The sequence below is a fragment of the Blautia sp. AF19-1 genome, from assembly GCF_003479155.1.
GTDB classification, from domain to species: Bacteria; Bacillota; Clostridia; order Lachnospirales; family Lachnospiraceae; genus Fusicatenibacter; species Fusicatenibacter saccharivorans.
The window spans coordinates 1-57,671 of the sequence record NZ_QUGQ01000015.1; the positions used below are offsets into that span (position 1 = coordinate 1).

At 50.2% G+C, this 57,671-nt stretch carries 52 protein-coding genes, 2 tRNA genes and 2 other annotated features (1 of these 56 running past the window's edge); of the genes, 39 read left to right on the top strand and 15 right to left on the bottom strand.

All coding sequences use genetic code 11. The features are described 5' to 3' along the window. The first annotated feature begins 91 nt into the window (after positions 1-91). From DWX26_RS10770 to DWX26_RS10790, 5 genes are all read left to right on the top strand, one after another. A tRNA-Trp gene (locus DWX26_RS10770) sits at positions 92-162 on the top strand. 203 nt (positions 163-365) lie between these two features. Beyond that, positions 366-965, top strand: coding sequence for a DUF4230 domain-containing protein (locus DWX26_RS10775; RefSeq protein ID WP_055221314.1), 600 nt, complete (start codon positions 366-368; stop codon positions 963-965). A 390-nt stretch (positions 966-1,355) separates the two neighbouring features. Further along, on the top strand, positions 1,356-2,117 hold the full coding sequence (locus DWX26_RS10780; RefSeq protein ID WP_055221312.1) for a threonine/serine exporter family protein: 762 nt from the start codon (positions 1,356-1,358) through the stop codon (positions 2,115-2,117). A gap of 41 nt (positions 2,118-2,158) precedes the next feature. After that, positions 2,159-2,605, top strand: a complete 447-nt coding sequence (locus DWX26_RS10785) for a threonine/serine exporter family protein (protein ID WP_022463061.1) — start codon at positions 2,159-2,161, stop codon at positions 2,603-2,605. Positions 2,606-2,963: 358 nt separating this feature from the next. Then, positions 2,964-5,387: a L,D-transpeptidase family protein gene (locus DWX26_RS10790; RefSeq protein ID WP_118595585.1), complete on the top strand. Its 2,424-nt coding sequence runs from the start codon at positions 2,964-2,966 to the stop codon at positions 5,385-5,387. Positions 5,388-5,473: 86 nt separating this feature from the next. Here the strand turns inward: DWX26_RS10790 and DWX26_RS10795 are convergent, their stop codons facing one another. Beyond that, entirely contained in the window at positions 5,474-6,106 is a 633-nt protein-coding gene (locus tag DWX26_RS10795; protein ID WP_226906388.1) for an HAD family hydrolase, read from the bottom strand. A 148-nt stretch (positions 6,107-6,254) separates the two neighbouring features. Here DWX26_RS10795 and mutY point away from each other — a divergent pair, with 148 nt between their 5' ends. From mutY to DWX26_RS10880, 15 genes are all read left to right on the top strand, one after another. Next, positions 6,255-7,322 (top strand): A/G-specific adenine glycosylase, encoded by a 1,068-nt coding sequence (gene mutY / locus DWX26_RS10800; protein WP_055267466.1) that lies wholly within the window; start codon positions 6,255-6,257, stop codon positions 7,320-7,322. Between the two features lie 37 nt (positions 7,323-7,359). After that, entirely contained in the window at positions 7,360-8,376 is a 1,017-nt protein-coding gene (locus DWX26_RS10805) for a glycosyltransferase family 2 protein (RefSeq protein ID WP_055267469.1), read from the top strand. A 26-nt stretch (positions 8,377-8,402) separates the two neighbouring features. Then, positions 8,403-8,951, top strand: a complete 549-nt coding sequence (gene ispF / locus DWX26_RS10810) for a 2-C-methyl-D-erythritol 2,4-cyclodiphosphate synthase (RefSeq protein WP_022463066.1) — start codon at positions 8,403-8,405, stop codon at positions 8,949-8,951. Positions 8,952-9,213: 262 nt separating this feature from the next. Beyond that, entirely contained in the window at positions 9,214-11,841 is a 2,628-nt protein-coding gene (locus tag DWX26_RS10815; RefSeq protein WP_055267546.1) for a cation-translocating P-type ATPase, read from the top strand. A gap of 42 nt (positions 11,842-11,883) precedes the next feature. Then, positions 11,884-12,118: a binding site (T-box leader), on the top strand. Between the two features lie 100 nt (positions 12,119-12,218). Continuing rightward, the gene (gene epsC, locus DWX26_RS10825) at positions 12,219-12,902 is read left to right on the top strand and encodes a serine O-acetyltransferase EpsC (RefSeq protein WP_055227154.1); all 684 of its coding nucleotides are present in this window, start codon (positions 12,219-12,221) and stop codon (positions 12,900-12,902) included. 107 nt (positions 12,903-13,009) lie between these two features. After that, positions 13,010-13,369, top strand: coding sequence for a Mini-ribonuclease 3 (locus DWX26_RS10830; protein ID WP_055221333.1), 360 nt, complete (start codon positions 13,010-13,012; stop codon positions 13,367-13,369). A 243-nt stretch (positions 13,370-13,612) separates the two neighbouring features. Next, positions 13,613-14,335, top strand: coding sequence for a 23S rRNA (guanosine(2251)-2'-O)-methyltransferase RlmB (gene rlmB, locus DWX26_RS10835; RefSeq protein WP_055221331.1), 723 nt, complete (start codon positions 13,613-13,615; stop codon positions 14,333-14,335). 39 nt (positions 14,336-14,374) lie between these two features. Beyond that, entirely contained in the window at positions 14,375-14,980 is a 606-nt protein-coding gene (gene sigH, locus DWX26_RS10840; RefSeq protein ID WP_226906387.1) for an RNA polymerase sporulation sigma factor SigH, read from the top strand. A 171-nt stretch (positions 14,981-15,151) separates the two neighbouring features. Further along, positions 15,152-15,224, top strand: a tRNA-Thr gene (locus tag DWX26_RS10845). A gap of 133 nt (positions 15,225-15,357) precedes the next feature. Further along, on the top strand, positions 15,358-15,960 hold the full coding sequence (locus DWX26_RS10850; protein ID WP_022463072.1) for an ABC transporter substrate-binding protein: 603 nt from the start codon (positions 15,358-15,360) through the stop codon (positions 15,958-15,960). Between the two features lie 36 nt (positions 15,961-15,996). Then, a complete protein-coding gene (locus DWX26_RS10855) occupies positions 15,997-16,563 on the top strand; it encodes a chromate transporter (RefSeq protein ID WP_022463073.1) in 567 nt (188 codons plus the stop codon). Further along, positions 16,560-17,156 carry a chromate transporter gene (locus DWX26_RS10860; RefSeq protein ID WP_022463074.1) on the top strand — a complete coding sequence of 199 codons (597 nt, stop codon included), beginning with the start codon at positions 16,560-16,562 and terminating at the stop codon, positions 17,154-17,156. The genes DWX26_RS10855 and DWX26_RS10860 overlap by 4 nt, the downstream gene beginning before the upstream one ends. Further along, positions 17,135-17,428 (top strand): AAA family ATPase, encoded by a 294-nt coding sequence (locus DWX26_RS10865; protein ID WP_022463075.1) that lies wholly within the window; start codon positions 17,135-17,137, stop codon positions 17,426-17,428. Before DWX26_RS10860 ends, DWX26_RS10865 begins: the two co-directional genes overlap by 22 nt. Before the next feature lie 347 nt (positions 17,429-17,775). Continuing rightward, complete coding sequence (locus tag DWX26_RS10875) at positions 17,776-19,164, top strand: MATE family efflux transporter (RefSeq protein WP_022463076.1); 1,389 nt, start codon at positions 17,776-17,778, stop codon at positions 19,162-19,164. 347 nt (positions 19,165-19,511) lie between these two features. Continuing rightward, positions 19,512-20,684 (top strand): NAD(P)-dependent malic enzyme, encoded by a 1,173-nt coding sequence (locus tag DWX26_RS10880; protein ID WP_022463077.1) that lies wholly within the window; start codon positions 19,512-19,514, stop codon positions 20,682-20,684. A gap of 113 nt (positions 20,685-20,797) precedes the next feature. Here DWX26_RS10880 and DWX26_RS10885 read toward each other — a convergent pair whose 3' ends face one another. Next, the gene (locus DWX26_RS10885; RefSeq protein WP_022463078.1) at positions 20,798-22,210 is read right to left on the bottom strand and encodes an aspartate ammonia-lyase; all 1,413 of its coding nucleotides are present in this window, start codon (positions 22,208-22,210) and stop codon (positions 20,798-20,800) included. 289 nt (positions 22,211-22,499) lie between these two features. Here DWX26_RS10885 and DWX26_RS10890 point away from each other — a divergent pair, with 289 nt between their 5' ends. From DWX26_RS10890 to pdxR, 3 genes are all read left to right on the top strand, one after another. Continuing rightward, positions 22,500-22,988: an Lrp/AsnC family transcriptional regulator gene (locus tag DWX26_RS10890; RefSeq protein ID WP_022463079.1), complete on the top strand. Its 489-nt coding sequence runs from the start codon at positions 22,500-22,502 to the stop codon at positions 22,986-22,988. Between the two features lie 151 nt (positions 22,989-23,139). Then, the gene (locus tag DWX26_RS10895) at positions 23,140-24,813 is read left to right on the top strand and encodes a glutamine--tRNA ligase/YqeY domain fusion protein (RefSeq protein ID WP_022463080.1); all 1,674 of its coding nucleotides are present in this window, start codon (positions 23,140-23,142) and stop codon (positions 24,811-24,813) included. A gap of 86 nt (positions 24,814-24,899) precedes the next feature. Then, positions 24,900-26,306 carry a MocR-like pyridoxine biosynthesis transcription factor PdxR gene (gene pdxR / locus DWX26_RS10900; RefSeq protein WP_055267548.1) on the top strand — a complete coding sequence of 469 codons (1,407 nt, stop codon included), beginning with the start codon at positions 24,900-24,902 and terminating at the stop codon, positions 26,304-26,306. Positions 26,307-26,403: 97 nt separating this feature from the next. On the opposite strand, the gene pepF is transcribed toward pdxR, so the two are convergent. The 3 genes from pepF to DWX26_RS10915 all read right to left on the bottom strand — a co-directional run bounded on the left by pepF (position 26,404) and on the right by DWX26_RS10915 (position 29,610). Then, positions 26,404-28,206: an oligoendopeptidase F gene (gene pepF, locus DWX26_RS10905; protein WP_199676801.1), complete on the bottom strand. Its 1,803-nt coding sequence runs from the start codon at positions 28,204-28,206 to the stop codon at positions 26,404-26,406. Positions 28,207-28,288: 82 nt separating this feature from the next. Beyond that, entirely contained in the window at positions 28,289-28,645 is a 357-nt protein-coding gene (locus DWX26_RS10910) for a hypothetical protein (protein ID WP_118601413.1), read from the bottom strand. Between the two features lie 143 nt (positions 28,646-28,788). Then, the gene (locus DWX26_RS10915; protein ID WP_158580605.1) at positions 28,789-29,610 is read right to left on the bottom strand and encodes a Cof-type HAD-IIB family hydrolase; all 822 of its coding nucleotides are present in this window, start codon (positions 29,608-29,610) and stop codon (positions 28,789-28,791) included. A gap of 173 nt (positions 29,611-29,783) precedes the next feature. Here DWX26_RS10915 and DWX26_RS10920 point away from each other — a divergent pair, with 173 nt between their 5' ends. Genes DWX26_RS10920 through DWX26_RS10930 form a run of 3 tightly spaced genes read left to right on the top strand, consistent with a single transcriptional unit; the run spans position 29,784 to position 32,158 of the window. After that, a complete protein-coding gene (locus tag DWX26_RS10920; protein ID WP_118601440.1) occupies positions 29,784-30,452 on the top strand; it encodes an HAD family hydrolase in 669 nt (222 codons plus the stop codon). 23 nt (positions 30,453-30,475) lie between these two features. Beyond that, positions 30,476-30,739 carry a hypothetical protein gene (locus DWX26_RS10925; RefSeq protein WP_055221292.1) on the top strand — a complete coding sequence of 88 codons (264 nt, stop codon included), beginning with the start codon at positions 30,476-30,478 and terminating at the stop codon, positions 30,737-30,739. A gap of 24 nt (positions 30,740-30,763) precedes the next feature. Further along, positions 30,764-32,158, top strand: a complete 1,395-nt coding sequence (locus tag DWX26_RS10930; RefSeq protein ID WP_022463087.1) for an NAD(P)/FAD-dependent oxidoreductase — start codon at positions 30,764-30,766, stop codon at positions 32,156-32,158. A gap of 79 nt (positions 32,159-32,237) precedes the next feature. Here DWX26_RS10930 and DWX26_RS10935 read toward each other — a convergent pair whose 3' ends face one another. Beyond that, the gene (locus tag DWX26_RS10935) at positions 32,238-33,059 is read right to left on the bottom strand and encodes a helix-turn-helix transcriptional regulator (RefSeq protein ID WP_118601415.1); all 822 of its coding nucleotides are present in this window, start codon (positions 33,057-33,059) and stop codon (positions 32,238-32,240) included. A 161-nt stretch (positions 33,060-33,220) separates the two neighbouring features. Here DWX26_RS10935 and DWX26_RS10940 point away from each other — a divergent pair, with 161 nt between their 5' ends. Next, positions 33,221-35,236 carry a beta-galactosidase gene (locus DWX26_RS10940; RefSeq protein WP_118601416.1) on the top strand — a complete coding sequence of 672 codons (2,016 nt, stop codon included), beginning with the start codon at positions 33,221-33,223 and terminating at the stop codon, positions 35,234-35,236. Positions 35,237-35,340: 104 nt separating this feature from the next. Here the strand turns inward: DWX26_RS10940 and DWX26_RS10945 are convergent, their stop codons facing one another. Further along, a complete protein-coding gene (locus tag DWX26_RS10945; protein ID WP_022463090.1) occupies positions 35,341-36,462 on the bottom strand; it encodes a phosphotransferase enzyme family protein in 1,122 nt (373 codons plus the stop codon). Positions 36,463-36,606: 144 nt separating this feature from the next. Further along, positions 36,607-36,882, top strand: a binding site (T-box leader). Between the two features lie 71 nt (positions 36,883-36,953). Here DWX26_RS10945 and ilvB point away from each other — a divergent pair. From ilvB to DWX26_RS16895, 3 genes are read left to right on the top strand one after another with little or no spacing between them, the layout of a single operon-like run. Further along, on the top strand, positions 36,954-38,672 hold the full coding sequence (gene ilvB / locus DWX26_RS10950; protein WP_118601417.1) for a biosynthetic-type acetolactate synthase large subunit: 1,719 nt from the start codon (positions 36,954-36,956) through the stop codon (positions 38,670-38,672). A 12-nt stretch (positions 38,673-38,684) separates the two neighbouring features. After that, a complete protein-coding gene (gene ilvN / locus DWX26_RS10955) occupies positions 38,685-39,194 on the top strand; it encodes an acetolactate synthase small subunit (protein WP_117509738.1) in 510 nt (169 codons plus the stop codon). A gap of 18 nt (positions 39,195-39,212) precedes the next feature. After that, entirely contained in the window at positions 39,213-39,416 is a 204-nt protein-coding gene (locus tag DWX26_RS16895; protein WP_055227113.1) for a hypothetical protein, read from the top strand. 125 nt (positions 39,417-39,541) lie between these two features. Here the strand turns inward: DWX26_RS16895 and DWX26_RS10965 are convergent, their stop codons facing one another. From DWX26_RS10965 to htpG, 4 genes are all read right to left on the bottom strand, one after another. Next, positions 39,542-40,234: an LrgB family protein gene (locus DWX26_RS10965; RefSeq protein ID WP_117760554.1), complete on the bottom strand. Its 693-nt coding sequence runs from the start codon at positions 40,232-40,234 to the stop codon at positions 39,542-39,544. Beyond that, positions 40,231-40,602 (bottom strand): CidA/LrgA family protein, encoded by a 372-nt coding sequence (locus DWX26_RS10970; RefSeq protein WP_055221279.1) that lies wholly within the window; start codon positions 40,600-40,602, stop codon positions 40,231-40,233. The genes DWX26_RS10965 and DWX26_RS10970 overlap by 4 nt, the downstream gene beginning before the upstream one ends. Before the next feature lie 223 nt (positions 40,603-40,825). Beyond that, a complete protein-coding gene (locus tag DWX26_RS10975; RefSeq protein ID WP_117760553.1) occupies positions 40,826-42,151 on the bottom strand; it encodes a Na+/H+ antiporter NhaC family protein in 1,326 nt (441 codons plus the stop codon). Between the two features lie 184 nt (positions 42,152-42,335). After that, positions 42,336-44,411 (bottom strand): molecular chaperone HtpG, encoded by a 2,076-nt coding sequence (htpG, locus tag DWX26_RS10980; protein WP_118601418.1) that lies wholly within the window; start codon positions 44,409-44,411, stop codon positions 42,336-42,338. Between the two features lie 343 nt (positions 44,412-44,754). On the opposite strand from htpG, the gene DWX26_RS10985 reads away from it, so the two are divergent. Next, positions 44,755-45,321, top strand: coding sequence for a TetR-like C-terminal domain-containing protein (locus tag DWX26_RS10985; RefSeq protein ID WP_022461989.1), 567 nt, complete (start codon positions 44,755-44,757; stop codon positions 45,319-45,321). 219 nt (positions 45,322-45,540) lie between these two features. Next, a complete protein-coding gene (locus DWX26_RS10990; RefSeq protein ID WP_022461990.1) occupies positions 45,541-47,520 on the top strand; it encodes an oleate hydratase in 1,980 nt (659 codons plus the stop codon). An 88-nt stretch (positions 47,521-47,608) separates the two neighbouring features. Here DWX26_RS10990 and DWX26_RS10995 read toward each other — a convergent pair whose 3' ends face one another. The 3 genes from DWX26_RS10995 to DWX26_RS11005 are packed head-to-tail and all read right to left on the bottom strand — an operon-like array spanning position 47,609 to position 50,105. Continuing rightward, positions 47,609-48,676 (bottom strand): ethanolamine utilization protein EutH, encoded by a 1,068-nt coding sequence (locus tag DWX26_RS10995; protein WP_118601419.1) that lies wholly within the window; start codon positions 48,674-48,676, stop codon positions 47,609-47,611. Between the two features lie 34 nt (positions 48,677-48,710). After that, the gene (locus DWX26_RS11000) at positions 48,711-49,181 is read right to left on the bottom strand and encodes a DUF5721 family protein (protein WP_243030633.1); all 471 of its coding nucleotides are present in this window, start codon (positions 49,179-49,181) and stop codon (positions 48,711-48,713) included. Positions 49,182-49,223: 42 nt separating this feature from the next. Beyond that, positions 49,224-50,105: a magnesium transporter CorA family protein gene (locus tag DWX26_RS11005; RefSeq protein ID WP_022461993.1), complete on the bottom strand. Its 882-nt coding sequence runs from the start codon at positions 50,103-50,105 to the stop codon at positions 49,224-49,226. Between the two features lie 343 nt (positions 50,106-50,448). On the opposite strand from DWX26_RS11005, the gene DWX26_RS11010 reads away from it, so the two are divergent. Together DWX26_RS11010 and DWX26_RS11015 are read left to right on the top strand one after the other, a co-directional pair. Further along, positions 50,449-51,288 carry a DegV family protein gene (locus DWX26_RS11010; RefSeq protein ID WP_118601441.1) on the top strand — a complete coding sequence of 280 codons (840 nt, stop codon included), beginning with the start codon at positions 50,449-50,451 and terminating at the stop codon, positions 51,286-51,288. Positions 51,289-51,385: 97 nt separating this feature from the next. Then, a complete protein-coding gene (locus DWX26_RS11015; protein WP_117509733.1) occupies positions 51,386-51,757 on the top strand; it encodes a hypothetical protein in 372 nt (123 codons plus the stop codon). Positions 51,758-52,145: 388 nt separating this feature from the next. Here DWX26_RS11015 and DWX26_RS11020 read toward each other — a convergent pair whose 3' ends face one another. Continuing rightward, complete coding sequence (locus tag DWX26_RS11020; RefSeq protein WP_022461996.1) at positions 52,146-52,346, bottom strand: cold-shock protein; 201 nt, start codon at positions 52,344-52,346, stop codon at positions 52,146-52,148. Between the two features lie 314 nt (positions 52,347-52,660). On the opposite strand from DWX26_RS11020, the gene DWX26_RS11025 reads away from it, so the two are divergent. The 5 genes from DWX26_RS11025 to DWX26_RS11045 all read left to right on the top strand — a co-directional run. Further along, entirely contained in the window at positions 52,661-53,941 is a 1,281-nt protein-coding gene (locus DWX26_RS11025; protein ID WP_022461997.1) for a dihydroorotase, read from the top strand. Positions 53,942-53,979: 38 nt separating this feature from the next. Continuing rightward, positions 53,980-54,909, top strand: a complete 930-nt coding sequence (gene pyrF, locus DWX26_RS11030; protein WP_118601421.1) for an orotidine-5'-phosphate decarboxylase — start codon at positions 53,980-53,982, stop codon at positions 54,907-54,909. Positions 54,910-55,016: 107 nt separating this feature from the next. Beyond that, positions 55,017-55,787, top strand: coding sequence for a dihydroorotate dehydrogenase electron transfer subunit (locus tag DWX26_RS11035; protein ID WP_022461999.1), 771 nt, complete (start codon positions 55,017-55,019; stop codon positions 55,785-55,787). A 24-nt stretch (positions 55,788-55,811) separates the two neighbouring features. Then, positions 55,812-56,714: a dihydroorotate dehydrogenase gene (locus DWX26_RS11040; protein ID WP_022462000.1), complete on the top strand. Its 903-nt coding sequence runs from the start codon at positions 55,812-55,814 to the stop codon at positions 56,712-56,714. Between the two features lie 295 nt (positions 56,715-57,009). Further along, on the top strand, positions 57,010-57,671 hold the 5' portion of the coding sequence (locus tag DWX26_RS11045) for a C40 family peptidase (RefSeq protein WP_118601422.1). The gene runs 280 nt beyond the window's last position; only the first 662 of its 942 coding nucleotides appear in the window; it begins with the start codon at positions 57,010-57,012; the stop codon falls past the right edge of the window.

Genomic DNA, 57,671 nt, shown 5'->3' on the forward strand with positions numbered 1-57,671 from the left:
AAGTTTTGCAGAAAATGGTTGTGTTCGGAAAGAAAGTATGGTATGATGTATAGATGTTAAGTGTATGCGGTTTTGAAGGTATATCTAGCGTAGGGGATTGGTCAAATGGTATGATAGGGGTCTCCAAAACCTTTGGTGGGAGTTCGATTCTCTCATCCCCTGTATTAGGAAAGAGTGAAGATACAAAATCTTCACTCTTTTTTCGTATTGTTTAAAAGAAAAGTCTAACAGAACAGGATTTACAGAATTTTAAGATATTTTTGTAAAGCAGGACTGTTTTTTATGGTGTAAATAAGGTACAATAGAGCCACAGAACATATTCAAAAATAATGAAAAATGAAACATGAGAAGGGAGTGGGTGTAACGTGAGCAGAGAAAAGAATGGAAGCCGCGGCACGGTAAAAGCTGTCATTTATCTTCTGATCGTAGTAATCCTTGCTGGAATGGTTGTTTATCTGACGCAGTCGTTGCGGCGGGACCGGGAGCCGGAGATTACGGGGACGTTTATTGACAGCAAGCTGGAGGCGGCGGGGGAGCTGACGTCGGCGAAGATGATTTATAACGGGCTGATTCATTACTCGGACGGGTCGATTCCGTTTCTGACGCAGAAGGCGTTTAATATGACATACCGTGCAGAGGTACGTGCGGGCGTGGATCTCTCGAAGGCGAATACGGAGGTGACGGATTCAGAAGTAACAGTTACACTTCCGGCAGTGGAGATTTTTGATATTTCCATCGACAATGATTCCATCCAGTATTACGATGAGAAGGCAGCGCTTCTGAACTGGGAGCGGAAGGAAGATGCGATGGATGCAATCGCGAGTGCGAAGGAGGATGTAGAGCAGCAGACGAAAGAAATGGATGACCTGGAAACGATGGCACAGGAACAGGCGAAAACACTGATTACCGGAATGCTGTCCGAGACGGTCGGGGACAAGACATTGGTTGTAAAATTTGAAGAATAGTACATAGACGGGATGTCGGCACTTCTTTTTGGGGGATAAAAAAAGGAGGGCCGGTATTTCTTCTGGCAGAAACACCGGCATTATGAAAAAGAAAAATCTATATAAATTGGAAAGAATATTAGGTTGGGACAACGGTTGAAAGATAGAGGAAGATGATTTGTTGTCCCTTTGTTTTGATACGTTTAGTATAGTTGTCATATGTGAGGAAAGTGTGAATGGAGTTTGAAGAAACTTTGAAAAGATTTGTGAATGGCGCGGGTGAACATCGGAACATCCCAACGCCCGGATATCGCCGAATTTGCATAGAATTAACTTGAAAGTGAACACTGCTTCATGGTACAATCGTTTGGCATGTGTGAAATATGAGTTACATTTGAGAGGACAAAAACTATGGACTATAAACTGCTGCTGGACACCGCGGTCATGGCGGGAGAAATCCTGCTGGAAAGCGGGGCGGAGACGTGGCGGGTGGAGGATACCATGCTGCGGATGCTGCGCATGTCCGGCCTGAAAACTGCGGATGTACTGGCGCTGACGACCGGCTTTGTGGTAACGCTCGACGACCCGGCGATGGATTCCATGACTGTTATGCGCAGCGTAGAGAGCCGTGCAACGGATCTGAACCGGATCCATGCGGTCAATCAGCTTTCCCGCGATTTCTGCGAAGGAAATATCGACCTGGATGCGCTGTTCCACCGGGTGCGGGATATCTATCGTGCCAAGTCGGAAATTAAAAAAAATCTGCTCGCGATGATGGCGACGACCGCAGGCTTTGCAATCATGTTCGGAGCCGGGTTCTACGAAGTGCTGGCATCTGCACTTGCAGGTTTTATATCAGGAATCGGTGTTTACGGAGGAAAAAAAGCCGGGATGCAGTCGTTTCTTGTGAACTGTATCGGGTCATTTTTGCTGGCGGTCACATCTATTCTCTGTGTTCATTACCTGCCGGGGACCATGGATCTGAACGTCATTATCATTGCATCGATCATGCCCCTCGTACCGGGTGTGGCGATCACGAATGCGGTGTATGATACCCTGCACGGCGACTACATTTCCGGTGCGGCACGGATGCTTGAGGCGTTTGTAACCGCTGCGGCCATCGCAATCGGCGTGGGACTTGGCATGCTGCTGCTCCGTCCACTGGTGCGGTAGAGAAAACCGATACAGAAAAAAGATGAGGTTAAAGCAAAAATATGAGAATAGCAGGTGAAATCATCCTGAAATCCCTTGGAGCCTGGGTTGCAATCTGGGGATTTTCAAGACTGTTGAACGCACCAAAAAAGCTGGAATGCTACACGGCCGGTGTCGGTATGATCGGCTGGGCGGTCTATCTGATCGTGGAAGTATTCAACGACGGCATTCTGATGAAGAACTTTCTTGCCGCCGTTGCCGTCGCCCTGGTTTCCCAGGCAATGGCGCGTCATTTCAAAGCGCCGGTGATCCTTTTCGTGATCCCGGGCATTCTTCCGATGGTGCCGGGAGCCGGTATGTACCGCATCGTCTACTCGATCGTTATGGGGCCGGAAAACATGGTTGGAACGTATCTTTTAGAGACAGCGACCGCGGCAGGCGCAATTGCCCTTGGAATTTTCCTCGGAGAAGCGCTGCAGAAGGTATTTTTTTACGAATTCCATAGGTGATTTACGAAAAAAGTGAGAAATTTGCCAAAACCAAATTTTTTGCTTTTTTTTGTCGAATTTTATGATATACTTAACAGTGTATGTGCCCTTGGACAAAAGAAGAAATCTATAGGGGCATTTTTAACATCAGTAGACAAGAAGTCCCCCGCTTCTAAAGCGGTGGGATGAATTGTTAAAAGAAACATAACAGCAGTGGCGGGCGGAGAGAAATCGGTATCCTCCACTGACATGAGGTAAGTCACAGTCGAACTATTTTCGACATGTCAGACTCCGTGAAAATACCGACTGTGAGTTGAAACAAGGAAAAAAGAAGAGAAGTAAGTAAAGTGCAGACACAGAACTATGAGGAGCAAAAAATATGAAGTTTGAAGATGATGATTTAAAGGACGGTAAACTTTGGGCTGCCCTGCAAAAAGAGATTGACCGTGACCTGGCGGAAAAGGAGAGCGGTGAAACATTCCAGGAAGAACTGGCAGACATCGAAGACTCCATTGAATTTGAAAGCAAAGAAACAAAAAGCGAAGATCACATCCCGGATGAGACTGCAAATTTAAGTAATCTGCGAAGTGTCCTTGAGGCAACTGAGCGTGCAAAAGACGAAGAAGCGAAGCAGAAAATGAAGCAGACCAAAGTGGAGCCTGTGACGCAGGACATCGAGATTCCGGAATTTACAGAAGAGGAAGAAGAAATCGAAGAGACGCCGGCGGAGACAAAAACAGAATCGGAACCGGAAGAAGTGATGGTGGATGATGATCTGATCATCAACGATCCATTCGCAGATGAGGATGATCTGCTGGGAGAAGAGAAGACAGAGACCAAGGGTTCGGAGAAAGAAGTGCTTGGTGATCAGGTGGAAGCCGCAATGGAGCGCCTCGTCAGCGACACGGTAGGCCATATCCCAATGCCGGAAATAGACGATGAGGATGATGACTACGACGATTATGAGGATGACGACGAAGAGTACATTCCGCATGGCGCAAAACCGCAGAAGAAAAAGGGAAAAGGCGGTGCGGTTATCGCCGTTGCAGCCGTTGCTGTTATTGCTGTGGGAGGCTTTTTCTATGGAAGCAAAATGTTCCATTACCAGAATTATTTTTTCAACGGAACAACCATCAACGGAGTAGACTGCTCGGATATGACGGCCAAAGAGGCAGAAACGAAAATCAAAGAGCAGGCTGCAAACTATACCTTAAATGTAAAATTCAAAGACAATGATACGAAGAGTGTCAGCGGAAAAGACATCGACTACACCTACGCCGGAGACGGCAGCGTGGAGAGCGTGTTAAAGAAACAGAACAGTTTCCTCTGGTTCCTGGGAAATGGCGGAAAAGAGAAAGATTCCCAGGTCACCATGCAGTACAGTCAGGAAAAACTGGATGCGGTGATTGATGGATTTGACGAATTCCAGTCCGCAGACGGTGAGAATGCACCGGCCAGCGCCTACATCACCTTCCAGAACAATGAGTTTGAGATTGTGGATGCTGTTATGGGTGAGGGAATGGATCTTACCCTTGCAAAACAGTGCATCGAAAACGCGCTGATCAATGCGGATACCGAAGTGGATCTTGAAAAAGCAGGCGTTTACGACGGAACCTTGGTAACAGCAGATGACGAAACACTGAATGCACAGAAGGATCAGTTAAATGAACTGGTACGCGCAAGTATCACATACAGTATGCCGGATGGAACAACACAGGTTCTTGACGGAAATACCATGAAAGACTGGCTGGCGGTCGATGCGGATGGAAATTATTCCAAAGATGAAAACCAGTGGAATGAAAAAGTAAAAGAATATGTGGCAAATCTTGCGGCAGCGATTGATACCGATGGCAAGGATCACACCTTCCCGGCAACCGGTATCGAAGGCGGCGTGACCATCAGCCAGGAAGGCTACGGATGGAAAGTGGATCAGGAGCAGGAGATAGCAAAGATCGCAGAAGAAGTAGATGCTCACGCAGCAGACGCAAGAGAGCCGCAGTATGCGCAGAGAGAGTTTGCTGCTTCCACAGAGAACAACGGATTCGGCAAGACGTATGTTGAGGTTGATGCCAGCCGTCAGCATATCTGGCTCTACAAAGATGGAAATCTGGTTGTCGACGGTGACTGTGTAACCGGTCTGATGGAGCAGAGCAGCTACACGAAGCCGGGTATCTACACAACCGCAGCAAAAGAAAGCCAGAAAAAACTGCACGGAGAGCTTCAGGCAGACGGCAGCTATTCCTGGGAAAGAGATGTGGATTCCTGGATTCCGTTCAACGGAGAGATTGGTTTCTACGATGCTTCCTGGAGAAGTAGTTTCGGCGGAAACCTGTATCTGACTGCAGGATCGACGACAGGATCTGTTGCACTTCCGACTGCAGTGGCACAGGCATTATATGACAATGTCGATGACGGAACACCGGTTATCATTTATTATTCCGAAGCTTATGAGGTAAGTGAAGACACGCTTACTGTGACACAGGCACCGGAAGCAGATGACGAAAATGTCGATGATACGACGAATACCACGACAGTAACGCCGACGAGAACGCCATCCTACACGTACGATGATTACACGCCGTCAACTCCGTCAACCCCATCAACTCCATCAACCCCATCAACTCCATCGACCCCGTCTACGCCGGAACCGACCACAGCACCGACCGAGATCCCGTCTACGCCGGAGCCGACCGTAGCACCGACGGAGACCCCGTCCACACCGGAACCGACCCAGGAGCCGAGCGCACCGGATCAGGGAGACCATACGGGTGACGATGATTACCCAGGTAAGGGCGAGAGCTGAGAAAAGAAGAAATAGAACATAAAAAATACGCATTCCGTTATCAAAACAGGAATGCGTATTTTTTATGAGAAAGAAACTGTTAAAAATTAATTTTCCGGTACGAACAGTGTGACAAGATCCATCGGGGAAGTGATGGTGTAGTCCGGGTTTTCGGTCTGACCAAAACCGTATGCGGCATGGACAAACGGGATTCCGGCCTCGCGTGTCGCCTTGTAGTCGCCGTCGGTATCGCCGACATAGACCGCGTGCTGCAGATGGTTCTGTTCGATGATTGTACGGATGTTGTCTGCCTTTGCCTTTCCGGTATCGCCAGGACAGAGATGGCCTTTGAAATAGTGACCGAGGCCTGTGGCTTCCAGAAAAACTTCGATATAGCCCGCCTGGCAGTTGCTTACGATATAAAGCGGGTAATGTCTGGAAAGAATAGAAAGTGCATCGACAAGTCCCGGATAAACAGGAGCCGGTGTCGCAAGAAGTGCCTCATGCTCTTTGGCACAGCATGCCTCGATCAGTTCTAACTGGCGCTCCTTTGGATATTCGTGGAAAATGACGGCGGCGATATCCGGGAGCAGGCGGCCGAACAGGCCTTTTAACACGGTTCCGGTGAGGTTTGGTGTCATATCAGTTTCTTTTTCCATAATCTGATTCCATGCGTCGGCAACAACGTCTGTGGAGTCCCACAGGGTGCCGTCCACATCAAAAATAATACTGTCGATCAAGAGTTTTTCCTCCATATCTTAAGGGTTTTGGTTATTCTTTTAAAGTATTTATTAATTTTAATCAAAAACACGTGAGAGCGCAATGTTTATTTTGCATTTTGGAGGAAAATGTGGCAAAATAAGAATGATATATTAACAGGAGATTACTATGCAGGACACAATCACAAAGCCATTATTGAAATGGTATGGCGAAAATAAAAGAGTGCTGCCGTGGAGAGAAAAAAAGAACCCGTATGAAATCTGGGTTTCCGAGATTATGCTCCAGCAGACGAGGGTGGAGGCGGTCAAGCCGTTTTATGAGCGGTTTATGCGTGAACTGCCCAATGTCGCAGCACTTGCGGTCTGTCCCGAGGAAAAGCTTTTGAAGCTCTGGGAAGGCCTTGGTTACTATAACCGTGTGCGGAATATGCAGAAGGCCGCACAGAAAATTATGGAAGTGTATGACGGTGTATTTCCGGCAGATTACGAAGCCTTAAAAGGACTTCCGGGAATTGGAAATTACACAGCGGGAGCCGTTGCATCGATCGCGTTTTGCATTCCGGTGCCGGCGGTGGACGGAAATGTGCTTCGTGTGATGGCACGCCTCCGGGAGGACGGTGAGGACATTTTAAAGCAGTCCGTGAAAAACCGCGTGGAAGCGGAATTGACCGAAATCATGCCGGCAGAAGATCCGGGAGCCTTCAACCAGGCGATGATGGATCTCGGCGCAATGGTCTGTCTGCCGAACGGCGCACCAAAATGTGAAGTCTGTCCGCTTTTTGACCAGTGTCTGGCGGGACAGCATCAGACCTGGACGGAATATCCGTTTAAAAAGAGCGCAAAGCCGCGCAGAATCGAAGACAGAACCGTTCTGTTATTTCTGGACGGTACGCACACAGCAGTGCGGAAACGGCCGAAAAAAGGACTTCTGGCGGGACTTTACGAGTTCCCGAACTTCGATGGCGTGCTCTCCGAACAGGAAGCACTTGAAGAGGCAGAAAAATTCGGCGTGACGCCGCTTCATATTCAGGCATTGCCGCCGTACAAGCACATTTTTTCCCATGTCGAGTGGCATATCACAGGATACGCTATTAAAATTGCAGGAAACGATGTGGAGCAGGAAGGGGAAGAAAAAGCCGGATTGATTTTTGCGGATGCGAAAACCGCGGCTGAAAGATATGCCATTCCGTCTGCGTTTGCGGAATACGCAAAATATACAGATCTGGAACGTGCCTGAAACGGCAGAAGAGCAAAAAAGAGCAGGGAGAAAAAAGATGAAGATTTTATCAATTGCAGTACCATGCTATAATTCAGAAGCATATATGGAGAAATGTATCGATTCGCTGCTGGTCGGCGGAGAAGAAGTAGAAATTCTGATCGTGGACGATGGTTCCAAGGACGGAACCACAGAGATTGCAGACCGCTATCAGGAAAAATATCCGACGATTGTAAAAGCGATTCATCAGGAAAACAAGGGCCACGGCGGAGCAGTCAACACGGGTGTGGAAAATGCGACGGGTCTGTACTTTAAGGTTGTGGACAGTGATGACTGGGTAAACCCAGAGGCATACCAGAAGATTTTAAATGTTCTGGCAGAAGTCGTACGCGGACCGAAAACACTCGACCTTCTGATCAGTAACTATGTGTATGAAAAAGAGGGCGCCAAGAGAAAACGTGTGATGCGCTATGCGAAATCGCTGCCGGAAGGCCGCTTTTTCGGATGGGATGAGGCGAAAGCTCTCGGCAAAACACATTATCTGCTGATGCATTCGCTGATTTACCGGACTTCTCTTTTAAGAGAGTGCGGCATGAAGCTGCCGGAGCACACCTTCTATGTGGATAATCTGGTTGCGTTTATTCCGCTTCCGTACGTCAAAACGATGTATTATCTCGATGTCAATTTCTACCGCTACTTTATCGGGAGAGCCGACCAGTCGGTTAACGAGAAAGTCATGATCGGCAGAATTGACCAGCAGATCCGTGTCAACAAGCTGATGATCGATTACCTTGGTGAACAGAAAGGGCTGTCGAAGCACCTGCGGAAATATATGATCAGCTATCTGACCATTATTATGACGGTTTCTTCCGTGATGATGATGCGCTCTGGAACGGAAGAAAATCTCGAGAAAAAGAACGATCTTTGGAGATACCTGAAACAGGAGGATGCAGCCGATTACTTCCGCATCCGCCACGGCATTTTCGGAACTGTTATGAGCAGCAAATCAAAACCGGGACAGAAAATTGCAGTCTATGCCTACAAGGTAGCGCAGAAACTGTATGGATTTAACTAGAAAGTAACGAAGCGGAGGAACGAACAATGCGAGTAGGAATGGGTTACGATGTGCATAAACTGGTGGAAAACCGGAAACTGATTCTGGGCGGTGTGGAAATCCCGTATGAATATGGCCTTCTGGGACATTCCGATGCGGATGTGCTGGTTCATGCCATTATGGATGCGCTTCTCGGCGCTGCAGCACTGCGGGACATCGGACGCCATTTTCCGGACAATGATCCGGCGTATGAGGGCGCAGACAGCATCGAACTGCTGAAAAAAGTGGGTGAGATGCTCGAGGAGCGGATGTATCTGATTGAAAATATCGATGCAACCGTTATTGCACAGAAGCCGAAGCTCCTGCCATACATCGACACGATGGTGAAAAATGTGGCGGAGGCGCTTCATCTCGAAGAGGATCAGGTCAATATCAAGGCAACGACCGAGGAAGGACTTGGCTTTACCGGAAAGAAAGAGGGAATTTCCGCACAGGCGATCTGCTGCATTTCCAAGGCACTCGACCTGATGCCGGACGACCGGATCGCAGGCGGATGCAGCGGCTGCCCGGGATGCGCAAAGAACGCAGAAGAATAAAAGAGAAATGCGATTGCACAAGGCCGGAAGATGTGGTAGACTGGAAGAAGAATAAGGGAGTAGTCGGCGGCATACGTGACGCTATAAGGCCAACAACCGAAGAAAAAGCATTTCTTCTGGCTTTGTATGAAATGACAAGACTTATCTGTATCAACAAATATGGTGCGGATAGGTCTTTTTCTATATAGAAAGAGACCGGTGTACCAGTGGGAACTTATCACAGGAACGCAAAAAGCGTTTTCAGAAGAAAGGACGGATGGAAATGAAAGAGTATCTGGAAAAAAGTTCGAAGATTCTTGATGAGTTACAGACAACGGAGCAGGGACTTTCCGAGGCGGAAGCTGCGCGGCGGCTTTCCGAACACGGACCTAACCGGCTGGCGGCGGGAAAAAAGAAGAGTAATCTTCAGCGGTTTTTCGAAGAACTGAAAGACCCGATGATCCTGATCCTGCTCGCCGCAGCGCTGATTTCCGGCATCACATCGGCGTATGAAGGCGAATCGTACGCTGATGTGGTCATTATTCTCACCGTTGTCATCATTAATGCGGTGCTCGGTGTTCTGCAGGAGAGCAAGGCAGAGAAAGCGATTGAAGCTCTGCAGGAGATCGCGGCAGCCACGTCGAAGGTGATGCGCGGCGGGAAAATGGAAGTGAAAAAGAGCGAGGAGCTCGTACCCGGTGATATTGTAATTCTCGAAGCGGGCGATGCTGTTCCGGCGGATGGCCGTATTTTAGAGAGCGCCAGCATGAAAATCGAGGAAGCAGCGCTGACCGGAGAATCTGTCCCGGTCAATAAAACAGCGGATGTTCTGAACGCCGGCGCAGCCAGCGAGGTTCCGCTCGGGGACCGGAAAAACATGGTCTATATGGGAAGCACCGTTGTCTATGGCCGCGGCCGCGCTGTTATCACCGGAACGGGTATGAAAACCGAGATGGGAAAGATCGCCCATGTTCTGACGCAGTCGGCGGATGAGAGCACACCGCTGCAGAAGCGGCTGAACCAGCTCAGCAAAATCTTAAGCGTGATGGTGCTCGCCATCTGTGCCGTGATTTTCATTGTCGGTATTTTAAAAGAGGGCGTGACGCCGCAGAACATCTTAAATACCTTTATGGTAGCTGTCAGCCTTGCCGTAGCGGCAATTCCGGAAGGACTTGCAGCAGTTGTCACAATCGTGCTTTCCATCGGTGTGACCAAAATGTCAAAGCGGAATGCGGTGATCCGGAAACTGACGGCTGTCGAGACGCTCGGCTGTACGCAGGTGATCTGCTCGGATAAGACAGGAACGCTGACCCAGAATAAGATGACCGTGGTAAAACATGAGGGAAGCGATATAAAACGTCTCGTATCCGTCATGGCACTCTGCTCCGATGCGGAGCCGGACGAAAACGGCGAGGCAGTCGGAGAACCGACGGAATGTGCGTTGGTCAACGATGCGCAGAAAGAGGGATGCCCGAAGAAGAGTCTGTCCGTCCAGTATCCGCGTGTCGGGGAAGCGCCGTTTGATTCGATGCGGAAACGCATGACAACGATCCACCGCGCAAACGACGGAACGTATTTTTCCTGCACAAAAGGCGCACCGGATGAGATTCTGAAGCGGTGCACCTCCGTTTGGCGTGACGGCAGAAAACAGCCGATGACAGAAGCATTCCGGCAGGAAATCCTGTCGCAGAACAAGGCGATGGCAGACCAGGCACTCCGCGTGCTGGCGGCAGCAGGAAGAGCGTGGAACCAGATGCCGTCCTCCCAGGAGCCGGACTTTCTGGAGCAGGATCTCTGCTTTTTAGGACTTTGCGGTATGATTGATCCGGTGCGGCCGGAAGTAGTCGATGCGATCCGGGAATGCCGCGGGGCAGGCATCCGTCCGGTGATGATTACGGGTGACCACAAAGACACAGCGGTTGCTATTGCAAAAGAGCTGGGTATTCTGGAGGCGGGCTGGAAAGCGGTAACGGGAGCCGAGATTGACCAGTTAAGCGATGAGGAGCTTGACCGGAGAATCGAGGAATATGCTGTTTACGCACGCGTCCAGCCGGAGCATAAAGTGCGGATCGTCGATGCGTGGAAGCGGAAAGGCAGAATCACCGCGATGACAGGAGACGGAGTCAACGATGCGCCGTCGATCAAGCGTGCGGATATCGGCATCGGAATGGGCATCACGGGAACGGATGTGACGAAAAACGTGGCAGATATGGTGCTCGCGGACGACAACTTTGCGACGATCATCGCGGCGGTTGAGGAAGGAAGACGAATCTACGATAATATCCGTAAGGCAATTCAGTTCCTTCTGGCATCGAACCTTGCCGAGGTGCTGTCGATTTTCTGCGCGACGCTGATGGGCTTTACGATTTTAAATCCGGTGCATCTGCTCTGGATCAACCTGATTACGGACTGCTTCCCGGCGCTGGCGCTCGGTATGGAGGACGGTGAGGCAGACATCATGAAACGCCCGCCGAGAAATGCGGATGACGGTATTTTTGCGGACGGCCTCGGCTTTGATGTTGCGTTTCAGGGCATCGTGATTACGGTGCTGACGCTGGCGTCCTACTTCATCGGCCATTATCTGGAAGCCGGCCGCTGGGAAATCGTCAACAGCCCGGACGGCATGTCGATGGCGTTTCTGACACTCTCCATGGTGGAAATTTTCCATTCCTTCAATATGAGATCACGGAAAGGTTCTATTTTCCATATGAAGCATCAGAACAAGTATCTGTGGGGCGCGATGGCACTCTCATTTGTCCTCACATCCGCCGTCATTTACATCCCGGTACTGTCGAGTGCGTTCGGTTTTGAGCGGATCAGCGCGTTGGAATATGATGTGGCGATCGGCCTTGGACTGCTTGTCATTCCGGCGGTCGAAATCAGCAAGTGGATCCGGCGGAAATTTGCTTGACAAACGAGAAAAATTTGCATAAACTAGAACAAACGGAAACAGAAAAAGGCTTGGAACGGAAAAAGTAGAAAATCAGAATTGTTTCACAGAGAATGGCAGACAAATGGGGCTGGAAGCTGCCTGAAACGAGGGTTTTTGAAGTGCGTCCGGAAGCTGGCCGGGTGAAGCGGAAAAAGTGGGTAGTCCGGCACGGGTCCTGCACGTTATGCAGAAGAAAAGAAGAGGGCAGGTGTGCCCTTAAAGTAAAGTGGAACCACGGAGCTATTTCGTCTTTATCGGAGATGAAACAGCTCCGTTTTTGAATATTACTGTTATGCAGAATGATGGTAAGAAATAAAAATCCGGAAAAGTCCCAGCAGGAGGCAAGGAGAGGAAAGATGAGTTTTTTCGCGTATTTTAAAGAGGAATTTCAGGTGATTCAGGAGCGGGATCCGGCGATACATTCTCCCATGGAAGTCTTGCTGTATCCTTCATTTCGTGTTATGCTGAAGTACAGACGGGCGCACAAGCTATATCTGAAAGGCCATTACTTTCTGGCCAGGTGGATTTCACAGCGGGCAGCGAGAAAAACCGGTATCGAAATCCATCCGGGTGCGACGATCGGAAAGGGATTGTTTATTGATCATGGTTCTGGTGTGATTATCGGAGAAACAGCCATTATCGGAGACAACGTGACGCTGTATCAGGGCGTGACGCTTGGCGGTAATGGTAAGGAGACCGGGAAACGTCATCCGACGCTGAAGGACAATGTTATGGTCAGCGCCGGTGCGAAGATCATCGGATCGTTTACGATCGGGGAAAACTCCAAAATCGGAGCCGGATCGGTTGTGATCGAGGAGGTTCCGCCGAACTGTACCGTCGTCGGCGTGCCGGGGCACATTGTGAAGCAGAATGATGTGCGGATTCCGAGAAAAAGCATGGATCACATTCATCTGCCGGACCCGATTTTCGAGGATATCAAAGTACTGCAGCAGGAGAATACGGAGCTTACGAACCGTGTGCTCGAGCTGGAGGGCGAGCTGCGTCAGATGAGGAAAAAAGAAAGGACAGAACAGAAGTGACGGAAGTGGGCAAAGAGACAGAAAACGAGGAGCTTTTTCCAGAGGCGGTTTTCGGGGAGAAGGATTATCTTTCGGAGGTATTCGGACTGGAACAGCATGACATCCGCATGTATTCGCCGCTTACGCTGGCCTACATCGGGGATGCTGCGTATGAGATCGTCATCCGCACGATTCTGGTGCGGAAAGCAAATATGCAGGTCAACAAGCTGCACCGCCATGCGGCAGGGCTTGTAAAGGCGGAGAAACAGTCGGCGATGATTGAAATTCTGGAGCCGCTGTTTACCGAAGAGGAAAAACAGATTTATAAAAGAGGCAGAAATGCGAAATCTTATACCAAGGCAAAAAATGCGTCCACGATCGACTACCGCCGGGCAACCGGGTTTGAGGCTGTGATGGGGTATCTGTACCTGAAAGGGGATTACAAGCGGATGATCGACCTGATCCGGGCAGGACTTGGCGAAGTGTGAGAGCAGATAAGATTCAGAAAATAAAAAAGAAGCGGCAGGGCAGTGGGGCTTTTGAAAAAGCAAAAGTTCCCACTGCTTTTGGGACCGCGGAACAGGAATGATATGAGAGAAAACAACAGAAACGACAAGAGAAATTTTGAGAGAAGAGACGGAAAAAAACGTGACTTTAAGGGGAAACGAGATTACCGTGACAGAGACAGAAAACAGGAAGTACAGCAGGCGGATGAGGAGTTTACAGGCGGCATGGTAGAGGGAAGAAACGCTGTCATCGAGGCGTTCCGCTCCGGCAAGACCGTGGACAAGCTGTTCGTCCTTGCAAGCAGCCAGGACGGCCCGATCCGCACGATCATCCGTGAGGCGAAAAAACACGATACCATCATCAATTATGTAGAAAAAGAACGTCTTGACGAGCTGTCCACCACCGGAAAGCATCAGGGTGTCATTGCACAGGTGGCTTCCTACAGTTATGCAACCGTTGAGGACATCCTCGCGCGCGCAGAGGAGAAAGGAGAGCCGCCATTTATCCTTCTGCTGGACGGCATTGAGGATCCGCATAACCTCGGTGCGATCATCCGTACCGCAAACCTGGCAGGCGCACATGGTGTCATCGTGCCGAAGCACCGCGCAGTCGGCCTGACAGCAACCGTTGCCAAAACGTCGGCAGGTGCATTAAATTACACACCGGTGGCAAAGGTGACGAATCTGGTGCAGACCATGGAAATGCTGAAGGAAAAGGGCATCTGGTTTGTCTGCGCGGACATGAACGGACAGAGAATGTATGATCTCGACCTCAAAGGACCGATCGGCCTTGTAATCGGAAATGAGGGAGAGGGTGTCAGCCGTCTGGTGAGAGAAAACTGCGACTTCACAGCCACAATTCCGATGAAAGGCGATATCGACTCTCTGAACGCTTCCGTGGCAGCCGGCGTGCTCGCTTATGAGATTGTAAGACAGAGAAGCTGCTAGAAATTGCGGAAAATCACATTACGCTCCGGCGGAAGAAAGATGAAGGATACAAGAGATATGATGGTGAAAGATTACGATACCTGTACGGATGAGGAGCTGATTGCGCGTCTGCGGGCAGGAGAACGCGAGATTACCGATTATCTGATCGACAAATACAAATCGCTGGTGCGGACCAGGGCGAGGGCGCTGTACCTGGTGGGCGGAGATCACGAGGATCTGATCCAGGAGGGCATGCTCGGACTTTTTAAGGCAGTGCGTGACTACAAACCGGGGAAGGAGGCATCGTTTGCCACCTTCGCCGGCCTGTGCATCGACCGTCAGATGTATTCTGCAGTGGCATCGTCCCAGCGCCAGAAGCATCAGCCGCTGAACAGCTTCGTCTCGTTAAGCGAACCGGTTTCCGAGCAAGAGCTGCGCCTGGTGGACGAGGAGACACCGGAGGAGATTATGATCAGCCGGGAAAACGTAATCGGCATGCATGAGCGGATCAAAGAACGGCTCAGCAAATTTGAGTACCAGGTGCTGGAATTGTATCTGAAAGGGTACGATTATACGCAGATTGCAGAAAAACTTGGAAAGCAGCCGAAGGCAATCGACAATGCACTGCAGAGAATCCGCAGTAAAGTGCGGGAGGTCTGTTCGTGAGATGGGAAAACGACCGAAAAAATTACGGCGAATTGTCAAAAGTGCAGAAAAATCTGTGAACAAATAAAAATTTTCAAATTTGTAGAAAAAACTGTTGACAATTCACTATAGTTTTGATAGAATACCAAATGTAGCAAGGAGCTAACAAAAAAAACAAAACAACTTGCGAGTGCTGATGTGGCTCAGTCGGTAGAGCGTCGCCTTGGTAAGGCGGAGGTCACGGGTTCGATTCCCGTCATCAGCTTACTAAGAAAGATCCCGGGAAACCGGGATCTTTTCGTTATATAAAAAACAGCAGGAGATGGGCAGGAAGAAAAAGACACTATTACAAAAGGTACAGTTATGATTGTGAGGGAAAAAGAAGATGCGTCATTCGCTTGGGGGAAAGAAAGCTCGAATATAAGGATTCCAAAGGACAGGACTGTTATTTCTATTATTCGAACATTGCCGGAACCGATCTGGATATGCCGTTCTATGTCTGCAATGCCGAGTGTGTCAGCGGCATGAAAAAGAGAGAATCCAAATCGGAGACATTCAGCGCAAATCCGTTTGAATACGAATTCTTATACGCACCGCTCGGGGACAAGGGCGCTTACGCGTACCAGCAGCCGTGGTATGGATTTTCGGTCAACAAAGACAGCGAAGAGAAAGAGATCGCGGTTGAGTTTCTGCGCTTTATGATGCAGGAAAAAGAGATCGACGAGATGGCCAGTATTAAAGGCCTGCCGTCGGTGGCAGAAAACGGAACCGATGAGCGGTATGCGGGGCTTCGGGATGCAAAAAATATTGAGGCAAGTTTTATCAACGACGGCAGCGTGCCGGATTCCATCCGCGCGGCATTGGAGCAGGCGTGTACGGCAATGCAAACGAGGCAGTGCAGGTGTTTGTGGAGCTGTGTGCAGAGAAATAAGATAGGAAAACGAGAAGAGCGACTTATTTGTGAAAACAAGTGGGTCGCTTTTTGGTGCCAAAGATGGTAGAATAGGTACAACAGAAAAAATGAGGTGAAGAAAACAATGGAGTCAAAAAGTAAGGTACTGCAAAAACTGTTCCTTTCCACGCTGTATCTGAGTGCATTTACGTTCGGCGGCGGTTATGTGATTGTGACGCTGATGAAGAAGAAATTTGTGGATGAGTACCACTGGATAGAGGAGAATGAGATGCTCGATCTGGTGGCGATTGCGCAGTCATCGCCGGGGCCGATTGCGGTGAATGGGGCGATTGTTGTCGGGTATAAACTGGCGGGGATGATTGGTGTGCTGGTTTCGATTATTGGAACGATTATTCCGCCGTTTCTGATTATCTCTGTGATTTCGGTCTGCTATCAGGCGTTCCGGGATAATTTTTTCGTGAGCCAGATGCTCGAAGGAATGCAGGCAGGCGTCGGAGCCGTGATTGCATCCGTGACGTATGAGATGGGAGCCGGGGTTGTGAAAGAAAAAGATCCGCTGTCGCTGGTGATTCTTGTCTGTGCGTTTGCAGCAGCCTGTTTTTTCAAGGTCAACGTGATTTATATTGTACTGGTCTGCGGTGCCATCGGTGCGGTGCGGACGATTCTGGCGAAACGGAGGGGTGCGAAATGATTTATTTTCAGCTATTTTTAAGCTTTTTCCAGATCGGCCTGCTCAGCTTCGGCGGAGGCTATGCGGCCATGCCGCTGATTCAGGGACAGGTGGTGCAGGGACACGGCTGGCTTTCGATGTCGGAGTTTACGGATCTTATCACCATCTCTCAGATGACACCGGGGCCGATCGCAGTCAATTCGGCAACCTTCGTCGGAATTAAAATCGCAGGCATCCCAGGAGCGCTCGTGGCAACGTTTGGATGTATTCTGCCGTCGTGTATTCTCGTCACACTGCTTGCGAAGCTATATTTAAAATACCGCGAAATGGCAATGCTCCAGGGAATCCTCCACTCCCTCCGCCCGGCGGTTGTGGCGATGATCGGTTCCGCAGGGATTTCAATTCTGGTCACGGCGTTTTGGAGTAGTGAAGGAGATACCGTGATCCGGCTGGCGCAGACGAACTGGAGTCTTGTCGTGATCTTTATCATCAGCCTCATTCTGCTGCAGAAAGGCAAAAAGAACCCAATCTTTGTGATGGTACTGGCCGGGGTGATGAAGGTGGCAGTGGCGCTGGTGGAAAAATTTGCGGCATGCTGTGGGACGATTTTTTAAATTCAAAGGTGAATGCTTTTCAGGACGTATTAAACTCAAGAATATATATCGATAAAACAGGATTGCTGGAATACACCAACAGTGTGATTGACACAACATCGAAGTTTATCTGCAACAGCCGCCCCAGAAGATTTGGAAAATCGATCACAGCGGATATGATGACTGCGTACTACAGCAGAAGTCTGGATACAGAAGAAATGTTTGAAAAGCTTAATATTGGTCAGGCGGCAAATCAGAAAATACAGGATGAATATCAAACAGCAGATTCTTAATAGGGAAGGTAAACATAGTGTTATACATTATTTTTGATTTTATAATGGCAGTAATTATGTTTATGTCACTTCCTTTTATTGTTGGAATAATGGTAGATATCCGCCATCAGGGAATTGGGTGCTTTGCGGCATGGGTAATATGGGGAGTTATGCTTATCTTATCGTTGAGGCTGTTTGATGCTCTGAAATTAAGATGTCAAAAAAAGCCAGAAAAAAGATAAAAAGGATCTTTCTTTCTAAACATGAATCGTGTATAATAAGCATTACTGTTCGGGGCCTGCCTGGAGAAATCCAGAAAGGCTCCGATTTATGTCATTTATTTTATACAGCAAGAAAAGGGGGAAACCATGCAGAAACACAGAAAATTTATTGGGAACAAACGGTTTTACCTGATGGTACTTGGCGTTGCGATGCCGATTATGATTCAGAACGGTATCACCAACTTTGTCAGTCTTCTCGACAACATCATGGTAGGACAGGTCGGTACCGAGCAGATGTCCGGCGTTGCAATTGTCAACCAGCTTCTTTTTATCTATAACCTTTGCATTTTCGGAGGGGTATCCGGTGCAGGAATTTTCACTGCGCAGTATTTCGGACAGGGCAACGACGAGGGTGTGCGAAACACCTTCCGCTTCAAGCTCTGGATCGGCGTGATCCTGACGGCAGCGGCAATCACTATTTTCCTTGGTGCGCACGAGCCTCTGATTCGTCTCTACCTGACAGGAGATCAGGGAAGCCAGGACATGAATGCGACATTAGCCTATGGCATTTCTTATATGAAGGTCATGCTGGTAGGACTTCCGCCGTTCCTGTTTGTGCAGCTTTATGCCAGCACGCTGCGCGAATGCGGCGAGACGATGCTTCCGATGAAGGCCGGTATCACAGCCGTATTTGTCAATCTGATTTTTAATTATATTTTAATCTACGGAAAATTCGGCGCACCGCAGCTCGGAGTTGTCGGCGCGGCAGTTGCAACGGTGCTGTCCCGTTACGTGGAGATGGCGATCGTGCTGATCCGCACGCACGGAAACAAAGAAAAATATCGTTTTACGAAGCATCTGTACCGCACGATCCGTGTTCCGGCGGCTTTGACGAAACAGATCCTTATCAAAGGAACACCGCTGATGCTGAACGAAACGTTCTGGGCAGGCGGCGTTGCGATCCTGATGCAGTGTTACTCCGTGCGTGGACTGAATGTCGTAGCCGCGATGAATATCTCCAACACGATCTCGAACCTGTTCAACGTCGTTTTCATCGCACTCGGCGATTCCGTTGCCATCATCGTCGGACAGCTCCTCGGAGCCGGAAGGATGGAAGAGGCAAAGGATACCGATACGAAGCTGATCACGTTTTCCGTATTACTCTGCATTGTGATCGGCGCGCTGATGGCGCTCGTGGCTCCAATCTTCCCACGCCTCTACAACACGACGGACGAAGTACGCCACATGGCGGCAATCTTCATCGTGGAAGTGGCCATGTTCATGCCGGTCAATGCATTCCTGCATGCAAGCTACTTTACCCTGCGCTCCGGTGGAAAAACGATCATCACGTTCCTGTTCGACAGCGTCTTCATCTGGGTTGTCAGTGTGCCGGTGGCTTTCTGCCTGAGCCGTTTTACCGGACTTTCGATCTACGCAATCTACTTTATGGTTATGTCGGTTGACCTGATCAAGTGCGTGATTGGATTTGTCCTTGTCAAGAAAGGAGTCTGGCTGCAGAATATTGTGGCGGAGTAAAGAAAAAAATCTGTCTGTTTTCCAGTCTGAAAAGGATGGGAGGCGGGCAGATTTTTTGCTTTATAAAAAACTTTGTTGAATTTTACTGTAAAGCAAAAAAAGCCCTCCGGGCAGGATCGGACTGCGGCTGAGAGAAAGAAAAAGAGTATTTTTGATAAAATTTCGCAAATGAAGCAGCTGTTTTTGGTGGAAAAGTGGAAATTTTTTCATTAATCAAAACACCGGTTGAAATTTAGAGAACGCTTGTTATAATAGGGGTGCAGCGAACAGACATCCCGTGTGACGCGTGAATCTCTCTTCCTATTATTAATGAGACGCAGTCACACATGAAATGGAGGAAAAAAGCGATGGATTACGCAAAAGAATCATTAAAGATGCACTATGAATTACGCGGAAAGCTTGAGGTCACTTCCCGGGCGGCCGTAGATACAAAAGATGCCTTGAGTCTTGCCTATACACCGGGTGTGGCGGCGCCGTGCCTGGAAATTCAGAAAGATGTCAACAAGAGCTACGAGCTGACCAGAAGATGGAACACGGTAGCTGTTGTTACAGATGGAACCGCAGTTCTCGGACTTGGAGATATCGGCCCGGAGGCCGGCATGCCGGTCATGGAAGGAAAATGCGTGCTGTTTAAAGAATTCGGTGGTGTCGATGCAATCCCGCTCTGCGTGCGCAGCAAGGATGTGGATGATATTGTCAATACCGTGCGTCTTCTCGCAGGAAGCTTCGGCGGTGTCAACCTGGAGGACATCTCCGCACCGAGATGTTTTGAGATCGAGAAGAAATTAAAGGAATGCTGTGATATTCCGATTTTCCACGATGATCAGCATGGAACAGCCGTGATCACACTGGCCGGTGTCATCAATGCGCTGAAACTGGTTGGAAAGAAACTGGATGAAGTCAAAATTGTTACCTCAGGAGCCGGTGCAGCCGGAATCGCCATTATCCGCCTGCTGATTTCGATGGGTCTCAAAAACGTCATCATGACAGACCGCAAAGGTGCGATTTACGAGGGACGCGACGGCCTCAACCCGATCAAAGAGGAGATGGCGAAGATCACAAACTACAACCATGAGAAGGGCACGCTTGCAGAGGTAATCAAAGGAGCCGATATTTTTATTGGCGTTTCTGCGCCGGGTACGCTCACTCCCGATATGGTACGTACGATGGCAAAAGAGCCGATCATCTTTGCCTGCGCAAATCCGACGCCGGAGATTTTCCCGGACGAGGCGAAAGCAGCAGGAGCAGCCGTTGTCAGCACAGGAAGAAGCGATTACCCGAACCAGGTCAACAACGTACTCTGCTTCCCGGGCATCTTCCGCGGAGCGCTCGATGTGAGAGCATCTGATATCAACGATGAAATGAAGGTCGCAGCAGCTTACGCAATCGCAGGCCTGGTAAGCGATGAAGAGCTGAACGCAGACTACATCCTCCCGGCAGCCTTTGATCCGCGTGTCAAAGATGCGGTGGCAGCAGCCGTTGCAGAGGCAGCAAGAAAGAGCGGCGTAGCGAGAATCTAAACAGAGTTTGATACAAAAGAAAACGACAGAAAAAGGCTTCCCGGACAGCAAGGAAATCCGGGAAGCCTTTTTGCGTATCGTTAAGAAATTATGAAGGAAAGCAGCAGTTACATTCAGCCAGCCAGATCGTCTTCTGCCGGCAGTTCCGGTCCGGTCAGAGCGTACGGATCGAGAATGTCGTCGAGCTGTTTCTGTGTCAGCAGTTCGTCTTTCAGAACCAGAGAAGTAACACTCTCGCCCGTCTTCAGCGATTTCTTTGCAATCGAGGCCGCTTTCTGGTATCCGATATACGGGCAGAGCGCCGTTGTGATGCCGACACTCTTCGAAACGAGATCCTCGCATCGTTTCTCATTTGCGGTAATGCCGAGAATACAGTTCTTCACAAGCGTATTCACAGCGCCTGTCATCGAGGTGATGGAAGAGAACAGGGAGTAGAAGACAACCGGCTCAAACGCGTTCAACTCCATCTGGCCAGCCTCAGCCGCCATCGTGATTGTGGTGTCGTTTCCGATGACATGGAAGGCAACCTGTGTCACAACCTCCGGGATAACCGGGTTGATCTTGCCCGGCATAATCGAGGATCCGTTCTGCATCGGCGGCAGGTTGATCTCGCCGAATCCGGTCCGCGGTCCGCTGGACAGCAGGCGCAGGTCGTTGCACATCTTGGAGAGGTTGACGGCGCAGGTCTTTAACGTGTTGGAGATCGTCACAAATCCGTCGAGGTTCTCCGTCGCGTCAAACAGATCGTCCGCCTGCATCAGCGGATAGCCTGTCACAGCAGCGAGGGTCGGTACGATGTGGTGGAGATAGTAATCGGAAGCATTGATCGTCGTACCGATGGCTGTTCCGCCGAGGTTCAGGGTGAACAGCTCTTTTCTGGCGCATTCGATCCGGCGGATATCACGCTCGATCATCGTTGCGTAAGCGTGGAAGCTCTGGCCGAGACGCATCGGAACGGCATCCTCAAGCTGGGTTCTTCCCATCTTTAAAATGTGGTCAAATTCCTGGGACTTATCGAGCAGTGCTGCGTGGAGTGACTCGAGCGCATGCAGAAGATCCGGGAGCAGATCGAGTACGGTCAGTTTTCCTGCACTTGGGATAACGTCGTTTGTGGACTGTGCCATGTTGACGTGGTCATTCGGGTGGACAATGGTATAATCACCCTTGGTGCCGCCCAGGATTTCGATGGCGCGGTTTGCGATGACTTCGTTTGCGTTCATATTGGCACTCGTTCCGGCACCGCCCTGGATGCCGTCAACGATGAACTGGTCTTTTAATTTGCCGGCAATGATTTCATCACAGGCATAGATAATGGCAGCCGCTTTTTCCTCCGGCAGTCTCTGTGCTTCGCGGTTGGAGATGGCAGCTGCCTTTTTAATTTTCGCCAGATTCTGGATCATGACCGGGTGGATCGACGTTCCCGTGATGGGAAAATTCCGTTTTGCCCGCAGGGACTGTACCCCGTAGTAGGCGTCGGATGGGACTTCAAGGGAACCAATGGAATCTGCTTCAATTCTTGTCTTCATAATAATCTCCTTCTTTCTGCACGCATTGAGTTGTGTATATTGTCTGAAACAATTCTTGCTTTGCCTTTCGATACCGGAAGAATAACACCAGGGCAGAAATTTGTAAATACCGCCGCCGAAGAACTGTGGAATCTTATTTATTTTTGTATTTGATTTTAAATACCAAGGGAAAGAGGCACTTTTACTTATTTTTCGAAAGCAGTTTCCGCGAGGACACGTTTTCGTAGACAAAAAACGGCGAACGTGATATGCTGAACAGTATAAAAGTGAAAAAACAGGAGAGCAGCGTATGAAACATGAAAAAAGCAAGAACGATGCGATGCGCCATGAGCTCGATCACATCGATGCAAAAATCTTGAATCTCCTTCGGGAAAATGCCAGGATGCCGCTGAAAGAAATCGCGGAACACGTATTTTTATCCTCCCCGGCAGTTTCCGCCAGAATTGAGCGGCTGGAGAAGGAAGGCTACATTACAGGATATCAGGTCAAATTAAATCCGGCGCTTTTGGGATATCCGATCAAAGCGTTCATCAACCTCGAGGTTGAGCCGGTTCAGAAAAAAGAATTTTATCCCTATATTGAAAAGGTCCACAATGTCGTGGAATGTAATTGCGTTACCGGTGATTACTCCATGCTCATTGAGGGCCTTTTTGTTAGCACCATTGAGCTCGACCAGTTTATCGGCGAGCTGCAGCATTTTGGACGGACGCGGACGCAGATCGTGTTCTCGACCTCCGTGGAGCACCGCCAGGTGACCGCACACGAGGCAGAAGAATAGGCACCGGTCCGCTCCGGCGGCTTTGTGTACCGAAAAAAATGCTTTGCAGGAGAATGCTTTTGTGTTATAGTGATAGAATACACAGAGCATTTTGCGCCCTTTTCGGGACAGTGCTCCAAACGAAAAGATTCGAGGGAGGCCTGACCTTATTATGGAAGAAAAAGAAGTTGTTTCCAAAAATTTTATCGAGCTTGCGATTGACAAAGATCTGGCAGAGGGCGTTTACGACCATGTATGCACACGATTCCCGCCGGAGCCAAACGGCTATCTTCATATCGGACATGCAAAATCCATCCTGTTAAACTACGGTTTATCACAGGAGTACAACGGAGAGTTCCACATGCGTTTCGATGATACAAACCCGACGAAAGAGAAAACCGAGTTTGTTGATTCCATCAAAGCCGATATCCAGTGGCTTGGTGCAGACTGGAAAGATCATCTGTACTACGCATCCGATTATTTCCCACAGATGTATGAGGCAGCCGTAAAACTGATCAAAAAAGGAAAAGCATTCGTCTGCGATCTGTCCGCAGAGGAGATCCGTGAGTACCGCGGAACCTTAACCGAGCCTGGAAAAGAGAGCCCGTACCGCAATCGTTCCGTGGAGGAAAACCTGGACCTGTTCGAGCGCATGAAAAACGGCGAATTCGAGGACGGAAGCAAAGTACTCCGTGCGAAAATCGATATGGCATCACCGAACATCAACATGAGAGACCCGGTTATCTACCGTGTAGCCCATATGCATCACCACAGAACCGGCGATACCTGGTGCATCTACCCGATGTACGACTTCGCGCATCCGATCGAGGACGCCATCGAAGGCATTACCCATTCTATCTGTACGCTGGAGTTTGAGGACCACCGTCCGCTGTACGACTGGGTTGTACGCGAGCTGGAATATCCGATGCCGCCGCGCCAGATTGAGTTTGCAAAGCTGTATCTGACTAACGTGGTTACCGGAAAACGTTACATCAAAAAGCTGGTAGAGGACGGCGTGGTAGACGGCTGGGATGACCCGCGTCTCGTATCCATCGCAGCACTCCGCCGCAGAGGCTTTACACCGGAGTCCATCAAGAAATTCGTAGATCTGTGCGGTGTATCAAAAGCAAACAGCTCCGTTGACTATGCGATGCTGGAGTACTGCATCCGCGAGGATCTGAAGCTGAAAAAAGCCCGTACCATGGCAGTCTTAAATCCGGTGAAACTTGTCATCGACAACTACCCGGAAGACCAGATTGAGATGCTGGAAGTACAGAATAACCTCGAGAATCCGGAGCTTGGCAGCCGTCAGGTACCGTTCGGAAGAGAGCTGTACATCGAGCGCGAAGACTTCATGGAGGAGCCGGTCCGCAAATACTTCCGTATGTTCCCAGGCAATGAAGTCCGCCTGATGAACGCATACTTCGTCACCTGCACCGGATGCGAGAAAGACGAGAACGGAAATATCACCGTAATCCATGGAACGTACGATCCGGAGTCCAAGGGAGGAAATTCCCCGGACGGAAGAAAAGTAAAAGGAACGATCCACTGGGTAGCAGCAAAGACCGCCGTCAAAGCAGAGTGCCGTCTGTACGAAAACCTGATCGACGAGGAGAAGGGCGTTTACAACGAGGATGGTTCCATGAACCTGAATCCGAATTCCCTGACCGTATTAAAAGAGTGCTATCTGGAGCCGTCTTTAAAAGATGCGAAAGCATACGACAGCTTCCAGTTTGTCAGAAACGGATTCTTCTGTGTAGACGCAAAAGATTCCAAAGAGGATGCGCTGGTGTTCAACCGTATCGTATCCCTGAAGAGCTCTTTCAAGCTGCCGGCAGCGAAATAAATAAGAATTTTGAAATGGAACAGAGCAGCCGCCTGGATGAAACCGACATCCCAAGCGGCTGTTCTTTTTGTCAGGGAGATGGGAAGATGAATGAATTGACGATTTCGCTGGATCCGCATCGGAAGACACCGCTCTATGAGCAGATCTACGGTTTTATCCGCGAGGAAATCCGCGGCGGACGGATCCGTGCAGGGGAGCGGCTGCCGTCGGCGCGGGCGCTTTCGGGCTATCTGTCGGTGAGCCGGAGTACCGTGGATCTGGCGTATGAGCAGCTGGTATCCGAAGGGTATCTGGAGAGTGTGCCGTGCAAAGGCTACTTTGTCTGTGAAATTGAGGGGCTGTACCGCCTCGATGAAAAGAAAGAGGAGACAAAAGAGGATGATGCCGCGGAACAGATGCCGTTCCGCTACGATTTTGCCGTGACCGGTACGGCGCCGGGCGGATTTCCGCAGAACAGCTGGAAGAAGATCTCGAAAGAAGTCCTGCTGGACGCAGATGACAGCCTGTTCCAGCTCGGGGATGCGAAGGGCGAGCACGGTCTTCGGGAGGCAATCCGCGACTATCTGCACCACGCACGCGGCGTGAACTGCCGCACGGAGCAGATCATCGTCGGAGCGGGAAATGATTATCTGCTGATGCTGCTTTCGGTGATCTTAGGGCGTGGCCATAAAGTGGCGATGGAAAATCCGACCTACATCAGTGCCTACCGCTGTTTTGCGAAGCTTGGCTATGCGATGTGTACGATTTCGATGGACGAAGCGGGCATGCGGCCGGCGGAGCTGGAAAAAAGCGGGGCGGATCTGGCGTACATCATGCCGTCGCACCAGTTCCCGATGGGCATGGTCATGCCGATGAAGCGGCGGATGCAGCTCCTTGCGTGGGCATCGAGGGAAAATGGGCGGTATCTGATTGAGGATGATTACGACAGTGAATTCCGCTACAAGGGCCGCCCGATCCCGGCACTGCAGGGCAATGACACAGAGGGAAAAGTGATCTATCTTGGAACGTTTTCGCGGGCGATTGCGCCGTCCATCCGCATCAGCTACATGGTGCTGCCGGAGACGCTGCTGCCTGCCTACGAGGAGAACGGAAGATGCTTTTCCGCGACAGTTTCGAAGACGGACCAGAAGATTCTGGAAGAGTTTATGCGGAGCGGCGCGTTCGAGCGCCATCTGAACCGGATGCGTGCACAGTATAAAGGGAAACACGACCTGCTGATCCGGCTTCTGAAGGAGTTTGGGCGGGAGTACACGGTGTCCGGCGAGAATGCGGGCGTCCATGTGCTGGTCCACCTGCCGAGAGGACTCTCCGAAGCGGAGGCGGTGCAGCGGGCAAAAGAGGATGGTGTGCGCGTGTACGGGCTGGAACGGTACTGCATCGGCGCTGCCGCAGATCCCGCACAGGGCGGCACAGTGCTGCTTGGGTACGCCGGGCTTTCTGAGGAGGAGATTGCAGAGGCAGCTGCGATTCTGAAAAAGTGCTGGAATGCGTGAAAAAAGATATGAAAAAAACGGATTGCTTCGCCAGTAACAAAAACTGACGGAACAATCCGTTTTTACTGTTTGATAGAGAGTTACAATGCGGACAGGATCAGCAGCCCAGCTCTTCGGTCAGCTCGCAGATCTCATCGATGATCGATCCAATCGTCTCGATCGTATCGAGAAGCGGTGCATCCGTCGAGATATCAACGCCGGCCATTTTTGCCAGCTCTTCCGGTGTCTTCGTGCTTCCGGCGGTCAGTACCTTTTTCCAGTCATCGACAGCGGTCTGGCCTTCGATTTCGATGCGCTTGCAGACCTGTGTGGCAACGGTCAGTCCGGCGCTGTAGGTGTAGGAGTAAAGTCCCATATAGTAATGCGGCTGGCGCATCCAGGTGAGCGCTGCGTCATCGGAAATTTCCACATCATCGCCCCAGAACTTCTGCAGGGTCTCTTTCATAATGCTGCTTAACGTCTCAGCCTGTACGCTGTCGCCGGCATCGATGAGCTTGTAAACCTCGCGCTGGTAAGCAGCCTCCATCAGATGGGTGACGAAGTTATGATAATATGTGTTGCTGATCATACAGCTTAAAACCCAGCGGCGGAACCGTTTGTCCGGGGTCGTTTTCAGCAGATAATGAGCCATAAGAAGCTCGTTCATGGTAGACGGCGCCTCGACAAAATAAGAGGAAACCTCGGTATCGAGAATCGCCTGTGCGCCGTTGCAGAGACGGAAATGGCCGGCGTGGCCGAGTTCATGCGCCAGCGTGAAAACATCTGCCATGCGGTTATTCCAGCTTAAGAGAATAAAGGAACCTTTTCCGTACGGGCTGGCACAGAAGCCGCCGGTGGATTTTCCCTGGTTCTGTGCAAAGTCAACCCAGCGTTTTTTGTAGGCCTCCTGAATCATGGAAACGTAATCATCACCGAGAATGGCAAGACCTTTTTCGATGTACTGTTTTGATTCCTCGATCGTGACAGACGGATCGTACTCCGGGTCGACGGCGATTTTCAGATCGGCGAAGGTCATGCGGTCAAGGTTGTGGACCTTTTTCAGCAGGCGGGCATATTTGCGCATATGCGGAGCCAGGCGGGTGGTGATGAGATCGATCTGGCGGTTGTACAGCTCACGGCTGACCTGCTGCGGGAACAGCAGAGAATCGATGACGGAATCGAAGCCGCGCAGCGTGGCCATGGTCTTTTCTGTCTGCAGCTGGGCATTGTAAGCAGCTGCCGTTACATTTTCGTACTGTCTGATTTTTGCAGAAAAGGCGGAGAATGCACTGCGGCGGATATCGGTGTCTTTTTCGTACTCGTAATTATCCTCAAACAGGGAGTAGCCGAGCGGATATTCTTTTCCGTTTACGGTGAAAGAATCAAATTTCATATCGGCAAGCTTTGCCATGTTGTAGATCTGGTACGGAGCCGAGAAGGTCTGGGACAGAGCGGAAATGGCACGCTCGGTTTCCGGGCTCAGGCGGTGTGCCTTGTTGCGGAGAATCTCGGCGAGATAGCAGCGGTTCGTATCTGACTGCTGCATGGCCTCGTTCAAAACATCCTTGGACTGTTCGGAAAGCTCGCTCTCGATAAAGGTGAGACGGCTGAAAATCTCAGAGATCAGGCTGTTGATGCGGTCGTTGCGCGTCTGGTTTGCACTGTTGTAATAGTCGACAGAAACGGCGAGATCGCAGTAGTTGGCGGTCAGTGTGATCAGACGGTAGACCTCCTGGTAATCGTCGAGGCAGTGGTTGATCGTGGCTGCATCGGTGAGGTTTCCTTTGTAGGATGCTTCCATAGAAAGACTTAATTCTTTCATTTTCTGCGCATCAGCCAGCATGGCCTCCTCGGTTGGATAAATTAAAGACAGGTCCCAGGTAAGTTCTACAGGAACGTCATCGCGTTTTGCAAGTTCCATAACAATCTCCTTTCCATAAAAAAGGGGAGGTTTCCCTCCCCAGGAATTACTTCCTTATGTTTCTATATTCTGTTTTTGGGTTTTATTCTGCGGTTACTTCGCTTTCTTCCTGCGGAGAAACTTCACGATCCGCAGCAGACGGTGTTTCTTCTGCGGCGCCTGCAGTTTCTTCTGTTGTTTCTTCCTCGCAAGAATCCGCTTCATCATCGCCAGATTCCAGATCCGGTGCAGCATCCTCCGCACCTTTCGTTTTCGGAAGGGTCGTATAAGTACGTTCAGCAGGAGCAGGCTCTTCCTCTTCAAATTCGTCTTTAAAATCGTCAAAATCTGTTTCAAGATCTGCTTTTCCTTTCCGGATAAAATAGACTGCCGCACCGCAGGCTGCGCCGACAGCGGCAGAAGCCAGAGTAAGCAGAATACGTTTTGATTTTCGTGACATCTCGATTCAAGTCTCCTTTCAAATGCCGTCCTTTGAAACTATTGTAATACAGTTTCAACAAAAAAGAAAGTAAAATCTTACAGAATTCGGAAAAAGTGCCAAAGAAAACAAGAAAAAGAAGGTTTCCTGACACAGAAACAGAATCAGGCAAGGATAAACTTACGAAGAATCTCCGCCACGCCGCTGTGATTGCAGTCGTTTTCCGTGATATAATCGGCACTCGCCTTTACGGCATCGGTCGCATTTTTCATGGCGGCACCGACGGCAGCGGCCTCGATCATCGAAATATCATTTTCCTGATCTCCGGCAGCCACGGTGTTGGCAAGCGGAATCTGAAGAAGCTCGCAGAGTTTTTTCACGGCATGGCCCTTGGAAACGTGTTCCGGGACATGCTCGAGGTAATGCGGGCTGGAGTAGAACATCGAAATTTTTCCTTTTGCCCACGGCTCCATGGCAGCGCGGTAAGCGTCCATTTTTGCACGGTCGTGGAGATCAATCACGATCATCTTGCACGGCTCCTTGGCGAGGTGTTCCGGCAGAAGCGGATCCTCCACGACGGGAATGTGGATTGCCTGCGTGTAAATACGCGTTTCCTCGCCCACATGGCGGCAGAGAAGAGAGGTGTCGGAGTAGGTGTGGCAGTAGAGGCCTGCCTCCTGCGTTTTTTCGAAAATGACGCGTGCATATTCGAGCGGAATCGTGCGGCGGTGCAGCGTTTTTTGCGCAGCACAGTCGTAAATCAGTCCGCCGTTGAAAGCGATGGCATAGCAGCCTTCGCGGTCAAGTCCGAGCTCTTTTAAGATCGGCAGAAAGCCGGAGAGCGGGCGGCCGGTGTTGAACACAATTTTGTGGCCGGCGGCAAGTGCCTCTGAAATGGCATCCATGTTTTCTTTTGTCACCTGCTTTTCGGAATTTAGCAGGGTATCGTCCATATCGGTAAAAAATATTTTCACAGTCTGATTCATATTCTCTATTTTCCTTTCCAAGAATCTGAAAAACAGCTTCATTTTATCACAAAGTGCAGGAAAAGAAAATATGGTTGCGCAGGGAGAAAATACAGGATATAATGATTGCGGACAAGAAGAGAGAGAAGAAAGAAAATCGAAGAACAAAAGAGACAATGAAGGGAAGTCAGAATATGATAAAAGCTTGTATCTTTGACCTGGACGGCACCATCGCAGACACTGTAGAGTCGATTGCGCACGCAGTCAACCGCGTTCTGGAACATTTTGGACTTGTGCAGCGCCCGGTAGAAGCCTTCAACTTTTACGCCGGAGACGGTTTCGATCTGGCAGTGGAGCGCGCTTTAAAAGACGCCGGAGATGCAGAACTCAACTATCTGCAGGAGGGCATCCGCCTTGGCCGCGCGTGGTTCAACGAGGACCCGCTGTATCACGTAAAACCGTATCCTAATATGCGGGAAACCCTGACCGCGCTGCGGGAAGAAGTTCCGATTGCCGTATGTTCCAACAAGCCGCACGAGGCGGCCATCCACGTCGTGGAGAGCGTGTACGGACCGGGCTTTTTCAACCGGATTCAGGGGCAGACCGCAGAAATCCCGAGAAAGCCGTCTCCGATCGGTGCGCTCGCGATTGCAGACGCACTCGGCGCCAGACCGGAAGAGTGCCTGTACTTTGGCGATACCAATACGGATATGCAGACCGGAAACGCCGCAGGCATGTTTACCGTTGGTGTGACGTGGGGATTCCGCCCGCGCCAGGAGCTGATCGACAACCATGCGATGGAGCTGCTCGACCGGCCGGAGGAAATCTTAACGCTTTTTCACAGAAAGAATCAGGAAAAATAAAACGAACAGAGGAGAAAACCAGAATGGGAGAATATACTGAAGAATGCATCAACACATTTTTAATGAATCAGGGCCAGTTATTCGACGAGCCGGTGGCTGAAAATTACGATGAGGCAGAGGCCTTTCTGGAGGACTGCCTTGCAGTCGTTGCCGACAATCTGGACGACGTGCGCGCCTACATGGAAGAAGAGGGCATGGACGTGGAAGAAATGTCGGATGCAGAATTAGAAGAGCAGAGCGAAGTCTTTGCCCTGCCGGACGGCCAGTATCTGATCGTGATGGGATAAAAAACGAGAGGAAATTAAAAAAGAATGAAATATGATGTCATTATTATCGGCGCAGGCCCGTCAGGTATTTTCTGTGCCTATGAACTGCTGAAAGAAAAACCGGATCTGAAGGTGCTGATGATCGAAAAAGGACGTTCGATCGAGAGCCGTCAGTGTCCAAAGAGAAAAACGAAAAAATGCGTGAACTGCAAACCGTGCTCGATCACAACGGGATTTGCCGGAGCAGGCGCATTCTCCGACGGAAAGCTTTCTCTTTCCCCGGATGTCGGTGGAAATCTGCCGGAGATTTTAGGATATGAAAAGACGGTTGAGCTGATCCATGAGTCCGACCAGATCTATCTGGATTTCGGCGCAGACAAGAATGTTTACGGTGTCGATAAAGAAAAAGAGATCCGTGAGATCCGCCGCAGAGCGATCAACGCCAACCTGAAGCTGATCGAATGTCCAATCCGCCATCTCGGAACCGAGGAGGGATACAAGATTTACAGCCGCCTCGAGGATCACTTAAAAGAGATCGGCGTGGAGATGAAATTCAACACGATGGTCAATGATATTACGATCGAGGACGGCCGTGCGACAGCTGTAACACTTGAGGACGGAACGGTTTACGAGGCAGATGAGATTGTCTCCGCAGTAGGCCGCGAGGGAGCCGACTGGTTCTCACATATCTGCAACGGCCACGGCATCGAGACCGAGGTCGGAACCGTCGATATCGGTGTCCGCGTGGAAGTCCGTGACGAGGTCATGGAGTTCCTGAACAAGAACCTGTACGAGGCAAAACTCGTTTACTATACCCCGACTTTTGACGACAAAGTGCGTACCTTCTGTACGAACCCGTCCGGTGAGGTGGCAACTGAGTATTATGAAAACGGTCTGGCAGTTGTAAACGGTCACGCCTACAAATCCCAGGAGTTCAAGACAAACAACACGAACTTTGCCCTCCTGGTATCCAAGAACTTTACGAAACCATTTAAAACCCCGATCGAGTACGGCAAACAGATCGCACAGCTTTCCAACATGCTCTGCGACGGCAAGATCCTCGTTCAGACGTACGGCGATTTCAAACGCGGAAGAAGAACGACAGAAGAGCGTCTCTGCCGCAATAACCTGATCCCGACCTTAAAAGATGCCGTTCCGGGCGACCTTTCCCTGGTATTCCCGCACCGTATCATGGTCGACATTGCCGAGATGATCGAAGCCCTCGACAAAGTAACACCGGGTATCGCCAGCGATGAGACACTGCTGTACGGCGTAGAAGTCAAATTCTATTCCAACAAAGTTGTCGTAGACAAAGACTTCTGCACCAGCGTCAAAGGCCTCCGCGCCATCGGCGACGGCGCATCCGTAACCCGCGGCCTCCAGCAGGCAAGCGCAAACGGACTGTCGGTTGCGAGAAGCATTCTGAAAAGCATGAAATAAGAGAGAACGAAAAAAGATCCTTCGTCTGTGAAATGAGACGGAGGATCTTTTTTTGCGCCGGAAAGAGGGGTGTTTCAGATTATATGCCGTACAGCTTCCGGAACTGCTTCGGCGTTGTCCCGGTCTGCTGGCGGAAAACCGAGATAAAGTAGCTGACATCGCGGTAGCCGCAGAGGGCTGCGATGCCGTCGAGCGTAGTGTAGGGACGGCTGATGAGAAGCTCCTTGGCGCGGCTGATGCGCAGAACGCTGATGTACGAGCGGACAGAGCTGCCGACAAAACGCTGGAACAGGCGTGTCAGATACTGCGGCGTGATATGGAGCTGTTCCGCGAGATCATCCACATTGAGCGGGTCGGAAAGATGACTTTCGATTTCCTGCATTGCCGGGCGGACATACTGGAGATACAGCGGATGCTCCGTCCGGGAAAGGCCGGTGCGGAGCTGGGAAAGGCGTGTCAGGAACTCAAAGCATCCGACGGAGAGCGCAGCATCGTCGATGTCATTTTTCAGAAAATGTGAGTCGATTATGCGGTCAATCCATTCCTGAAACCACGCGCCCTCTGGGGCCGGAACGAAAAGATACGGCGAGACGGCACAGATTTTATAGAGATCATCGGAGAGCTTTCCGTCAAAGGTCAGAAAGGATGTAAACCACATCCCGCTGCCGTCGTTTTCGCGGTATTCATGCGGCACATGCGGAGCAATCAGAACACCGTCACCTGGTTTCAGCAAAAGTTCCTGACCTTCGAGGGTCAGCAGCCCTTCGCTGCGTTCCGTCTGAATCCAGTGATATAAGGGGAATCCGTTCGGGCGCACAACGGGCTCCTGCAGCCAGCGGTTGCCGATGCTGTCAGCGGAGAGGGAAAAATCAGAGGCGGATGGTTTAAAAAAAATAGGCATAACAGTCAGTTCCTTTCTGAAAGAAAAGTCTAAAATAAGATTCCGGAATGAGTTTCGAAAATTCATACTTTTTAGACAAGCATATCATACTTTTCTCACAAAGACCAGTATATAATAGAGCCATCAAAACGAGATATCCAAACACAGGAGGAATCAAAAAAATGCAGCCAAAATTCAAAAAAATGTTATACGGAGGAGACTACAACCCAAACCAGTGGCCAAAAGAGATCTGGGATGAGGATATGAAACTTTTCCATCAGGCCGGCATCAACAGCGCCACGATCAACGTATTTTCCTGGGCAAAAATCCAGCCGTCCGAGAATGAGTACGACTTTACAGAGCTCGATGAGATCGTAGACACCCTGACAAAAGAGGACGTCCAGATCGTCATGGCAACATCCACCGGCGCACTCCCGGCATGGATGGTACACCGTTATCCGGAAGTGGCAAGAACCGATTTCGAAGGACGCCATCACAAATTCGGTCATCGCCACAATGCCTGCCCGAACAGCCCGGTTTTCCAGAAATATGCAAAGCGCCTGGCAGAAAAACTGGCAGAGCGTTACGGCGACAACAAAAACATCGTCTGCTGGCACATCAGCAATGAGTACGGCGGCGAGTGCTACTGCGAGAACTGTGCAAAAGCGTTCCGCGTATGGCTGAAAGACAAATACAAAACACTCGATGAAGTCAACAAGGCATGGAACATGGAGTTCTGGGGCCACACCATCTACGACTGGGACGAGATTGTACCGCCGAACGATCTGGGAGACGGAATGCCATGGGGAAGCGGCACTGCATTTGCAGGAATGTCCCTCGACTACATGCGTTTCAACTCCGACGGCATGCTGAACAACTACAAAATGGAGCGTGACGCGATCCGCAAATACGACAAAGAAACACCGATCACCACAAACCTGATGGGAACGTACAAAGGTCTCGACTACTTCAAGTGGGCAAAAGAAATGGATATCGTATCCTGGGACAACTACCCGAGCTACAATACACCATGGAGCCACGTAGCTATGACCCACGACCTGATGCGCGGCCTCAAAGACGCACCGTTCATGCTGATGGAGCAGACTCCGAGCCAGCAGAACTGGCAGCCGTACAACTCCTTAAAGAAACCGGGCCAGATGCGCGCACAGAGCTATCAGACCGTTGCACACGGCGCAGACACGATTCAGTTCTTCCAGCTGAGAAGAAGCGTCGGCGGATGCGAGAAATTCCATGGTGCTGTTATCGCACACGCAGGAACCGCAGATACCCGTGTCTTTTGTGAGGTAACCCAGCTCGGAAAAGAACTGGAGAAAATCGGAAGCCGTGTGATGGGCTCCGAGAACCACGCAAAAGTCGGCATCATCTTCGACTGGGAAAACTACTGGGCACTGGAGTACACCAGCGGACCGAACCGCGATTTACGTTACGTAGACCAGATCGAGCAGATGTACAATTACTTCTATAACAAGAACATCGCTGTCGATATGATCCCGATCGACGCGGACTTCTCCAAATATGACCTCGTTGCAGCACCGGTTCTCTACATGGTAAAAGACGGTGTGGCAGAGAGCCTGGAGGCTTATGTACAGGCGGGCGGAACCCTCATCACCACCTACATGAGCGGTATCGTCGGACAGTCGGACAACGTTCATCTCGGCGGATACCCGGGACCGCTCAGAAAAATGGCAGGCGTATGGGTAGAAGAGATCGACGCTCTTGCACCGGAGCAGAGAAACAAGATCCGTTTCGCAGACGGAACCGAGGAAGAGTGCCGTCTCGTATGCGACCTGATGCACCTCGAAGGAGCTGAAGAAATCGCACAGTATGAGAGCGATTTCTATGCAGGCATGACTGCTGTTGCAAAAAATCAGTTCGGAAAAGGAACCGTATATTATGTCGGAACCGAACTTTCTGAGAGCGGCCTTGCAAAAGTTCTTGCTATGGCAGCAGACGGCGCAGCCATCCAGCCGGTGATTGGAGAAGCAACAGCACTCGAGATCACAAAACGCCAGGCAGACGGCGAGGATCTGTACTTTATCATCAACTTCAAAGATGAGGAGATTCCGCTTCCGGCAGTCTTCGACGGAAAAGAAGATATCCTGACCGGCGAGAAAGTACAGGGCGGCGAGATGCTGAAGAAATACGATCTGCAGATTGTCAGCGTTCCGAGAGCATAATATAAAACATATTATATAGCAGAAAGATAACAAAAAAGACACAGCAGAAGGCAGAAAGATACTTCCAGCTGTGTCTTTTTGATGCTGTGAATTTATGCGGGTGCTTAGTGGGAAAACGAAGCCCGTGCGACGATGTTCTCCATCTCGCCCCATTTCTCCTCCATATCCGCTACAAGCGCGATCTGTGTCCGCGCCCGTACGAGGTTGTGCTCCGGGTAAGCGGTTTTGAAGTAGGTATCGCCCATCAGGTAATCGGCGAGAAAACGGATGCCGCATTCGAGGGTCATTAATTTTGCACCCATCGGCAGCATTTCGACTTCCGCGCGGGTCAAAGAGCCTGCGCAGCCTGCGAGAAAGCCCTTTGTATAGCTCTCAAAGAGAGGAAGGGAAAGAGACACCTTCGAGACATCCTGTTCGTCCTCAGCAGCCGTATTCGCGCCGAAGCGGATGGAATCGCCGAAGTCAAAGATCGACAGTCCCGGCATAATGGTGTCCAGGTCGATGACGCAGATGCCCTCGCCGGTTTTGTCATCAATCATAATGTTGTTCAGCTTCGTATCGTTGTGCGTTACGCGGAGCGGCAGCTCGCCCGAGGCCTTCATGCGCTCGGCTACGCCGTAATCGTCTGCGTGGTCGAGGAAAAACGCCATCTCATCCGAAACGTTTTTCAGCCGTCCTTTCGGATCCGCCTGCGCCGCCTGTAAAAGCGCCTGGTAGCGGAGCGGTGTGTTGTGGAAATCCGGGATCGTCTCGAAAAGAGAGGCGGACGGAAAATCGGAGAGCATCTGCTGGAAGCGGCCGAAAGCATTACCGGTCTCGTAAAACAGCTTTGGATCTGTCACGGCATCATAGCAGGACGCATCGGAAATAAAGAGAAATGCGCGCCAGAATTCGCCGCGCTCATCGACGAAAAACCACGCATCGTCTGTCGTTGGAATCAGGTTCAGCGTCTCGCGGAATGGATCTCCTCCTGCGGCTGTGATTTTTTTCCGCAGAAATGATGTTACCTGTGCAATATTCTGCATCAGCTCCGTTGGATTGTGGAAAACGGTGCGGTTCATGCGCTGCAGAATCGATTTGCGGAGGACGCCGTTTTCGGTGGAGCGCACCAGAAACGTATCGTTGATATGGCCGTTCCCGTGCGGCGTCCAGTCTGTAATCGTTCCCGGGAAAGCAAATGCGTGGACAATGGAAGAGAGTTCTTCCTGTGTGTATGTAATCATCATGGGTATAAACTCCTTATTTTAATTAGACAAACCTGATTAAGTAAAGCACACGCAGGGCGAAAAGTCAAGAAAAGGGCGCGAAACGATTGACAACGAGCGGCATTTCTGACTATAATAGACAGTAATTTAAGAAAAAACAAAACCTAAAATGCAGTGACAGGGAGGAGTACCTGGCGGCGCAAAGCAAAGAGAGGAGATGGCTGGTGAGAATCTCCGTGAGCGTGCCTGCGGAAGTAGCCCTCGAGCAGTGGACTGAACAGAAAAAGCGGACAGCAATGTTTTCCAAGTAGGCTCCAACGTAGTTCCCACGTTACCGGGATGCCGTATCGGATGAAAAAAGTTAAATCCTGTACGGAATGAGCAGAAGTGTATTCTTCTGGAATTCAGGTGGTACCGTGGATGGAAACATTCTCCCTGAACGTAAGGCACAGAAAAGGTGTTTTATGTTCGGGGATTTTTTATGCAGCAAATTTAGAACAGGAGGTTTTCATATGAAACAGATTACAGGAAACAAACTTCTGGTAAAGGCTCTGAAGGAGGAGGGTGTCGAGTATCTCTTCGGTTATCCGGGAGCCTGCACCATTGATATCAGCGATGAGCTTTACAAACAGGATGAAATCAAAATCGTTCTGCCGCGCCACGAGCAGGCGCTGGTGCATGAGGCGGATGCCTATGCGAGAACGACAGGAAAAGTCGGCGTATGCCTCGTTACCAGCGGCCCTGGTGCAACCAACCTGGTCACCGGTCTTGCAACGGCAAACTACGACAGCGTTCCGCTTGTCTGCTTCACCGGACAGGTACCCCGCCACCTCATCGGAAACGATGCATTCCAGGAGGTTGATATCGTCGGCATCACCCGCAGCATCACGAAATACGGCGTGACGGTAAGAAACCGTGAAGATCTCGGACGCATCATCAAAGAGGCATTCTACATCGCACGCACCGGAAAACCGGGCCCGGTTCTCATTGACCTTCCAAAAGATGTCATGGCAGAGTTCGGCAGCGCAGAGTATCCGAAAAACGTCAACATCCGCGGCTACAAACCGAACACCAGCGTTCACATCGGCCAGTTAAAACGTGCGTTAAAGATGCTTTCGAAAGCAAAACGCCCGCTGTTCCTTGCCGGCGGCGGCGTCAACATCGCACATGCGCAGGAAGTGTTCCGCGAAGTGGTCGAGAAAACACAGGTGCCGGTTGTCACAACCGTTATGGGACGCGGCGCGATCTCCACGAAACATCCGCTGTTCATCGGAAACCTTGGCATGCACGGCGCGTATGCGGCGAATATGGCAGTCAGCGAGTGCGATCTGCTGTTCTCGATCGGAACACGTTTCAATGACCGTATCACCGGAAAGCTGCATGAATTTGCCCCGCACGCGCAGATCGTCCACATCGACATAGACACCGCTTCGATCTCTCGAAACATCCATGTCGATATCCCGATCGTAGCCGATGCAAAAGAGGCGATCACGAAGATGGCAGAGTACGTAGAGCCATGCTCCACATCGAAATGGCTTGCCCAGATCGATGCCTGGAAGAACGAGCATCCGCTGACGATGCGCCCGAACGGCGTGATGGGACCGCTCGATATTTTCAACGCGATCAACGAGCAGTTTGACGATGCGATTATCGTCACCGATGTCGGACAGCACCAGATGCTGACAAGTCAGTACGTCGACATTACCGAAAACCGCCAGATCATCATGTCCGGCGGCCTTGGAACGATGGGATACGGCCTTCCGGGCGCGATCGGAGCAAAAATCGGCAACCCGGACAAACCGGTCATCGCGATTTCCGGTGACGGCGGTATGCAGATGAATATTCAGGAGCTGGCAACTGCCGTTCTCGAGGAGCTGCCGGTCATCCTGTGTATCTTCAATAATGAATACCTCGGCATGGTACGCCAGTGGCAGAAGCTGTTTTACGGCAAACGGTACAGCATGACAAACCTGCGCGCCGGTGCACTTTCCCGCAGAACAGACGGAGAAGAGTACCCGGAATACACGCCGAATTTTATCAAATTGGCTGAGAGTTACGGCGCAAAAGGCATCCGCGTCATGAAGAAAGAGGATATCGCCGCAGCGTTTGAAGAGGCGAAGAAAAACACCAAGACTCCGACGATCATCGAATTTATCATCGATCCGGAGGAGATGGTTTACCCGATGATCAAGCCGGGCGGAACGCTCGAAGATATGATTATGGACTGTTAGGAGGAGAGCGCGATGAATAAGGGAATGAAAAAAAGATGGATTTCACTGTACGTAGAAAACCAGGTTGGTGTCCTTTCCAAGATTTCCGGGCTTTTTTCCGCAAAAAGCTATAACCTGGACAGCCTGACCGTCGGAACGACCGAGGACCCGACCGTATCGCGTATGACGATCGCCACGGTCAGTGACGATGAGACGTTTGAGCAGATCAAAAAACAGCTGAACCGCATGGTCGAGGTCATCAAAGTCATCGACTTCACCGACGTGTTTGTGCGCATGAAAGAGATTCTGTATATCAAGGTATTCAACTGCAGCGCAGCTGACAAAGTCGAGCTGTTCCAGATCGCTGAGACGTTCAAGGCGAAGGTCATCGACTACGGAAAAGACAGCCTGCTGCTCGAGTTTGTCCAGACGGCGACGAAAAACGATGCAGTTGTGAAGCTGATGAAAGAGGAATTCAGCAAGATCGAAGTCGTGCGCGGCGGAAGCGTCGGTATCGAGTCGATCAATGTGATGGAGCGGTAAAAGAGAGGACGTTTTTGCGTGAACGAAAAGAGTATTACCACAATTACGTTAAAAAAGATTAATAAGAAAAGTGTGTATCAGTACATCTATGAGCACCGCCAGACGGCGAAGCAGCAGATTGTGCAGGATCTGACGATGGGGCTTTCGATGCACAGCGGAACGCTCGAGCATATCTGCATCGACCCGGAAGGGCCGGAGTGCTACTGCGCTTCTTTTTATTGAAGCGTTTCTGCAGTCGGAATTTTAATTTTTAGTTATAGAATTTCAGGGATAGAAAATCCGGGAACGGAAAGTTTTACATTGCTTTCCATTCCCGGATTTTTTCTGCTTTTTATCAGTGTTCGTTTTTAGATAAACATCGCATAAATCGACGCTCCGACCACAGTCAGAATACCTGCAACTGCAATCGAAAGGCTGCTCATCGCGCCCTCGACATCGCCCATCTCCATGGCCTTCGCCGTACCGATCGCATGGGAGGCCGATCCGATACTGATGCCCTTTGCAATCGGCTCCTCAATGTGAAACAGCTTGCAGAGCGTCTCCGCCAGCATATTTCCCAGCACACCCGTGATGATGATAACGGCAACCGTGATCGTCACCGCACCGCCGAGCTCTTCCGAAACACCCATGCCGATGGCCGTTGTGATGGATTTCGGCAGCAGTGTTACATACATTTTATGATTCAGATTGAAGATCAGCGCCAGCGCGAGAACCACGGTAAGGCTCGTCAGCACGCCGGAGAGAATACCGGCGAGGATGGCTTTGATATTCTTTTTCAATGCCTCCATCTGCTCATACAGCGGAATCGCAAGGCAGACCGTTGCAGGAGTCAGCAGATAGCTCAAGTATTTTGCACCGTCATTATAATTCTGATAATCGATATCGAAAACAGCAAGGAATACAATGACGACTGCAATGGAAATCAGCAGCGGATTGAAAATCGGAAGCCCAAATTTTTTCTTTAACAGCATGCCGAGCTCATACGCCAGAAGGCTGATGACAACGCCGAAAAATGCAGATTCACAGAACATATTTGTCATTTTGCGTCCCCTCCTTTGTGTTTCTTTTCCAGCCGGATGACCGCCTGTGTCACGCGTCCGGACACAACCATAACGACGATGGTGCTGACGAGCGTAATCACGAGAACCGGAACGAGAACGGCTTTTAATTCACCCCAGGATTCCATCAGGCCGACGCCCGCCGGAATGAACATGACCGGCATGATCTCAATCATAAACTTGCCTGCGTCCTCGACGGCATCAAGTTTTAATGCCCCCGTCATCAGAAGCGCCAGCATCAGCACAAGACCGTAGATACTTGCCGGAATCGGAAGCGGCAGCACGGCGTGCAGGATTTCTCCGACGAACGAAACCGCCATAATTACAAGGAACTGTCTTAATAATTTCACTTTTTCTGTTGTCCTTTCTCCCCATAACCCACATAACATCACTCCTTCTCAATGTCACGACCCCGATTATACTACCCGCATAAAAGAATTTCAACCGTAAATGTTACTGCAATTTTGGCGATTTTTGCCAAAAAAAGCAAAAAAATGCCCGCCAATCAAACGAAAAAGTGAAATCGGTGGGCATTTTAACATGATTTTTTGAGTTGATCCGATACGGAACTTTTTAAGCATTGCTTTCGGCATTTTTCCGATCCGGCAGAACGAAGATAAAGATCAGCGAACTGACAAGCAGCATGCCCGGATAGAAGAGGTTTGCCATGATTTCAAAGGCGGAGAGCTCATATCCCAGTTCATGCACCGCGGAAATCGCCACGAGCATCTGCGCGCCGTACGGCAGGATGCCCTGTGAGATGCAGGAGAAGGTATCGAGGAGCGATGCCGTTTTCCGTGGGGTGATGCCGTAGTCCTCGGACATCTGCTTTGCGATCGGGTTTGCCATGACGATCGCGACGGTGTTGTTTGCGGTCGCAATGTCGAGCAGCACGACGAGAATGCCGACACCGAGCTGGCCGCCCTTTTTTCCGCGGAAGATTTTGTGAATGGCACGAAGCAGGACAGTAAAGCCGCCGTTTTCCCGGATCAGCGCGCACATCGCAGCGACAAGAATCGCAACCATACATGTCTCAAACATACCCGAAGTGCCGCTTCCCATGCTGGAGAGCATATCCCAGAGCGTCGTCTGTCCCGTACCGAGCATGATAACGGCACCGGAAGCAATACCGATAAGGAGTACGACAAACACCTGAATGCCCGCGATGCCGCCGATCAGCACGAGCAGGTACGGAACCATCTGCAGCAGATGGTATTCGTGGACGATCGGTGTGCCCGGCGCCTGTCGGAAGGAGATTACAAGGATCAGCGCCAGCGCGGCAAGAGCAGCCGGGAGAGCGATCCAGAAGTTTTCGCGGAACTTGTCTTTCATCTCGCAGCCCTGTCCGTTGCAGGCGGCGATTGTCGTGTCGGAGATGAAGGAGAGGTTGTCGCCGAACATGGATCCGCCCATGACGGAGGCGACGCAGAGCGCCAGCGAAAAGCCGGAGGTCTCGGCAACAGCAGCGGCGATCGGCACGAGAAGCGTGATCGTTCCGACGGAGGTTCCCATGGCCGTGGAGACGAAGCAGGCAACGACAAAGAGCACAGCGACGGCATACTTTGCCGGAATCCAGGAGAGCATGAAATAGGCAACGCTTTCTGCACTGCTCCTTCCGACAACGCCGACAAACGTGCCTGCGGCGAGGAAGATCAGCAGCATTGTGATGATGTTTTTGTCCCCGATGCCCTGTCCCATGAGGGCGAGCTTTTCTTCAAACGGGACACTGCGGTTCTGCAGACAGGCGACGAGGATCGCTGCCAGAAACGCGACGACGATGGGGATGTTGTAGAAGCCCATCGGAATTTTTAAAATATACTCGGAATAAATGCCGAGCCCCAGATAAAACACCAGAAAAACGGCGATCGGGAGCAGGGCGGATGGCTTTCCTTTTTTCATAGAAATAAATACCAGACCTTTCGTGTGATTTTCCTTATTTTTCAATAGGGCGAATAGAATTATTCTATCATCTGGATCAGAAATCGTAAAGTAAAAAAGCAGGAAAAAACACGCCGGACATCTGGTAAATTCCAGAAATCCGGCGTGTTTTATAAGAGGTGCGTTTTGCTGTTCCTGTGCTTTATCATTTTGCAAGGAGCATCATAATCTGATTGCTTCTGCTTACGAATTTTGTCATCTCGTCCGGAGAGAGCGGTTTGTGGCTGATCATTGCCAGATCATACAGCTGCTCGCAGAACAGGGATGTGTTGTCGTTCTCGCCATTCTTCAGAATGTACTGAACGAGCGGATGTTTTGCATTCAGGATCAGGGTTTCCTGTCCGCCGAACATGGACGGATCCATGCCGGTCATGCCATACATCTTCATCATATCCTGCATCCGGCGGCTCTCCTCGGAAAGCGTTACCATGGAGGATACATTTTCGTCTTTCAGGTTCTCAACTTTGACGGTCAGGTCTTTCTTGTCGAGGACTTTGCGGAAGAGATCGGTCAGAGCATTTGTAGCGTCGGTCAGATCCTCACCAGACTCATCTTTCATATCGTTGGTCAGATCTGCATCGATGCGCTGGAAGGTTACATGCTCGTTGTAACGCTCTGCATGGGTGATGAAAGCGGAGTCGATGTTGTGTTTCAGGATGACAGCATCCATGCCCTGGCTGCGGAACATGTTGATGTACTGGCTCTGCTGAACTTCGTCGGTGACGTAGTAAACAGTCGTTTTTTCCGGCTCTTTCTTCTCGTCAGCGTTTTCCGTATTTTCGGTATTCTCCGTAGTTTCAGCCTTCTCCTCGGAGTTCTCTGCAGGAGCTTCTTCTTTCTTATTCTCGTTGATGCAGTCCTCAAGAGTCAGATATTTTCCGTCGATGTTCTTGAACAGAATATAGTCCATCATCTTCTTGGAGAATTTCTCGTCCTTGATGCATCCGTATTTGATGAATGGGTTGATATCATCCCAGTATTTCTCGTAATTCTCACGGTCGGTTTTGCACATGCCGGAGAGCTTGTCAGCGAATTTCTTGGAGATGTACTCGGAGATCTTCTTGACAAATCCATCGTTCTGCAGTGCGCTTCGGGATACGTTCAGCGGCAGATCCGGGCAGTCGATGACGCCTTTTAAGAGCATCAGGTATTCCGGAATGACTTCTTTGATGTTGTCGGCAATAAATACCTGGTTGTTGTACAGCTTGATGGTTCCCTCGATGGAATCGTACTCGGTGTTGATACGCGGGAAGTAGAGGATACCTTTGAGGTTGAACGGATAGTCCATGTTCAGGTGGATCCAGAACAGCGGCTCGCGGTAGTCGTTGAAGACTTTGCGGTAGAATTCTTTATAATCCTCATCGCTGCACTCGTTTGGATGTTTGGTCCACAGCGGGTGGATATCACTGATGGAAACCGGGCGTTTGTTGATTTTTACTTTCTCTTTTGCAGGAGAAACTTCAACCTGCTCTTTGGTGCCGTCTTCTTTTTCTTTCTCTTCGTATTTTGCGTCCTCGTGGATGTGCTCTACGACAACGTCGTCGTCTTTTAATTCGCTTTCATCGATGGTCTCGTATTCCTGCGGCGCGTTTGCTTTGGACAGGAAAATTTCAACCGGCATGAAGGAGCAGTATTTTTCCAGAACTTCGCGGACACGGTATTCGTTTGCGAATTCCAGGCAGTCCTCGTTCAGGAACAGAGTGATTTCGGTACCAACAGTTGTCTTGCTGCCCTCGGACATATCGTACTCGGTGCTTCCGTCACAGGTCCAGTGTACCGGGGTGGATCCTTCTTTATAAGAAAGAGAATCGATGTGAACTTCATCTGCTACCATGAAAGCAGAGTAGAAACCAAGACCGAAGTGGCCGATCATCTGATCTGAATTCGTTTTGTCTTTGTATTTCTCCAGAAATTCGGTAGCGCCGGAGAAGGCGATCTGGGTAATATATTCTTCGACTTCGTCTGCGGTCATACCGATACCGTTATCGATGAATTTTAAGGTTTTCTCATCCGGGTTTACAATCACCTGAATGGCTGCTTTGTAGTCATCCGGCAGAGTATATTCGCCCATGCCGTCGAGTTTTTTCAGTTTGGTGATGGCATCGCAGCCGTTGGAAACGAGCTCGCGGACGAAGATATCGTGGTCGGAATACATCCATTTTTTGATAATCGGGAAAATATTGTCGCTGTTGATTGAAAGATTTCCATGTTTCGCACTCATGAGAAACACACTCCTTTTCTTATAAAAATATTTTGATCCAGCAAAGCGGGGATATCATGCTTTTTTAGATGTCTGCAGCTTTTTTACTGCTCTGATAGTTATAGTAATACTGGCACAGGGAAAAGTCAAGGGAAAATTAGCACTCGAGAAAAAAGAGTGCTAACAGAACGACGGAAAGTATTGAATTTACTGGTATTACGGTACTTTCTAAACTTTTTGTAAAGTCTGATCAGAAGGGCTGCGCAGTTGTTTCTGGAGAATGGATATGCTACAATGAAAAAGCATAGAAGCGTTTCGAACAGAAAGATTCCGAGGGTACATAAAAGAAAAATGGAGGAAATACATGACAAATGCGACAAAGGCGGCGCTGGAAGCGTCATTAAAAAAGCTGCTTTTGAAAAAGCCGCTGGACAAAATTACGATCAACGATCTGACGACAGACTGCGGCATCAGCCGGATGGCGTTTTATTATCATTTTAAGGATATCTACGATCTTGTCGAATGGTCGTGCCTGGAGGATGCGACGCAGGCGCTGCAGGGGAAGAAAACGTATGAGACATGGCAGGAAGGCCTGCAGCAGATTTTTGAGGCAGTGCTCGAGAATAAACCATTTATTATGAATGTCTATCACTCTGTAAGCCGGGAGCAGATCGAAACATATCTCTTTCATCTGACGCACGATCTGCTGTACGGTGTCGTACAGGAAAAAGCAAAGGGAACCGGCATCTCCGAGGCGGATCAGAGTTTTATCGCAGATTTCTATAAGTATAGCTTTACCGGTGTCATGCTCGACTGGATCAAAGACGGAATGAAAGTGGATTACCATATGATTGCGGAAAAAATGCACCGCACGATGGAAGGAAATGTCGTCAATTCCATCCGAAATTTTGAAAAAAGAAATAAAATATAGTTACACTTTACAAAACAGGGCGGATGATAAAAATTTAATCATCCGCCCTGTTTTGTAAATGGAAAAGCGGGGAAAAATGAAGTAAGATTCAAATTGTCAACAGACAATGGCAACACAAATAGAAACTTGTAAAACAAAGAAAGCAGCATAACCTATACGAACCGGAAATTCGAAAAAACATTCCGGCAGTCGTATTTAGAAAAGAAAGGATGAACGTCTATGTCAAAAAAAGGATTAAAATTCGGAATCGCATCAGCAGCAGTCATCGGAGCTGGAGCAGCAGTGCTGCGGGCAAAAAACAAGAGTGAAGCAAAAAAAGCAGCGGAGACAACCACTGTAACATCAGAACCAAAGAATGATTACCGCAACACCGAGCGCGGAAAAGATAAGAAAAACAGCAAAGGCATTTATTACACCAACGGAAACTACGAAGCCTTCGCAAGACCGGAAAAACCGGAAGGCGTCGATGAGAAGAGCGCATACCTCGTAGGAAGCGGCCTCGCAGCCCTCGCAGCAGCGTGCTTCCTTGTAAGAGACGGCCAGATGAAAGGCGATCACATCCACATTCTGGAAGCCATGGACATCGCCGGCGGTGCCTGCGACGGTATCTACGATCCGACCCGCGGCTACATCATGAGAGGCGGCCGTGAGATGGAAAACCACTTCGAGTGCCTGTGGGATCTGTTCCACAGCATCCCGTCAATTGAGACACCTGGCGTATCCGTTCTCGACGAGTATTACTGGCTGAACAAAAAAGACCCGAACTACTCCCTGTGCCGTGCAACGAAGAACCGCGGCGAGGATGCCCATACCGACGGAAAGTTCAACCTGAGCCAGAAAGGCTGCATGGAGATCATGAAACTCTTCATGACAAGAGACGAGGATCTGTACGACAAGACGATCGAGGATGTTTTCGATGATGAAGTCTTCAATTCCACCTTCTGGCTGTACTGGAGAACGATGTTCGCATTTGAAAACTGGCATAGTGCACTGGAGATGAAGCTGTACTTCCAGCGGTTCATTCACCACATCGGCGGACTGCCGGACTTCTCCGCACTGAAATTCACGAAGTACAACCAGTATGAATCCCTGATTCTTCCGATGAAGAAATACCTCGAGGATGCCGGCGTAGACTTCCAGTTCAATACCGAAGTAACCAACGTTATCTTTGAAATCAACGATGGAAAGAAAGTAGCAAAAGCCATTGAGTGCAAGGTAAACGGTGTCGAGAAAGGCATCGTTCTCACCGAGAATGACCTCGTCTTCGTTACCAACGGAAGCTGCACCGAAGGCACGATCTACGGCGATCAGAACCATGCACCGAACGGTGATGCAGAGGTCCGCACGAGCGGCTGCTGGAGCCTGTGGAAAAACATTGCAAAACAGGATCCGTCCTTTGGACATCCGGAGAAATTCTGCTCCGATATTGCAAAGACAAACTGGGAATCCGCAACAATTACCACTCTCGACAATAAGATCATTCCGTATATCACCAATATCTGCAAACGTGATCCGAGAACCGGAAAGGTTGTTACCGGCGGTATCGTAAGCTGCCAGGATTCCAAGTGGCTTTTAAGCTGGACCATCAACCGTCAGGGACAGTTCAAAGAGCAGGATAAAGATAAGGTATGTGTATGGGTTTACAGCCTGTTCACCGACGTACCTGGCGACTATGTGAAGAAACCGATGAAAGAGTGCACTGGTAAAGAGATCACCGAAGAGTGGCTGTACCACCTCGGCGTGCCGGTTGACCAGATTCCGGAGCTGGCAGAGAACAGCGCTGTCTGCGTACCGACCATGATGCCGTACATCACCGCATTCTTTATGCCACGAAGAAAGGGCGACCGCCCGGATGTCATCCCGGATGGCTGCGTCAACTTCGCATTCCTCGGACAGTTCGCTGAGACACCAAGAGATACCATCTTCACGACAGAGTATTCCGTTCGTACCGCAATGGAAGCTGTTTACGGACTCCTCGGCGTAGACCGCGGCGTGCCGGAAGTATGGGGCAGCGTTTACGATATCCGCGATCTGCTGGACAGCTCCGTGAAACTGATGGATGGAAAATCTCCGCTGGAAATCGAGCTTCCTGGACCGCTCAACCTGCTGAAAAAACCTCTGCTGAAACTGGTAGATGGAAATGTAGTTGGAGATCTCTTAAAAGAGCATGGAATTATCAAAGAGGATATGGTGAAATAAGAAATAGAAAATAAGTAAGAAATGCAATAAGACCTGCGCTTTCAAACGGCGCAGGTCTTATTGCGTTGCTATGTATGCTCTCAAACAATTAAGCAGAGTTCTTCGTGAAAAACAGCGCGGCACAGACGGCGGCGATGCCTCCAGCGAGCTTTGCAACGAGAAGCGGCACGACAAAATCAGGATCGGTGCCGAACGTAAATCCCATATGTGCGGCGATGGTCGATGCGGCGGAGACGAGGAAAGCTGCGTTTACAATCTTTCCGCGCTCGTCCATTTTTTCCATCATTGTGATCGCCGGAACAGGGCTGACAATGCCCATCAGAAGGCCGGCGGCACTGCTGTCGTTCATGCCGGTTTTTCTTCCAATAAAAGAGAGCGGCTTTTTGAGCACCCGCTGTAAAAGCTCCGCCGTCGGAAGGCTGCCGAGCAGTACAATGCCGATGGACGAGACGACCGCCATCGCGTCCTCCAGCGGCGCAAGGTCCGGGAGCAGCGAAAAGCCGGTCATATAGCAGAACGCGCCCGCGATGAGGCCGATCGTCGTCAGAAGCCGGATCACATCTGCAAATACCGTGAACGAGCGCACGGTCTGCTCCGGAAAACGCCAGATGCCGAACATCAGCAGAAAGCAGAAGAGGAGCACCGGGAGCGACTGAAGTACGATCTGCAGAAAAGAGAGTCCTGAGAGCAGTCCGCCGACGATCATCGTGACGGGAAGCGTGCCCGTGCCGATCAGCATGCCGCGGGAGAAAAAGAGGCGGTCGCCGCTTTTCAGCATTCCCATGCCGACCGGAATCGTAAAGGTGATGGTACAGCCAAGCGTCGCCGCAATCACAAGTCCTGCGTAGCGCACCATCTCCTGCGATGCCGAAAGCTCTCCGGCGAGCTGGTAGCCGCCCATGTCAATGGCGAGAATGCCGGCGAGAAGTCCCGCATCCAGCCCAAAAAAGTTCCAGATGGGAACGAGGGCGAAACGGAGAAAGCGGGAGAGCAGCGGGGTGAGGCAGATGATGCCCGACATGGAAAGTGCCGTCGGTCCAAGCAGCGTAAAGCCCTCCTCAAACCGTTTTCCAAGTCCGAAGCGATTGCCAGCGATCCGGTCGACACCGCCGAGTACCGCGCCGACTGCCATGATCCACATAATAATCTGATTCATAAAAAGAGAACCTTTCTAAATAAGTATTTTGTCTTTATATCTGCTCTTCAAATGCAATTTCATTTTTCAGCAGAAACTGGCGGACTTCCTCATCGAAGACGTGGTCGAGCGACTTGTCCATCGTAAAGATTTTGAGGGAAGTTCCGGTGGTAAGTAAGAGTTTTCCGTCCTTATACTGAAAATTCAGAAAGCATCCAAACACGTTCTCTATTTCCAGCGGCAGCGCATGGTCCGCGATCATTTTTTCGCACGCCGCCTGCGGAAGCTGAAACACAAATTTGAACTGCAGGGGTGTCCGTTTTCCTTTGATGACGGAATAGCAGAACGATTTCACATCTTTCCAGAGAAGCCGCGTCCGCCCTTTTTCTTTTAAGAGCTGCGCGTCATCGGGATCGAAAAAGTCCGTGTGAAGACTGCCGTCGATGGAGAACGTCGTAAACGTTGTGATCGACGCCTCGGAGACGGGAAAGCGGTCAAATGTCTCGAGACGGAGCAGAGTGTTCATAAAATTCTTTAACTGTGTAATCTGCAGGATAATCATCCGTAGTTAAAACCAGCCTTTCTTTTTAAAATACCAAATTTCAACAGCAACAATGAGAATACAGACGCCGATCAGGATGAAGTACGCATACGGGGCAGAAAGCTCAGGCATATGCGTAAAATTCATGCCGTACCAGCCGGCGATCAGGGAAAGCGGGAAAAAGATCGTCGAGACGACCGTCAGAATCCGCATCGTATCGTTCTGACGCAGGTCGATCTGCGCCTGCTGCATCTCGCGGATCTGCAGGGCGTACTCCCGCAGCATCTGGGTGTGGTCGTACAAACGGTCCACGCGGTTTCCAAGGCGCGAAAACTGACGGGCGCATTCCGGGGGAAGAAAGTGATTTTCGTCCTCGGAGAGTATTTCGCACATGTCGAGAAGCTGCTGGTAATAGGCATGGAACACGAGCAGCTCCCGACGGATCGTGATCAGGGTCCGCTGCAGCTCTTTTGGCAGAGTGTCGAGAAGAGACTCCTCGATTGTCGCGAGGCGCTTCTCAAAATTCTGCAGATAGAGCATATCCTCCTGGATCAGCGATTCCAGAAACGAGAAAAACAGGTGGAAGACATCGGAAGTATCGAGCGGTTCTTCCGGGAAGAGGAGGCTCTGCAAAGCCGGAAGTGTCTGTTCGTCGGCTGCCAGAATAAGCTGCCCCCGGTCGAGATAAAACGCAAGCGAGAATGCAAGGTGAAGCGGATGCGTCTTGTCCGGGACGGCAAGCGATCCGACCAGGCAGTCAGGCAGCAGCTCTGCGCGGCAGTATTCGATGCGCTCCGGCTGCAGACTGCGCCGGAAAAGAGAAAATCCGGGCAGCGCCGCGCAGGCTTTGGAAGCTTCCGAAAACGAAAGCAGGGAAAGCCGGACCGAATCCGAAAAAGTCCATTCCATACGTACCACCTCCTGAAAATAAGCAATGGAAAAATATCCATAAACAAAAAAGCCGTATGACCGTAGTATACCGCAAAAAGGGGAGTGCGACAAGAAAAGGAAAAAACTTTTAACGGAAAAACTTTTATTGGGAAAAAACTTTTATTGGGAAAAAACTTTTTGCAATGGAGCACTAAGTGTGTTATGATAAAATGTAGTTATCAAAACTACATGACAAAATATCAAAAAATTCACTGTGTCGAATTCGTCCCTAGTTCAGGAAGGTTTGAAAAAGAGCGGTGATTGGAAATACGAAACGTCCGCAGTGAGAAAAAGCGGAATCAAGTTTGGAGGGATAAAATATATGAGTTTTCACATTGTTGCAGACAGCTGCTGTGAACTGACAGTAGATATGAAAAAAAGAGGAAATATTGAAATTGCACCGCTGACCCTGGAAGTCGGCGGAGAATCCATTCTGGATGACGAGACATTTGACCAGAAATATTTTTTAAAGAGAGTAGCGGAATGCCCGGAGTGCCCGAAATCCGCCTGCCCGTCGCCGGATTATTTCCGGAAATCTTTTCTGAACGGAGCAGAACGGTGCTACGCGGTCACACTTTCCGCACAGCTCAGCGGTTCCTATAACAGCGCAGTGCTCGGTGCAAACCTGGCGCAGGAGGAGAACGAGGATCTGAAGATTCACGTATTCAATTCCAGAAGCGCATCGATAGGAGAGACCCTGATCGTGAAAAAAATCGTGGAGTGCGAGGAAGCCGGCATGAGCTTTGAGCGCGTCGTAGAGACAGTAGAACTCTATATCAGCACACAGCACACCTATTTCGTGCTGGAAAATCTCGAAACTCTGCGGAAAAACGGCCGCCTTTCCAAAACAAAAGCACTTGTTGCATCCGCGCTTAAGATCAAACCGGTTATGGGAGCCACATCGGAGGGCGATATCGTACAGCTCGATCAGGCGCGCGGCATCAACAAAGCACTGATGAAAATGGTCGATGCCATTGTAAATGACGCACAGCATGTAGAAAACAAAACGCTTGCCATCTCTCATTGCAACTGCCCAGAGCGCGCCGAGATGGTAAAAGAAGCCCTTCTGGAGCGCCTTGCGGTACAGGATGTCTTCGTACTCGATACCCAGGGCGTCAGCAGTATGTATGCAAATGACGGCGGAATTATCATTGCATTATAACTTTTCTCTTCCCTTTTTGTTGAAAATGTAGTATAATTTTTAACATGTTTGAAAGTGCCGCCGAGCACTTTTTAGAAATCAAAGGAGAAGTAGAACCATGAGTCAGGAAAAAGTTGACCGCTATAAAAAGGAAAAAGCGAACCGTGAGAAAATCATGAGACGTGAAAGATGGATCACGAGACTGGAAGTTACCGCTTTCGTCGTTGTTCTGGCTACCCTGATCGGCTGGTTCTCCGTTGCTGTTTACCAGAACTCGGTAGCAGAGAAAAAGGCGAACCGCACGACAGAAACCACAACGATGAACGTGACGGATATTCAGAATTATCTGAGCGAGACCAACACATCCAGCGACAGCAGTGCAGATGACACCAGCGACAGCTCTGATGCTTCCGATACATCTTCGGACAGCACAGCAGATACGGCAAGTGACAGCACAGCAGATTCCATCAGCGAAAGTACAGCGGAATAAGCAGAATTGTTAAAGAAAGTAAAAGCGCTTACCACAGACGGGAAAATCCCGGGGTGATAAGCGCTTTTGTTATAGAGATTTATAGCAATCCCAGAAAATAATGCAAAAAATTCAGCACCGCAGAGCGTGAATTACTGCGTCACAGATTTTCGTCGTACCCCGGTACGCCTTCAAATCTGTTCCTTGCAATTCGCGCTCTGCAGCACTGCCTTTTTTGCATTATTTTCGGGTCTTGCTATAGAAAAAACTATGAGAAACACGCTCCGCGAGTTTCTCAAGTTATCGCGGCAGTCGCCAAGGTCTCGTGCAGGCACGGACTTTGACTCGTTGCCCGCGTAAATTAAAAAACCGGAGGACATACATCCCCCGGCCTTTCGCTTATGGTTAATTAGCATTTAACAACGTTGGAAGCCTGCATTCCGCGAGCACCCTCGGTAAGATCGTAAGTAACCGCCTGACCTTCGTCAAGAGTTTTGAATCCTTCACCCTGGATAGCGGAGAAATGTACGAATACATCGTTTCCGTCTTCGCCTGTGATGAAGCCATAGCCCTTCTCTGCGTTAAACCATTTCACTGTTCCCTTGTTCATTGTGAGTTACCTCCATAAAATTAAAAAATAAGCATGATGTGGGAATGCATATGTTCCCCCATAAGCGAGTGAACTTTTGGTAAAAAAATTCACTAGCTATTACAGATTATATTGAAGGTGAATGCTAATATAATCTCTAATAGCTAGTGACCACGTATTACATCTCAACATCTTCTCGATTGAGACCATTATAATCTTGCAAATCAAAAAAGTCAAGAAAAAACTCTTTATTTCAGGAAAGATTTCGTGTATTATAAAAAGGAATAAATGGTCGGACGACGGCCAGAAGAAAAGAAAGGATCAGAGAACGTAAGATGAGTATCTTAATCAAAAATGGACAGGTCATCGACCCGGCCACCCAAAAAGACGAAATCAGTGATGTTCTGATCGAAAACGGCGTTATTACACGGGTTGAAAAAGGAATCCGCGTAAAAGATGCGCAGGTAATAGATGCAAAAGGCTGCTATGTAATGCCTGGCATCATCGATATGCATGTACATCTCCGCGACCCGGGGCAGACATATAAAGAAGATATTGAAAGCGGTTCGAAAGCAGCAGCAAAAGGAGGCGTGACAACGCTGGTAGCGATGCCGAATACAAAACCGGTCATCGACAGCCCGGACCGCGTCAACTATGTAACGATCAAAGCAGACCGTTTTTCTCCGATTAATGTACTGCAGGCAGGCGCCATCACAGTAGGACAGAAGGGTGAAGAGCTTGCCGATATCGAGGGCATGGTAAAAGCCGGCATCCCGGCGATCAGCGAGGACGGAAAATCCGTTATGAACGCGCTGCTCTACAAAGAGGCCATGGAGATTGCCGCAGAGAAAAACATTCCGGTGCTGGCTCACTGCGAGGACAAGAACCTCGTAAACGGCGGCTGCATGAATGAGGATGCAAACTCGAGAGAGTGGCATCTGCCGGGCATCACAAACTCCGTAGAGAACACGATTGTTGCAAGAGATATCGTACTTGCCGCAGAGACAGGTGCACACCTGCATCTGTGCCACTGCTCGACCAAAGAGAGCGTGGATATGGTGCGTGAGGCGAGAAAGGCCGGCGTTTCGATTTCCGCCGAGGTCTGCCCGCATCACTTTACCCTCTGCAGCGACGACATCGTAAAGGGCGACACCAACTACAAGATGAATCCGCCGCTCCGTACGAAAGAGGATCTCGAGGCACTGCGCCAGGGTCTGAAAGACGATGTCTTCGATGTCATCAGCACCGATCATGCACCGCATGCGCTGACCGAGAAACAGGAGTCCTTCAAGAAAGCTCCGTTCGGCATCGTCGGACTGGAGACGAGCGTGGCTCTTACCATCACCGAACTTGTGGATACCGAGATCATCACCCCGATGCAGATGGCGGAGAAGATGAGCTACAATCCGGCAAAAATCCTGCACCTGGACAAGAAAGGTTCTCTTGCACCTGGCATGGACGCCGATGTGGTTGTCATCGATCCGGAAGCAGAGTATGTGATCGATCCGAAGGAGTTTGTTTCCAAGGGCAAAAACACTCCGTTCGGCGGCAAGAAAGTGAAAGGAAAAGTTATGGCTACCGTATGCGGCGGCAAGATTGTATACGAAGCTGAGTAATTTCTAATAAGAAAAAACAGAAGAGGGAGAGTAAGCAGATGATTAACAAACTGATTGCAAACATTAAAAAAACAAATGCACCGATCGTCGTAGGTCTGGACCCGATGCTGAACTATGTGCCGGAGCACGTACAGAAAAAGGCATTTGCCGAGTACGGAGAGACACTCGAAGGAGCTGCAGAGGCCATTTGGCAGTTCAATAAAGCGATTGTCGACGCAACATACGATCTGATTCCGGCTGTAAAACCGCAGGTTGCCATGTATGAGCAGTTCGGCGTTCCGGGAATGGCAGCATATGAGAAGACCGTTTCCTACTGCCAGGAAAAGGGTCTCGTTGTCATCGGCGATATCAAACGAGGCGATATCGGTTCTACTTCTGAGGCGTATGCAGTCGGCCACCTCGGCCACGTGCAGGTGGGAAGCAAATCCTACGCCGGATTCCATGAGGATTTTGCAACTGTCAATCCGTATCTTGGATCTGACGGCGTAAAACCGTTCATCAAGGTCTGCAAAGAGGAGAAAAAAGGTATCTTTGTTCTGGTAAAAACCTCGAACCCGTCCAGCGGCGAGTTCCAGGACCGCATCATCGACGGACGTCCGCTGTATGAGTGGGTCGGCGAGCAGGTTGCCGCGTGGGGCGAGGAGCACATGGGCGATGATTACAGCTATGTGGGAGCTGTTGTCGGCGCTACGTACCCGGAGATGGGCAAGGTGCTGCGTAAGGTAATGCCGAAATCCTACATCCTGGTACCGGGCTACGGTGCACAGGGCGGAAAAGGAAAAGACCTCGTTCACTTCTTCAATGAGGACGGACTAGGTGCAATCGTAAACTCTTCGAGAGGTATTATCGCTGCTTACAAACAGGAAAAATATGCCGAGTTTGGCACTGAGAACTTTGCGGATGCTTCGAGAGCAGCTGTAAAGGATATGGTTGAGGATATCAGCGGGGCGCTTGCTGCTGCAAAATAAGAATACAGGGTGAAAAGCTCAGAAGGTCTGCCGGGTAGATGTTATGTCCGCCGGAGGATATTTTGGGCTTTTCGCCGATTCAAGAAAATAAAAGGAGTGTTCAGCTTATGAAAATCAAGGAATGCTGTACTGTGGAAAGTCAGGAGTGCATTGCAAAAGGAATTTACAGCATGTGGATTTCCACGAAAGTGATTGCGAAAGAGGCGAAGGCCGGCCAGTTTATTTCTCTGTTTTCGAAGGACGGCAGCCGTCTTCTGCCGCGTCCGATTTCTCTTTGTGAGATCGACCGAGAGGGAGGAAGACTTCGGATTGTCTACCGTGTGGCAGGTGCAGGAACGGAGGAGTTTTCGCATCTGAAAGCGGGGGATGAGGTTGATATTTTAGGGCCGCTTGGAAATGGATTCCCGATCGAGGAAGGTAAGGGAAAACGTGTGATGCTGATGGGTGGCGGTATCGGTGTTCCGCCGATGCTGCAGACGGCGAAGGATCTTGGAACGGACACGATCATCTGCTGTGGTTACCGCGATGAGTTGTTCTTAAATGAGGAGTTTGCTGCGGCAGGCGATCTTCATATTGCAACGGAGGACGGAAGTGCCGGTGTGAAGGGCAATGTGATGGATGCGGTGCGCGAGGATCATCTGGAAGCAGATGTAATTTTTGCCTGCGGTCCGGCTCCGATGCTGCGTGCGATTAAGGCGTACGGTCTGGAAAAGGGAATTCCATGCTGGATTTCGATGGAAGAGAAGATGGCGTGCGGCGTTGGCGCATGTCTTGCGTGTGTCTGCCAGTCGACTGAGGTGGATGGTCATTCACATGTGCACAACAAGCGGATCTGCAAGGACGGACCGGTCTTTTTAAGTACGGAAATTGAGCTGTAAGTGACGCGAGGAGGAGAAAAAGCGATGAAGACAAGTGTGAATCTGGCGGGTGTGGAACTGAAGAATCCGGTTATGACGGCATCTGGTACGTTTGGCTCCGGCGCGGAGTACAGTGAGTTTGTGGATTTGAAGGAGCTTGGCGCGGTTGTGACGAAGGGTGTTGCGAATGTGCCGTGGCCGGGGAATCCGACGCCGCGTATTGCGGAGGTTTACGGCGGAATGCTGAATGCGATCGGACTGCAGAATCCTGGTATTGATGTGTTCTGTGAGAGGGATATTCCGTTTTTGAAACAGTTTGACACGAAGATTGTGGTGAATGTGTGTGGACGGACGACGGAGGATTACTGTGAGGTTGTGGAGCGATTGACTTCGGAGCCGGTGGATCTGCTGGAGATTAATATTTCGTGCCCGAATGTGAAGGAGGGCGGTATTGCGTTTGGACAGGATCCGAAGGCGGTGGAGGCGATCACCAGAGAAGTTAAAAAATATGCGAAGCAGCCGATTATTATGAAATTGAGCCCGAATGTGACGGATATTACGGAGATGGCGCGGGCTGCGGAAGCCGGCGGGGCGGATGTGCTGTCGCTGATCAATACGCTTACTGGGATGAAGATTGATATTGAACGGCAGAAGTTTGCGATTGCGAATAAGACTGGCGGTATGTCGGGGCCGGCGGTGAAGCCGATTGCGGTGCGGATGGTGTATCAGGTGGCGCAGGCAGTGAAAGTGCCGATTATTGGTATGGGCGGTATTGCGTCGGCGGAGGATGCGCTGGAGTTTATTCTGGCGGGGGCTACGGCGGTTTCGATTGGGACGGCGAATTTCTTTAATCCGTATGCGACTGTTGAAACGGTTCGCGGTATCGAAGAGTATATGAGAAGGCATAAGGTTGACGATATTAATTCGCTGATCGGGGCGGTGAGATAAGACGGACGGCCTCGAGCGGCTTCGCATCTGCGGTGCGGCGGGCGAGAAAAAGAGGGCGGAACTGTGGCTCAGAATGGGTACAGGGAAACGGGAACCATCCCATTTTCCTGCACCTGTTCCGGGCTCACAGTTTCTGCCCTCTTTTTCTATGCCCGCCACACGGCAGGCGCAAATTCCAGTGAGGTCTGGTTGTGTGGAGCTGAAACGAAGTAGGTCTGGATCCGCCGGGGGCGGATCGGCGTGAGAGTGTTGTGGTGGGTGCATAGTATATAGAAAATGGAAGGTGGTATGTGAGATGAAGTATGGGATCATTAAAGTGAAGCGGGCGTTTTTGTATAAGGAGAATGGGGTTGATGTGGTGGATGAGGTGTTTTTTGGATGGAGCGTGATGTGGGAAGATGAGGGGGAGTGGATTGAGGTTTGGACGCATTATGGGTATCGGGGGTGGATGGAGAGGAATTTGATTGAAGAGAAAAGCCGGGAGTGGATGGAGGAGAGGGAAAAGGCAGGGAATACGTATGTGGTGACACGCGGGTTTGCGGATGTGATGAGGGGAGCGCGGGTGCAGTCGCGGATGTTGGAGACGCTGGGACGGGGGTGTTTTGTGGAGAAAATGGAGGAGACGGAGAATGGGTATTGCAGGGTGAAACTGGCGAATGGGATCAGTGGGTTTGTGCCGGAGGTGGCATTAAGAAAAAGACTGGATTCGGATCGGTTTTTGTGGGGAAAATCGGAAGAGCGGTTTTTTGTGGAGCAGGGGATTCCGGAGGGGTGGTCGGAAGAGAAGTTTCGGAGGAAGGTTGTGGAGTGTGCGAAGGGGTATCTTGGATGCCAGTACCGGTGGGGCGGGAAGGCGGCGGATGGGATTGACTGTTCGGGTGTAGTGTTTATGGTGTATTTGATGAATGGGGTTTTGATTTGGCGGGATGCGGATATCAGGGAAGGGTATCCGATGAA

Bases quoted from the DNA above. Each gene is read 5' to 3' on its own strand.
- DWX26_RS10780 (WP_055221312.1), top strand. From the start codon at position 1,356: ATGGACTATAAACTGCTGCTGGACACCGCGGTCATGGCGGGAGAAATC.
- DWX26_RS10785 (WP_022463061.1), top strand. From the start codon at position 2,159: ATGAGAATAGCAGGTGAAATCATCCTGAAATCCCTTGGAGCCTGGGTT.
- DWX26_RS10790 (WP_118595585.1), top strand. From the start codon at position 2,964: ATGAAGTTTGAAGATGATGATTTAAAGGACGGTAAACTTTGGGCTGCC.
- mutY (WP_055267466.1), top strand. From the start codon at position 6,255: ATGCAGGACACAATCACAAAGCCATTATTGAAATGGTATGGCGAAAAT.
- DWX26_RS10805 (WP_055267469.1), top strand. From the start codon at position 7,360: ATGAAGATTTTATCAATTGCAGTACCATGCTATAATTCAGAAGCATAT.
- ispF (WP_022463066.1), top strand. From the start codon at position 8,403: ATGCGAGTAGGAATGGGTTACGATGTGCATAAACTGGTGGAAAACCGG.
- DWX26_RS10815 (WP_055267546.1), top strand. From the start codon at position 9,214: ATGAAAGAGTATCTGGAAAAAAGTTCGAAGATTCTTGATGAGTTACAG.
- epsC (WP_055227154.1), top strand. From the start codon at position 12,219: ATGAGTTTTTTCGCGTATTTTAAAGAGGAATTTCAGGTGATTCAGGAG.
- DWX26_RS10830 (WP_055221333.1), top strand. From the start codon at position 13,010: ATGTATTCGCCGCTTACGCTGGCCTACATCGGGGATGCTGCGTATGAG.
- rlmB (WP_055221331.1), top strand. From the start codon at position 13,613: ATGGTAGAGGGAAGAAACGCTGTCATCGAGGCGTTCCGCTCCGGCAAG.
- sigH (WP_226906387.1), top strand. From the start codon at position 14,375: ATGAAGGATACAAGAGATATGATGGTGAAAGATTACGATACCTGTACG.
- DWX26_RS10855 (WP_022463073.1), top strand. From the start codon at position 15,997: ATGGAGTCAAAAAGTAAGGTACTGCAAAAACTGTTCCTTTCCACGCTG.
- DWX26_RS10860 (WP_022463074.1), top strand. From the start codon at position 16,560: ATGATTTATTTTCAGCTATTTTTAAGCTTTTTCCAGATCGGCCTGCTC.
- DWX26_RS10865 (WP_022463075.1), top strand. From the start codon at position 17,135: ATGCTGTGGGACGATTTTTTAAATTCAAAGGTGAATGCTTTTCAGGAC.
- DWX26_RS10875 (WP_022463076.1), top strand. From the start codon at position 17,776: ATGCAGAAACACAGAAAATTTATTGGGAACAAACGGTTTTACCTGATG.
- DWX26_RS10880 (WP_022463077.1), top strand. From the start codon at position 19,512: ATGGATTACGCAAAAGAATCATTAAAGATGCACTATGAATTACGCGGA.
- DWX26_RS10885 (WP_022463078.1), bottom strand. From the start codon at position 22,210: ATGAAGACAAGAATTGAAGCAGATTCCATTGGTTCCCTTGAAGTCCCA.
- DWX26_RS10890 (WP_022463079.1), top strand. From the start codon at position 22,500: ATGAAACATGAAAAAAGCAAGAACGATGCGATGCGCCATGAGCTCGAT.
- DWX26_RS10895 (WP_022463080.1), top strand. From the start codon at position 23,140: ATGGAAGAAAAAGAAGTTGTTTCCAAAAATTTTATCGAGCTTGCGATT.
- pdxR (WP_055267548.1), top strand. From the start codon at position 24,900: ATGAATGAATTGACGATTTCGCTGGATCCGCATCGGAAGACACCGCTC.
- pepF (WP_199676801.1), bottom strand. From the start codon at position 28,206: ATGGAACTTGCAAAACGCGATGACGTTCCTGTAGAACTTACCTGGGAC.
- DWX26_RS10910 (WP_118601413.1), bottom strand. From the start codon at position 28,645: ATGTCACGAAAATCAAAACGTATTCTGCTTACTCTGGCTTCTGCCGCT.
- DWX26_RS10915 (WP_158580605.1), bottom strand. From the start codon at position 29,610: ATGAATCAGACTGTGAAAATATTTTTTACCGATATGGACGATACCCTG.
- DWX26_RS10920 (WP_118601440.1), top strand. From the start codon at position 29,784: ATGATAAAAGCTTGTATCTTTGACCTGGACGGCACCATCGCAGACACT.
- DWX26_RS10925 (WP_055221292.1), top strand. From the start codon at position 30,476: ATGGGAGAATATACTGAAGAATGCATCAACACATTTTTAATGAATCAG.
- DWX26_RS10930 (WP_022463087.1), top strand. From the start codon at position 30,764: ATGAAATATGATGTCATTATTATCGGCGCAGGCCCGTCAGGTATTTTC.
- DWX26_RS10935 (WP_118601415.1), bottom strand. From the start codon at position 33,059: ATGCCTATTTTTTTTAAACCATCCGCCTCTGATTTTTCCCTCTCCGCT.
- DWX26_RS10940 (WP_118601416.1), top strand. From the start codon at position 33,221: ATGCAGCCAAAATTCAAAAAAATGTTATACGGAGGAGACTACAACCCA.
- DWX26_RS10945 (WP_022463090.1), bottom strand. From the start codon at position 36,462: ATGATGATTACATACACACAGGAAGAACTCTCTTCCATTGTCCACGCA.
- ilvB (WP_118601417.1), top strand. From the start codon at position 36,954: ATGAAACAGATTACAGGAAACAAACTTCTGGTAAAGGCTCTGAAGGAG.
- ilvN (WP_117509738.1), top strand. From the start codon at position 38,685: ATGAATAAGGGAATGAAAAAAAGATGGATTTCACTGTACGTAGAAAAC.
- DWX26_RS10965 (WP_117760554.1), bottom strand. From the start codon at position 40,234: ATGACAAATATGTTCTGTGAATCTGCATTTTTCGGCGTTGTCATCAGC.
- DWX26_RS10975 (WP_117760553.1), bottom strand. From the start codon at position 42,151: ATGAAAAAAGGAAAGCCATCCGCCCTGCTCCCGATCGCCGTTTTTCTG.
- htpG (WP_118601418.1), bottom strand. From the start codon at position 44,411: ATGAGTGCGAAACATGGAAATCTTTCAATCAACAGCGACAATATTTTC.
- DWX26_RS10985 (WP_022461989.1), top strand. From the start codon at position 44,755: ATGACAAATGCGACAAAGGCGGCGCTGGAAGCGTCATTAAAAAAGCTG.
- DWX26_RS10990 (WP_022461990.1), top strand. From the start codon at position 45,541: ATGTCAAAAAAAGGATTAAAATTCGGAATCGCATCAGCAGCAGTCATC.
- DWX26_RS10995 (WP_118601419.1), bottom strand. From the start codon at position 48,676: ATGAATCAGATTATTATGTGGATCATGGCAGTCGGCGCGGTACTCGGC.
- DWX26_RS11000 (WP_243030633.1), bottom strand. From the start codon at position 49,181: ATGAACACTCTGCTCCGTCTCGAGACATTTGACCGCTTTCCCGTCTCC.
- DWX26_RS11005 (WP_022461993.1), bottom strand. From the start codon at position 50,105: ATGGAATGGACTTTTTCGGATTCGGTCCGGCTTTCCCTGCTTTCGTTT.
- DWX26_RS11010 (WP_118601441.1), top strand. From the start codon at position 50,449: ATGAGTTTTCACATTGTTGCAGACAGCTGCTGTGAACTGACAGTAGAT.
- DWX26_RS11015 (WP_117509733.1), top strand. From the start codon at position 51,386: ATGAGTCAGGAAAAAGTTGACCGCTATAAAAAGGAAAAAGCGAACCGT.
- DWX26_RS11020 (WP_022461996.1), bottom strand. From the start codon at position 52,346: ATGAACAAGGGAACAGTGAAATGGTTTAACGCAGAGAAGGGCTATGGC.
- DWX26_RS11025 (WP_022461997.1), top strand. From the start codon at position 52,661: ATGAGTATCTTAATCAAAAATGGACAGGTCATCGACCCGGCCACCCAA.
- pyrF (WP_118601421.1), top strand. From the start codon at position 53,980: ATGATTAACAAACTGATTGCAAACATTAAAAAAACAAATGCACCGATC.
- DWX26_RS11035 (WP_022461999.1), top strand. From the start codon at position 55,017: ATGAAAATCAAGGAATGCTGTACTGTGGAAAGTCAGGAGTGCATTGCA.
- DWX26_RS11040 (WP_022462000.1), top strand. From the start codon at position 55,812: ATGAAGACAAGTGTGAATCTGGCGGGTGTGGAACTGAAGAATCCGGTT.